Here is a 57,671-nt window from a genome sequence, read left to right as displayed (position 1 = left end):
TGACAACGTCATGATCGGGGTTGCGGCAAAAACGGTCGAAATCACATAGGCTGGGCCGACCGAGATCGCCGTCGCCGCAATCACCAGCCACAGCATGTCGAACCAAGACGCCGGGTCGACCGTCGGCCAATCTTCGACGCGATCGGCGTCATTGGCGACCGAAAACAAAATCGCAAAGCCACAGGAAACGGCCAGCGTCGTGCCCAGCAACCCCAGCGGCAACAGCAGAATCGACAGTTTCGGGTATGGCGAAATCACCGCTGCAGGAACCGCCAGAATCACCGAAAGCCCAAGCAAGTGAACAAGCACGCCGACGTCCAAGAAGATCCCAAACACGCTCTTCAGCCAATCGACCATGCTAGGCGCATCAAAGGCCATCGCGAGTTGCTGCTCTTCGTCCGGTTCTTCACGCGACGCCTCGGCCAATAGCTGTTCGGCACTACGCTGCATCGGGTCACTCGGACGCTTGCCCTCCTTCGCTTCGCTGAAACGGAACGTCGCGGCGGTTTCCAGCGAAGGCGATTGTTTTTGCTTCTTGCGGGGTGGCTTGCCGATTCGAACATCACTGTGACAGTCGCCACACTTGATCGTCTTGCCGCTTTGCGAGGCAGTGACCGAAATCATTGACTCGCAAACCGGACAGCGAACGCGAAAATCGTCTTCGTATTCGACCGGGGGTTCTGCGTTGCCCGGATGACTCGCAGCCATATTGCTACCTGCGAACTGATCGCCAAAGGACGACAGGTCGGGTAAGGAATCAAACGGATTGTCGGCGGTAGGGCGTTCCACGACTGGCTCTAGCGTGAACGGGTCGTCGCTGACAAATGGATCTTCATCGTCGGCCGGAAGAGTGCCACTTGGAGCGACCGGCTGAGCGGAAACCGTGTCCGAGCCGCCGGTTGCTGCCGCAGGCGGCGTGTTGTCAAGCGACAACCAATCTTCGTCTTCAGCCGATGCGCCGCCTTGCCCCAAAACCGTTGGTGCCAAAAAAGCCTTTTGACAACTGGGACATTGGATGCGCATCCCCGATTGGGCCGCCTGGATCGAGACGGCGGACTTGCATTTGGGGCAATGCACTATTTGCGACATGATGCAGAACAGCTTGGCGAAATAACATGAATCGTGAGCTCAAAGGACCATCGTGAGCTCTCATTATCATACCATTTCGCAGGATACCATCAGGCGGCGAAATTTTGCAGCAACGCCTGCGACGCCACGATTAGCGACGCATGACCGCATTGGTCAAACTTTGCAGCGGCGTGATACTGGCTTCGGCGACCTGAATACGGTCCCCGGGGCGAAGACAGTAATCTGTCGTCGGATCGACGGTGTCCTCGTCAGTGAAGTGGACCACCATTTTCGCCCCTTCGATCGAATCGGGAGTAGGACGATAAACCGTCGCTTCGATTGTTTTCATCTTCTTCAGCAAACCGGTCTGAGTCAGCAGCTCACTGACGAATGCCGAGTTTTGCCCAGACGGAAGCGGCAGCACACGTACCGGCTCGCTATCGTTCGTCACCTGCAAGACGACTGCGTTCTGTGCCTTCGCCTGGCGGATCTTTTGATACGTCTCCATCGTCATCGATCCGTCCGCCGCATAACCAAGCTGCACATCCGAGCCGTCTGACATACGGTACTTCGAACCACGCCGTGCGAATGGTGACAAAATACTTGGGCTGGGTGACATGATGTCCAACGCACCTGCGCCCATCGATTTCGATCCGGCGGCCGTCAACGCATTGCATCCACTTGAAACTGAAACCAACAGCCCGATCATCAGAGTCCAAGCGACGCCTCTACGAGCAAGGCCTTGGTAAACGCTGCTTCGGCGACCAATCGCCGACCGACGTGTCGAATCGAGCTGCGACTTGGCTGACACGGTGGGCTGGTTGGAGGTGTGCTGGTTCGACATGTTCAACGAAGATGGTCAACAGAGGCGTGGGGGGGAAGGACCTGCGTCGCACGACGATGCGTGTTGGCATAAGCTGAGCGACTAGGAAGAATTTTCGGTCACCCGACAGACATTCTTTATGAATCTTCCACGAATCGCTCAAGAAACCATTTGCCGCCAATACGTCCCAAGAATGGTTCTTTCGCCGATTGCCCAAGGTTTGTATAGTTTGCCGCTCTGCAGCGTTCCGCGCGGTGTCGAAATCGAGATTTCAACCTCTCTCCACCACAAGACGGCGGGGTGTATCCGATCTCTATCGGACGCAACCGATACGCTGCAAACTGTTTTCACAAAACAACTTAGTGACAAGCTGTCCCGGCAAAAGTGATTCGCCGGCCACTTGAGACAGACACGATTAACGATTCAATCGAGGAGCCCCGGCAGATTCGCTGGGGAGCGGCGCCATGGCACGTCAATGTGAAGTTTGCGGAAAAAAAGTTCAGATGGGCAACCGCATCGAAACCCGCGGTAAGGCCAAGTACCTGGGCGGTGTTGGTACGAAGATCACCGGCATCACCCGCCGAAAGTTCGTCCCGAACTTGCAAAAGGTCCACGTGACCACCCCCGAAGGCGAAAACAAGTCGATGCGAGTTTGCGTTCAGTGCATCCGCAGCGGTGCGATCCGCAAAACGGTCAAGACAAAGCCGTTTGACGTCAGCGGCGCCAAGTAGTTCGGCGCCCTCGCCAAACTCAATCGCCCTTCGTGCCAAATCACAATACAGCGCAACGAATTCAATTTCGCCGCGCTGTGTTTTGCTGCGCGGACGGTGACGAACGACAGCGTGCTTCGCCAGTTGCCGTCTCGTCCGGTCTAGCGTTGACCGCTATGCTGAATGCTGCTCTCCACCGCCATTTTTTTTGAACGCTCCGCTTAGAATTCGCCATGGCTTTGACCACCGACGACGCCGCGAAACTTGCTCTGCTTGCTCGCCTCGAGCTCTCCCAAGAACAACTGGAGCATCTCGCGCCGCAACTTGACAGCATCCTGGGCTTTATCGACAAGCTCTCGGAACTCGACACGTCCGACGTTGAACCGATGACGACCGCCCTGGACGTGGACAATTGCTGGCGTGTCGACGAATTGAAGCCGGGCTTAGATCGCGAGGCCGCGTTATCGAATGCCCCCGCATCAGACGAAGAGTGCTTTCGAGTTCCGCCTGTTCTGGGCTGACTCGCGCTCGGCAGAATCACGTGGCGAGAACCCACGCTGGGCCGGCCCGCATGATGCAGCGGTACGGCAAGAATCGCGTCCTAGGATCGACCGCTCCAAAACTCCACACCCGGAATTCAGAACGGTCGTATGGCCGGCACCCGAAGCACGCGTGTCGCGGTGCCAGCCTGCAATAAAACGGCTATCGATTGATCAATAGAAGTTGTACGAGCTGTTGTTAGGATCGAAGTCCTTGTCTGTCAGCCCGACGTTCACTTCCAAGTTCAGGTAGTTGTACTCTTCGAGCACTTCGAGATCGGTTTGGCCAGGCTTCGGCCAATCGTAAGCGACGTAGCGGATCGGCAAGTTCAGCGTCGTGTCCATATAAACCTTGGCCTGATAGAACATCAGGTCAGGGCGGCGAGAAGGCTGAGTCACCGTCAGCAGCATGCACGGACGGTTGTTGATTTTGATCCCTTGCCGCATGTCAGCTTCGACATCGGGTAAATGACGAGCTTGCTCACCACGCTCGATCAACTTGACCAGCAAGTTCTCGACCCCGATTTCGGTCATCGGGTAACGCTGGCCGCGCATCGCCAGGGCACCGGTGGGCGAAAGCTGGACGGTCGGCAAAAAGCGTCCTTTGAAGCCGCCCTCGTGGGCAATAATGTTCCCCTCGTTGGCGCCTTCGACGTAGATCACCTCGCGACCTTTGACTGTCGACGGCTTGAGAAAGCTCAGGTAAACGCTGAGCGGTTGCACCACGCGTCCGTTGGTAACCTTGCGGCAGCGGATCTTCGCGGTCATGTATTCGTGCGGCCCCAGCGCGTCGCCGATTCGCTCGCGTTTGACTAACAACGCGGTGTAGTCAGACACGTTTTCGCGACAGAGGTCCAGCGATTGACGCGCATGAGTCAATGCCGCATCCAGCGTCGAAACCTTGACAGGCGGGTTGGGGGCGATACTTGCATTCGCGACCCGATGGACCGGCTCAACCAAGTGCGGTGGTTTTGCGAATGCCTGATTAGCAGCTGCCGCAGCAGCCAACGATCCCGTGAGGGAGAGAAACTGACGTCGTTGCATCCCGATTGCTTCCTTGCGTGCTCGAGAATCCGGAAATTCGACCTGGGATTCGTATCGCCGCATCTGCCGGGGAAAGATAAGTGGTTCCGCGCGCGGACGAGCAACCGGAGCAACCTCTCACTTCGTATCCAGCCCAACAATCGGCTCAGCCGGACCGCCCCAAGGGAAAAGGAATTGCCGCCACGTTTGCAACAACACGCATGGACCCCGCTTTTAGCATCCCCCCGTGTCTGTTTTCCAGATTGATTCAAAATTTCCTCAAGTCACCCGTCGCGAAAACCGACAAGCGGCGATGTGATCCAGCCGGTCACGGCACACCACACCTTGCGCGTCGGCCCTATTCATGGGATGCTAATGCCTGCAGCGCCGCGCATTCAGGCCTTCCGCCCGCTGCCGCCGCAACATTGCCAGGCTGTTCCCTTACACGATTGCATTTGCCGATGTCCGGTCGCCCAAATCCACACGCCACTCCGCTTCCTGAACCGTCGACAATTCCAGAAAAAGGCTGGCACTGCAGCCACTTCCTGTATCGCTTTCGCCGCGAATCGATGGCGCACGTACTGTCCCCCGGCTGTGCCGAAAGCTTTCGCAAAGCACTCGCCCCATCGGATGAAACGAAACCGGAGCGGTTGGCAGCGTATTGGTTGAGCGGCCACGAAGCGGATTTCGCGATCGTTGTGATGGATCCGGATCCGGCAAAAGTCGACGCGGTCCATCAATCACTGATCGCACCGCCTCTCGGGCAATTCATCGAAGCCGTTTGGTCGTTCGTCTCGATCAGCGAAGTCAGCGAGTACGTGCCGACCATCGATCAGTATCGAGCTCGGCTGATTAAGGAAGGCTCCGAAGAAGGCAGCGACGAGCTGAATGCCAAGGTCGCCGCCTATGAACGCCGCTTGCCAATGATGAATGAACAGCGATTGCGTCCGGAGTTCCCGGACTGGCCAGCGGCATGCTTCTATCCGATGAACAAGTCGCGTGTTCCTGGCGCGAACTGGTTCATGGAGACTTACAGCGACCGAAACGCAATGATGGCCGAGCACGCGCAAAGCGGCATCGCGTTCGCCGGAAAGGTTTCGCAGCTGATCACCGTCGGCGTCGGGCTCGACGACTGGGAATGGATGGTCACCCTGTGGGGCCGAAACCCAGACTATTTGAAAGACATCGTCTACAAGATGCGTTTCGACAAAGCGAGCGCTAAGTACGCCGAGTTCGGCCCCTTCTATGTCGGCTACCGAGCCACCGCAAACGAGATTTTGCATCACTGCAAAGTCGTCTAGCGAAACGGCAAGCAACGCCGCCAAAGTAAACCTGATTGGCGTCGGGAACGCCAAAGCAGCAAAACCGGATCGCGATGCAAGAGAGCATCGCTGCGCCAACCCATTCTGGCTCCCCTCTCCTTCGAAAGCTTCGCAAGAAAGACGTTGTTTTATCAATCAACGTTGCCGCGAAGCTTTGGAGGGAGAGGGGCCGGGTGTGAGGGAGCTGCTCCGGACCGGCGCTTGACGATCGCCGCAGCGATCTGATCACGAATTAGCTTTGGTTCTCGCAAGACATCGAAGCCGTTAAACCGCAGCACTTCGTAACCGAGCTCTCTTAGATACTGATCTCGATTTTGGTCATACGCTCGGCCTTCTTCGGTGAAGTGATGCTCGCCATCGACTTCGATCACCAGTTTTAAAGCCACGCAGCAGAAGTCGGTGCAGTACGGATCAATCGGGTATTCACGCCGAAACTTTTCGCCGCAGCAGCGTCGGGCACGCACCATTTGCCAAACCTTGTTCGCGAACTCATTGGCGCGGGCCCTTTGATCGCGTGCGAATGAAATGGAGTCTGGGTCGCGGTTCATGGCAATCGCTCCGATCAGTGGCGAATCGAGGTTTTGCGTCGGTCGACTTAGTCCAGAACAGCATAGCAATCCCCCTCTCCCCCAAACAAGTTTGGGCGGCGAGGGGAGCCAGTGTAGGAACGAAGTCACGTCATGTGCCCCACGCAAATTCGGATGGAATCGGGAAAGCCAAAGCAGCAAAACCGGATCGCGATACAAGAGAGCATCGCTACGCCAACCCATTCTGGCTCCCCTCTCCTTCGAAAGCTTCGCAAGAAAGACGTTGTTTTATCGATCAACGTTGCCGCGAAGCTTTTGAGGGAGAGGGGGAGAGGGAGCTGCTCCGGACCGGCGCTTCACGATCGCCGCAGCGTCGGGCACGCACCATTTGCCAAACCTCGTTCGCGATCTCATTGGCGCGGGCCCGTTGGTCGCGTGCAAATGAAATGGAGTCTGGGTCGCGGTTCATGGCAATCGCTCCGATCAGTGCTGAATCGAGGTTTTGCGTCGGTCGATTGGGACCAGAGACAGCGTAGCAATCACCCCTCTCCCGCAAAAAAGTTTGGGCGGCGAGCGGAACTAGCGCAGGAACGAAGTCACGCCATCTACCCCACACAAATTTGGTTAGCACTGGGAAAGCCAAAGCAGGAAAACCGTTCGCCTAACCTGCCAACCTGTCGAAGGCCTCTTGGTATTTGGCGGCGGTTTGCTCGATGATTTCGGCGGGTAAGATGGGTGGGGGTGAATTACGGTCCCAATCGCTGGCCATCAGCCATTCCCGGACGAACTGCTTGTCAAACGATGGCTGTGAATGACCGGGTTCGTAAGTCGCCGCATCCCAGAAACGGGACGAGTCTGGTGTGAGCACTTCGTCGATCAAAATCGCTTCACCACCGTCGACCAAGCCAAATTCAAACTTGGTGTCCGCAATGATGATGCCTCGCGATTTTGCATATCCCGCGGCTGCTTTGTACAACCGCAACGTCTGATCGCGCAGCTGCAGTGCAAGGTCGCTACCGACATCTGCGATCATACGGCCGATGCTGACGTTTTCGTCATGCCCCTCTTCGGCTTTGGTAGCCGGCGTAAAGATCGCTTCGGGCAACGCGGCACACTGCGTCAAACCGTCAGGCAAGCGATTGCCGCACACTTCGCGAGTCGCTTGGTATTCTTTCCATCCGCTGCCTTCCAAGTACCCCCGCGCGACGCATTCGAATGGCACCACGTCCGCTTTGCGAACGACCATGATCCGGCCTTCCAGCGGCTGAGTGTCGAACTGATCGGACAGTATCTTGGGGACCTCACTGGAAAGCAGGTGATGCTTGACTTCCAGACGATCAAACCAGAACTCGCTCATCTTGGTCAGCAGCTTGCCTTTGTCGGGAATCCCACAAGGCAAGATATAGTCAAACGCGCTGATTCGGTCGGTGCTGACCACCAACAATTCGTCACCCAGGTCGTACACGTCCCGCACCTTGCCGCTGCGGCGGGGGAGTGGCAATTGGGTTTCCAGCAGTGCACCGGAGTCATCAAATTGAAAGGGTGCCGAATTCGACATGATCCACCGAACGGTTGAAGACAAACACACGAGACGCGTCGGTGGGCATTGTTGGAGATCCGATTCGTGTTCACAACCATAGCGCCGCGATGTGTCTGAGGGACGTTCTCCCCCAGGTGAGCAGTGGGCCAGCGAGCGCTGCGCGCGGTTTTTGCACCAGTCGCGTCGATCCGGGAGTCGGGGTAAACTGAGCACCCGAAAAACGGATTCCATCTCAGCTTTAGTCTCGGATCGTTCAGCGCACGCCATGGGGCAGTTTCATTTCGCCGTTCCCCCAGATTCGACGCTGTTGCTCAAGCAGACGCTGTGGAAGGACGCCTATATCTGTGGCATCGAAGGCGTCCCTTGGGAATGCCGACACAAGAAAGACCAAGGTTTACTGTCGATCAGTCGTCCGGTCGACACTTCTGGAAAGCTGTATTTGACCTGCCCTACGAAAGGCCTTGGATACCGCACGCTTTCCACGTGCACGCTGATGCCGTCGGAAAAACCCTACCCGCTGTTTCTTGAGCTGGCACGTGGCAGTTGTTACCGGGCTCGTGTGCAATCGGACACCTGGCAACGCGCAGGCCTGTCGTTAAGTGATCGCTTCGGCGAATTGCTTGAGCGAGGGACGCAACAATTTCTCGATGCGGTTCAAGCGGCAAATGATTTAAGTGCCTGTTCCCAAGCGGCACTGCAAGCGATCGCGACGCTGGAGAACGCGATCGCTGACTTGGGCGAATCGTTTGCATTGCAATCGATCGCGTATCGCAAACAGCGTGAACCACAGCTTGGCACACTGTTGGCCGGAAGCGTTCTGCCACCTTCACCGACACGGTCACAACATTCGGCGAGATTCGTCAAAGCATTCAATACGGCTGCGATCCGTTTGAACTGGTCGATCATCGAAGAAGAAGCCGGGCGGTACGACTTCGAAAAATCAGACCGCACGATCCAGTGGTGCTGTGAACAAGGGATGAAAATCCTGTGTGGACCGCTGCTGGATTTTCGCAGCGAGATGATGCCCGCTTGGTTTTATCTGATCGAAGATGACTTCGAATCATTCATCAGTTCGATCACGCAGTTTACCGAGCGTGTTGTCAATCGATACCGCGGCTCGGTTCACCTGTGGAACTGTGCGACCGGCTTGAACACGCCCGGTCCGATTCGCTTGGACGACGAGCAGGTAATGCGTGTCGCCGTCGCGATCTTGCAAACGGTCCGCCGTTTGGACCCCAATACGCCCGCGATCATCTCGTTTGATCAGCCGTTCGGCGAATACCTGGCCAAACACCGCGATGGCATCTCGGCGTTGCATTTCGCCGACGCGATCGCGCGCAGCGGTTTGGGCATGGCAGGAATCGGCCTAGACGTTCGCTTGAACTACGATGCCGACGCGACGCTGCCACGATCGGCGCTGGATTTCGGCCAAATGTTGGACCGCTGGGCGACACTTGGCATCCCGATGTTGGTCCAATTGACGATCCCAGGCGACTGTGGAACAGACGATTTTGCAAAGATCAAAACCGGAACGTTGATCAGTGGTGACAACAAAGCGGAGCTGGCCGCCAACCAGCTACGCACAGCCGGCCCATTAGTGCGTACACTGTTGGCCAAGCATATGGTTCACGGAATCGTATGGGACGGCTGGGCCGACAACGAGACACACGTTCAAGCTCACTCCGGCGTCATCAACGCCGAAGGATTCCCTCGACCGATCCTCGATTATTTCGAACGATTGCGTGACGAACTGCTGACTTAGATCTTTCAGCGTTTCAACCGGAAAAACGGAAGAGGAAGACGACGAATGCGACTGACAAAACGATGGGTCGCGGCGGCTTGTTTGCAAGCGCTGCTCATGGCATCTGCGGGGGCAAATGTTGCCTTCGCGCAAGAAACGGAATCGCAACAAAGCATCCAACCCACCGGAAAGGTGGAACTGATCAAAGACGGCTACACGTTTACTGAAGGCCCGGCCTGGGAACCGGAATCGAAAACGCTGTTCTTTTCTGACATCCCCAACACTTCTATCCATCGCGTCATGCCCGATGGGACCGTGGAACTGTTCACCGACCAGTCCAAACACACCAACGGCATCCTGATCGCGGCAGATGGCAAAATCCGAGCTTGCCAGATGGACGGCCAGGTCGTCGAGTATGAAATCACAACTGGCGAAGCAACTCCGATCGCTGGCAAGTTTGGCGGACGACGATTCAACGCGCCAAACGATTTGATCGTCGACAGCCAAGGCGGCATCTACTTTACCGATCCGCTGTTCAGCGCCCCCACGCCACTGCCACAAACGATCCAAGCGGTCTACTACATCGCCCCATCCGAGGACGAAGAACCACGTGTCTCGCGTGTCACCTCGGACATCAAAGCCCCCAACGGGATTGGCTTGTCGCCCGACGGCGGCAAGCTTTATGTCTGCCCCAGCGGACAAGCGGAAATGTTGGTCTACGATGTTCTCGGCCCTGGAAAACTAAGTCCCGCAAAAACGTTTTGCCACGTCAAGCAGCCCGAGGGCAAAAGCAACTCTGGTGCGGACGGCATCACATTGGATGTTAAAGGCAACGTGTACGTCACGACGGATCTCGGCGTACAAATCTTTTCGCCCGATGGTGAGTTCCTGGGATTGGTGGAGTTCCCACAAATACCGGCCAACGTTTGCTTCGGTGGCGACGATTGGAAAACCATGTATGTCACCGCGCGGACGGGCGTCTATCGCGTTCCAATGCCAATCGCAGGACTTCACTAGACAAAGAAGATGCTAAACTCAGAATTCGATCCCGCGCATCTGCGTGAAAGCGTATTTGCCGTTCCGCCTTTGGCTCGCAATGCCAATGGCGAAGTCTGTCGCGATGAAAACCTCAAGATCATCCGTTTCCTCGAAGACGGCGGTGTGCGCTCGTTGCTTTACGGCGGCAACGCGTTGTTCTATCACATTCGGTTGAGTGAATTCGCGTCAACGCTCTCTGTGCTGGCCGAAAGCACAAGCGACGAAACCACCGTCGTACCATCGATTGGCCCCGCGTACGGTTTGGCTTGTGACCAAGTCGATGTACTGCGTGAATTCCCGTTTGCGACCGCGATGCTGTTGCCATCACGTGATGTCATCGACCAAGCCGGTTGCGCGAGCGGTGTCCGCAGACTTGCCGAACGCTTGGGCAAGCCTTTGGTGCTGTATCTGAAATTTGATCAGTGGCTGGATCCATCGCTGGTGGAATCCCTGGAAAAAGACGGCGTGATCTCGTGGATTAAATACGCGGTCGTCCGTGATGATCCTGCTGACGATTCCTACCTGCGTTCGATCATCGATGTCTTTCCGACCGAACGAATCGTCAGCGGCATCGGCGAACAGCCTGCCATCGTGCACCTGCGAGACTTTGGGATCACCGGATTCACCAGCGGGTGTGTTTGTGTCGCACCGGCACGCAGCATGGAAATGATGCACGCCATCCATGACCAACAGTTTGACGAGGCGGAATCGATCCGCGAGTGGTTCCTGCCGCTGGAAGATCTTCGCAACCAGTACAGCCCCATTCGTGTGTTGCACCACGCCGTCGAAGCGGCTGGCGTGGCCAAAACGGGATCGATGTTGCCAATGGTCAGTGACCTGGATGCAAACGTGATCGAAGAAATCCACGCGGCGGTCGCAAAAATGCGATAAACGAATTGGGGGCCTTGCACTCTTCGCACCAATGAAAAAGCACCGGACCCTGTCACCAAGGCCCGGTGCTTTCTGTTTCGTCAGACGATTGATTGTTATCGCTGTGCTGCTTTGGCGCGAGCTGCGGAAGCGATCTCTTGAACCGCGACGAAGTAGTTTTCGATTTCGGCGGCGTCTTTCAGTTTGTCAAACTCTTGCGCCATCTCGGCAGAAAACTTGCGTTCGGTCAGGTCACGCACGAGTTCTTCGCGGACCGCATTGGGGTCGCTGACCAGAGGCTTGGTGCGTCCCTGGCACTTCAGCAAAATGTACTTGTCGCCGACGCCGATGACGGCACTCAATTCACCCGCTTGCAACTTGAACGCTTCACGTTCGATGGTCGGTTGACCGCTGTACTTGCGAATCGGGGGAACCTTCCCGCTGTTGCTCGCCGAAACTGGCTCGACGCTGTAATCCTCCGCCAAGCGACCGAAGAATTCTTCCGACGGGTTATCGCGTGCCATCTTCCAGACCTTTTGTGCGGTGCGTTTATCGCCCAACACGCAAGCCAGGACTTCGACGCGAGGCCCGAAGTTGCTTTCGAAGCCGACTTGCAAATCTTGCTCGGTCACTTCGATACGGTCTTCGACCAGTTTCTTTAGCGCGACGCTTGGCCAAACGGCATCGTCAACGTAGATCTGGTAGGTCGTTTCGCCATCGCTGGTGACCGATTCGATCCACGCTTGCAGGTCAGCCGACCCGTCCGCTTTCAGGAAACCGTAGCTCTTTGCGGCACGCTGGATTTCGCCTTGAAGGTCGGCTTGGGTCACCGTCTTCTGAGCTTTAACCAAGGCTTGGTTCAGGACTTTGCGATTGATTTCGCCATCCAAGACGTCCTTGCCATGGCGTTTGACACATTCCGCAGCCAGTTGAGCATTGGTGATCCGGCTTTCGTTGACGATCGCGGCGATGCCGGGGTACTGTTTTTCCAGTTCGGGATTGCCGAACACCTTGATCACTTTCGCTTCTTGTTGCAATTTGCCGAACAAGTCCGTTGCCGCAGTCTTCATCTTTTGATCGCGAATCTGATCGTTAATCTGCTCACGAATCGCGGGCATTGCTTGTGCGTTCGGCACGGTGGCAGGCATACGGCGGACGGCTTGAACGAACAGCCATTGGTCGCCGACTTGCATGACCTCCGACACGTCACCTTCGTTCAATTCGAAGGCGGCTTCTTCTAGACGAGTGTCACCCATGTAGCGACGGATTGGCGGAATCAGTCCGCCAACGCTTGCGCTGGTTTCGTCATCGCTGTTTTGCTTGGCCAAGTTAGCGAAGTTGGCAGGGTTGGCGACCGCTTCCCGATGCAGCATCTTCGCTTTCTGTTCATCGCCGACCATGATCATTCGGCATTTGACAGCTTCACCATATTGTGAAACGAACGCACGGTTGAACTCTGCTTCGGTCGGTTCGACTTGGTCGGCAACCAATTTACGGAGTGCCAACATCGGCCAGATGATTTCGCGACCGTAGCGACCGGGATCGATATCGCGTTCGTCCTGGAGCAGCTTGAGATAGTCCTGCACGCTGAAACCGAACTTGGTGGCCAAGCGGCTGATTTCCTCGGAAACCTCGGCTTGGCTAACTTGCATGCCGCGTGCGTTGCAAGCTTCCAAAATCAACTGACGGTTGATGATGACGTTGTCCAAAACGGAATTGCCATAACGCTGTAGCGTCGCATCAGCCAAGTTTTGCCGAGTGATGGGGTCGGCGTTCACAACGGCAACCACTGGATTGGACTCTTCGCCGTGGGCCGATCGCGGGCCGGCGAACGTGGCAAACGTCAACGCCCCCGCCAAGACGGCGACAGTGCGTAGAGTTGCGAGGGGTCGGAGAGGCAGGACCATAACGATCACTCCTTTGAATCGCTGACTTTCGAGATCTTCGGTAAGGTGGGTCATTCGACGTGCCAACCGGCGTTTCCAACGCCAGCCGCTGACATCCCGTTCGTACCGGGATTTGTCCGGGAGCGGCACTTTCGCGATGCGTCTCGCATCACAAATTGGGCACCATCGAAGTAGTCGCAGCGGAAACTAGGAAAATTCGAAATTCGACTCAAGTGGAATCAGGCGACTGCCGAGCAGATCCGCAAAAATTGGTGCAAACCGGGCTTTCTGGAGCCGGGGAAAGATGAAGAGAACGGTGAATCGGCAAAAGTCCTGAATTACCCGCAAGATCCGTATAAGTTCACACGATAAGTGACTCTACAAGCGGAAAAGAGCCGCGCGGAGACGGCGGCACTGTTAACGAACACCACGGAAGGTTGCTCGGATGACCATCAAGACGAACTGTCAACGAACCGGTGCACAGGAATCGGGTGAGCAGAACATCGGTTCTGTCCCCGCGGCACGCCGACGATCGGGTGCCCTGTCAGCACTCGTTCGGAAACTGGGATTGGCAACAATGGCTGTTGCTGCCGTCACATCGACCGGTTGCTATGGAGTCAGCGGCGGATACAGCTTGGGTTTCCTCGGATACCCAATCCCCGTCAGCCCCTATTACCAGCACAAGGCTGAAGAGGAATTCTGGAAACACGAGCGATACGACCGTGTTCCGATCCTGGGCCCAACCACCTCCGGTGGTGCCCCCGTCGCTTTGGACCCACCAAGCGACGACGAAATCATGCACGCTCTGGAAGAAGCTCGCCCTGTACAAGGCGGTATCCCATTGCTGTATGAAAAACAACGCAATGACGTCCGTATCATCAAAGAGAAAATCGCCGACTACGTCGATCCACCGCGATTCTATCCTTTGATCGGCCCAGCGAAATTGCACCACGCACACTACAAGTGCACGATCTACTTCGAAGAGAAGACGATGGTCGGGTACCCCGTGCCACACACATTGCATGATCGTGAAGCGGTTGAAGTCGTCTACATCGACCACAACCACTTCCACATGGTTGGCGACGTCGAACCTTACACGACGCCCGAATTGTAGTCCGCCACGACAGATTTCCGCTTGCACGAAGCCCGGTTCCAGCACACTGGAACCGGGTTTTTGCATGCGCGGATACTGCCGGCACTCCAAACGGGCAAAATATCTTTCCGCCCAATCACAAGAGAAATCAGCTTCGGTGCAGGCTATCATGGACGCCCATCGGTTCTCCATTCGAGCAACGTCCGCGTCACGGATTCGCTCGACCTGCTTGGCTTTCCTCTCGTAACGCTGATTTAACGATGCCGCTCGCCCCACACCGCATCCGCCCCCTGGCTGCGCTGCTGTTCTTTGCCGCCTGCTCACAAGTCAACTTACGCGATGCAAATGCGGAACAGACCAAGCCCAACGTGGTGGTGTTGTTGGCCGATGACTTGGGCTGGAATGCCGTCGGATACCACAACACTGACTTCGTGACCCCGCACATCGATTCGATCGTACAGTCCGGGATGGAACTGGATCGTTTTTATGTCGCTCCAATGTGTTCGCCCACCCGCGCCGGATTGATGACCGGACGCTATCCGATCCGCTATGGGCTGGCCCGCGCCGTGATCCCACCCTATCGAGATTTCGGATTGCCAACCGACGAAACGACACTGCCCGAAGCACTCGCCAAACTGGATTACGAACATCGTGGCATCTTCGGAAAATGGCACCTCGGTCACCGACGCGCTAAATGGCACCCAGTCGCACGCGGATTCACCCATTTCCATGGCCACTACAACGGCGCGATCGATTACTTCGAATTGACTCGCGAAGACGTTCGTGATTGGCATGACAACTATGACGCATCGGACGAGCAAGGCTACGCGACCGACCTGATCGCAGAATCGGTGTCGAGTTGGATCAAAGATGTTGCCAGCGATGACAAACCCTACCTGTGCTACGTCCCATTCAACGCGCCGCACTCGCCTTTCCAAGCACACGAAGAAGCGATCGAAAAGTTCGCGTCGATGAAAGACGGCAACCGTAAAGAGCCGACCCGAAAACAGATCTATGCGGCCATGATCTGGGAAATGGACCAAGGCATCGGCAAGATTCTCGACGCGATTCGCGAAACCGGCGAAGAAGATAACACCATCGTTTGGTTCCTCAGCGACAACGGCGGCGTCGGCAATATCCGTGAAAACAACGACCCGCTCCGTGGCAGTAAACTGACCGTTTACGAAGGCGGTATCCGTGTTCCTGCGGCCGTCAAATGGCCCGCCAAAATCACAGCGGGTCAATCTTCAGACGTGCTCTGCGGATACATCGACGTGATGCCAACGTTGTTGGACATCGCCGGTCACACGGCTAACAATGCGACAACCCATCCGGTCGATGGGATCAGTTTGCTGAATGTTTTGACCGGAAACAACAGCGATCAAACTGCGCTCAATCGTCCTTGGTTTTCTTACCATGGCCAAAGTGGCGAACAGGATGAACACTTGGCCGTGATCGCGGATGGCTGGAAACTGAAAGTCAACGGCCCACGCTTAAAATCACTCGAACAACTCAGCGACGGAACCAACCGCGTCGAGCTGTTTCATCTCGCCAAGGACCCCAACGAAAAGGCAAACCTTGTCGATTCGAAGACTGGCCTGCGTGACCGATTGGGCAAGATGTTAGTGGACTATCGCAAGTTACAACCGAGCGACAGTGTTCCCGAGTACTCCGAAGGCAACCGTGGATTTATCCCGCCGGCCAACTGGCAACTCGATCCCAAAAAGCCAAACGAACTGACCGGCTCCTACCAAAAGTGATCAGAACGTTCGCCCACGCAGTCGTGTTGGCAAGTTGGGTATGATCGGTGACAATGGCGATCGGCGTCGAAATTCGACCTGCTTTTCTTTGTCACTTTCACTTGTGAACGCATTCCATGCACCTGAACGTCAACGACAGTCAACTGATCAATACCCCAGACCGCAAAGGCATTCGTGATGCTTTGATCAACTTGGACGTTGAGGGATACGCGATTTTGGAACGCGCCGAAGAAGTTTATGTGCAAACGCGCCGTGACGACGAAACGTCTTGGTGCCTTGAGTACCGTGATGGTTCCGAGGAACGTCACTTTGGGATCGATCCCGAGACCACGACGCTCGACGACGTTTGCAAAGCGTTCGAGGCGTTCTTCGACGGCGATGACTTGGCCCCACTGTTTGACTGGGAAGTCATCGATTTTGAGGACGAAGATTGCCAACCGGGCGAAGGCGAGGTCATCTACAACGGGATGATCATGGACGAAGAGTGGCCCGCACGAATCATCGAAGCCCAATCAATCACCACCTTGGAAATCGATGGTAAACCGTTCGAACGCATCCGCTTTGGCGACGAACGCGACCTTCCAGTCGAATCCATGGAACATTGTGGGGACTGTGGCGTCCTGAAAGAACAGTACCACGTCCCGTCTTGTGACATCGAGCAATGCCCGAATTGCTTCGGACAAGTGATGTCATGTGGTTGCGTCGAGTAAACCACTCGGCAAGCCGGTTGCCTGCATGGTTGAAGCTGGCCGCCGGTCTGATTGTTTCATGGGCCGTGATGGTTTTCACCCACGAAGTCGGCCATCTGATCGGCGGCGGAATCTCTGGCGCCACACTGGTGCACTATGACTTGGCACCCTGGCGGCTACCGTATTCGCTGCATCAGCCAGATCCTGCCCCGCTGCTAACACTTTGGGGTGGGCCAGTCTTCGGAATCGCAGGCGTCGGATTGATCGCGATGGTGGTCCGTCACCCGTCGACACGATTCATCGCCGACTTCTGTTTACTCGCCAACGGAACCTACCTTGCCGTCGCTTGGTTCACCGGAGAGCGAACGCTCGACACCGCTCGCCTGCTAAATGCCGGTGCATCGCCGCTTTCGATCTTGCTGTTCTGCGCCGCGACGATCCCGCTCGGTTACGTTCGCTTTCGTCAGGACTGTATCGATTTATTCGTGGTACCAAACTCGGAGGAAACGATGACTTCGGACCACCACTTGAACCAATAGAAAAGAGCTTGGGCGAACCCAAGCTCTTGGTTGAAGTGCAGTTGTCACTCCCGATCCGCAAACCGTGTTCGATTAGGCAACGGGATCGAACTTGCGTGACTTACGGCTCAAGAAGCGATTCGCGTCATCGTCATTGACAAAGACCTCGCCCTTCGGGTCCCATTGCAATTCACGTCCGGTCATCAATGCGATATTGCAAAGGTGACATGACGTCATGGTGCGGTGATGGGACCAGACATCCGAGATCGGTTTGCTGCGGTCATCGATGCACTCGAAGAAGTTACCCATGTGGTTACCGGGCGTTTTGCCTTTGCACAATTTGGTGATGTACTCGTCGAGTTCCGCTTTGTCAGCATCGGTGAGGTCGTTGACGGGGCCGCCTTCCAATTTGCCACGATTGACAAAAATGCGTCCCTTGTCGCCTTCGAACAGAATCCCGTTCGGGAAATCGACGTTGTCGTTATCGCGTTTGTAATGATCGTTGACGCTAATCAATGCGCCGTTGTCGTAATTCAGATCAACACTGAACTTCGTCGCGGTGTTGAAACCGTTGGGCAACGTTGCGTCACCGTCCAAGTAACTCGCCCAATCGAATTCGCTAGGAACGATACTTGGGAACTCTCCGCTGCCTTTGATTCGAGTTGGTCCGTTTTCGCCCGGGGCCAGTGCCCATTGTGCGATGTCGATGTGGTGGGCACCCCAGTCAGTCATTTTGCCGCCGGAGTAATCGAAGTACCAACGGAACATCTTGCGGCGTTGTTCGCAGTAGTCTGCCTTGGGAGCCGGCCCGACCCACATTTCCCAGTCCAACCCTTCGGGCACATCGGCGTAATCAAACGGCCCGTCACCGGGAGCGCCACCGATCGCGACATAGGCATTCACGTTGTCGCCCAATTTACCGGTGTGCACCATCGCGATTGCGGTCAGGAACTTGTCCTTGGTGCTCCGCTGTTGTGTGCCAACTTGGAAAACCTGTCCGGTTTCTTCGACGACTTTGCGGATCTGCTTGCCTTCGTCGATCGTCAACGTCAGTGGTTTTTCACAGTAAACATCGGCACCACTGCGGAGGGCGGCGATTGCGATCGGAACGTGCCAGTGGTCAGGGGTTCCGATGGTGACGACCTGCGGTTTTTCCTGTTCCAGCATCTCGCGATAGTCGCGGTACTTGTTCAATTTGCCGCCGAACGATTGGTTGAACTCTTCGGTATGCAAATCATCAACATCACAGACCGCAACCATGTTGGCAAACCGAGCGGCCTCGCGGGCAATCTGTCCGCCACGGTTGTAGCGCCCGCGTGAACCGCCGACACCAATAGAAGCCAAACGAAGTTTGCCAGACGCCTCTTGCGCTTGAACTGAGGCGAGCGAACTGACTCCAGTAGCCGCAATCGCAGATGCGGCAGCACTCGTTTTGATGAATTGACGCCGAGAAGTAGACATGGTTGAGTCCGATAGGTGGGTAGGTGATCGAAAGACCGGAGGACCAACAGTATATCCGGATCTGCCGGGCGAATGTCGACGCTCTGGCCCTTTGAAATCCCCGATCGGACTAGTCGAAGTACACAAACCCACTCGAATTCAAAAGCGTCCGGCAGAGATCGATCAGCGCCAAGCGTTCAGCAACTGAGCGATCGATTGTGGGTACTTCTTGCCGAATCAGATCAAGCTGCGAGCTCAGAAATTGCAAGGTCGCTTCGCGGTCGGATTGATCCGGCCCCCGAGAAAAGACTCGCCAAAAGGCCTCTTCGACCTGTTCGTCGGTTTCCTTCGAGTGGACGATCAACGCATCTGCCAAATTCTGAGCCGCGGTCATGCTGAGCGCTGAATTGAACAGAGTCAATGATTGGACCGCCGTCGTCGATTCATCACGGCACGCACAAGGCTGGTCCGCCGAAGGGCGATCAAAGGTCGCGAAAAACGGATACCGCAAGTTTCGGCGGGCAAACAAATAGAGGCTCCGCCGCCCATGTTGGGATTGGTCTTTGGTGACATTCCACTGCCCATTGAGCAACGTCTTGACCATGTCGTCAGGCAGCGGCGGCCGGAATCCGGCGCCGCCCATTTCACGATTCAGCGCGTCGCTTTGCAGCAGCATGCCGTCCCGGATCGCTTCACCGGTCAATCGTCGCCGCGGATAACGAGCCAACCATCGGTTCTCCGGATCGGATTGCAAGGCTTGGTCCCACGAGCCAAGTTGCCCTGCATCGGTGGGACGTTGGCTGCGCGTCTGATAGACGCTCGAACAGACGATTTGACGATGAAGCCACTTCAGACTCCAACGGTTTTCGATTAGCTGTGACGCCAAGTAATCGAGTAACTCTGGATGGCTGGGTTCGTCGCTTAAAACTCCGAAGTCACTCGGCGTTGAAACCAATCCACGACCAAAGTGCATTTGCCAAACGCGATTGACGATCACACGCGCGGTCAGGGGGTGATCCTGTGACGTCAACCAATTTGCCAACGCCGCGCGTTTCCCAACTGGGGCATCGGGATAGTCTTCATCCGCGTTTAGTAAGCGTGGGTACGCGGCCTGAACGATCGGTCCCGGACGGCGAAAATCACCACGCGTCATCAAGCGACTGGGACGATCGGTTCGGACGCTCGTCAGCATCGTGACCGACTTGTTCTTTTTCAATTCAACGGCGTCATCAAAGAACGCACGCAATCGATAAAAATCACCTTGGCTGATGGAGTCGTACATGTGGTCGTGGCACTGCGCACAGCCAAACTGCAGCGCCATCACAACGCTGCCCACAGTCGACGTGATTTCGTTCAGCAAAACATGACGCCGCTCGTCGAGCAGATTGATATCGGGCATGTCGGGCCCCGAAACACAGAACGCCGTTGCCAATTGTGCATCGTCGTTGTCCGGTTCCAGTTGGTCACCGGCGAGCTGCCAGCGGATGAACTGGTCGTATGGCAAATCATGTGCAAACGCCTTGACCACCCAATCACGATATTGCCAAGCCGTCGGACGTACCTTGTCATGCTCGAAGCCGTCGGTCTCAGCAAATCTGGCCAAATCCAACCAGAACTGCGCGGCGTGTTCAGCCTGGTCTGGTGAGGCTAACAATTGATCGACGAGCTGATCATAGGACAGCGACGCGTCATCAGCAGCGAATTGCTTGGCAAGCACCGAGTTGGGCGGCAGGCCTGTCAGGTCCCAGCTCAGCCGCCGTACCAATGTCGATCGGTCTGCCTTCGGTGCCGGACGCAGGCCTTCACTTTCAAGCGTTGCCAAGATGAATCGGTCGATCGGCGTCTGGCACCAGGCTGGATCTTGAACAGCAGGTACGGGTGGCGAATCGATCGGATAATAGGACCAATGATCTCGCTCGTAGTCTTCGATCGGTTGTTCATCGACCACCGAGTCTTCAATCGGTTGCGGTTCTTTGGCAGGCGAAACGGCCGTGAAGAAAATCGCGTAGGACGAAGCAAAAAACCAGCGAGTGTAATACAGCAGCGGTTGCCGGAACATCAAATCAAACCCTCCACCACATCGACGTGGCTGGGACCAATCAAACGTTCGTCCAATCCGTTGTGCGGAAAGGACAACTCGAGCGGGTTGAGCCCCATGAGATGCAGCAGTGTTGCGTGAAATTCGTTGACGTGGACGGTGTCTTCTGCAGCGCGCAGACCGATTTCGTCCGTAGCCCCGTACGTCCGACCGCCTCGAATGCCAGCCCCGGCAAGCCATCCGCTGTAACCCCACGGGTTATGATCACGGCCCTTGCCTTGTTCGCTCATTGGCATCCTTCCGAACTCGCCACACCAGATCACCAGCGTGTCGTCGAGTAACCCGGTTCGCTTGAGATCCTTGAGCAAGGCCGCGACGGGTTTGTCGGTGCGTTCACAATACTCGGAATGATTTTTGTCGACATCCTCGTGTGCGTCCCAGCCGTTCGTATCACCGGAGTAGACCTGCACAATCCGCACACCACGCTCAATCAATCGCCTCGCGAGTAGACAACGTTGTCCGTAGTCCCTCGTTTCCGGCCGATCGATCCCATACAGCGACAGCGTCTCTTCCGTCTCTTGCGACAAGTCGACCGCTTCCGGTGCGGCCGACTGCATCCGAAACGCCAACTCGTACGATTGCATCCGCGCGGCAAGCTCATCGTCGAAATCTCGCCTGCTTAGGTGGCGCCGATTCAGGCGGTTCAAGAAATCCAACGATGAACGCTGGCGCTGGGCGCTGATCCCCGACGGAGTGTTGAGATTCAAGATCGGCGTCTTGCCAGGTCGCATCGTGGTTCCCTGATAAAGCGCCGGCAAAAATCCATTGCCCCATGCAGAGGGGCCGCCTTTCAATCCGCCACCAGGATCTGGCAAAACGACAAAGGCAGGCATGTTTTCGTTTTCGGTCCCCAGCCCATACGCCAACCAACTGCCAAAGCTGGGATGTCCCATCAGAATACTGCCGGTATTCATCTGATAAACCGACTGCGGATGGTTCACGCTATCGCCATGCAACGAACGGATCACACACAGGTCGTCGGCGACCGTCGAGATCTCCGGCAAGAAATCAGAGATCTCGATTCCAGATTCGCCTCTCGGCCGAAACGGTCGGATCGGACCGAGCAATGGATTCGTAGCAACTTGGCGACGGGTCATCACGCTGCCAAAACTTTCCGGCAGCGGACTGCCGGCGTACTTCTGCAACTCTGGTTTTGGATCAAACAGGTCCACATGACTGGGACCGCCATGCATAAACAACCAGATGACCCGTTTCGCACGGGGAGTGAAATGCGGGCCTGCCAGATGCTCCGCGCCGACCGCTCGCTTGCCCTGCAACAAGGACATTGCCAGCATACTGGCTCCGCCCGCAGCCGATTGCAAAAACTGTCGTCGCTCCATTACATGCCCGCCCGTACAAGACCCTGAACGCTACCTAGTAATCCTGAACGCGACCCAGATTCGGTCGCATTTAGAATCGCCAGGAGTATTGAACATGCGACCGATTTTAACACGTTCGGGGGGCGGCGGTTCGATCAAAGACGCCGCGACGTGAAACTTGCTGGCGTGAAACTCAATTCACATTGACGTCAACAAGCCAGGCTTTCTACCGTCTCCGACTCTGCGCCAAGAACGCGCAGAAATACTGCATGACGGGCGACAAGGATGTTTGCAACGGAATCAAGACCGACACCGATTTACTCAGCAGTGCTGATACTGCTGATCACCGCCTGCGGCTGCTCGACGGTTCGCTATGTCACGCCACGCACCGAACGCGCCAACCCACTGACCGCGCCACTGCGGTTGCTGAATCATTCCGGTCCACAAATTAGTGAACGGACGTGGAACACACTCCGTCGCTACGGGTTGCGTGATGGCTACCAAAAAGATTCCACCGTTTGCCTGCAAAACATCCAGCAAACCATTCGCGAAAACCGCGACCCGGAACTGATTCACTCCCTCGCCGAACTCTCCTACGTCGAAGGCAAAAAGGCGGAACTCGCCGACCGAGAAAGCGATGCGCTCGCACATTATGGCGTCACGCTGACCAACAGCTATGACTATCTGTTTTCCGAAGAACTGAAACTGACCCGAAACCACTACGACCCTCAGTTCCGCGAAACATGTGACCTGTACAACGAATCGCTCGAAGACACCCTCCGACTGCTTTGCAAACAAAGCCACATCAAGCCCGGTCAGACCTATCGCGTGAAAGCGAACGATCAAGAGTTCGTGATCCAAACGGAAATGCGTGGCAAATGGAACGCCGACGAATTCGATCACTACGAATTTGTCAGCGACTACGAAATCCAAACGCTCCGCAGTAAACACACCACGTTCGGCTTGGGCGTTCCGATGATCGCCGTCCGCAAAAGCGACAGCGAACGCGACCCACGTGAAAAGTACTACCCGGAGGGCCTCAGCTACGCCGTGACGGCAATGATGCGATGCACCGGGAAAAACGATGAAAGCAAAGAAGGGTCAAACGTTTGCGTCCTGGAGTTCTTTGACCCGCTGAAAGCGAACCAAGTCAAGCTGGCCAGCCACTGGGTTCCGCTGGAAACCGACCTGACGACACCGCTCGCGTTCTTCCTCGATACGCCGCGTTTCCGCGAACGCAATCGCGAAACAGAGGGCCTGATCAATCCCGAGGACGCAAGCAAAAACCGTGGCGTCTACATGCTCGAGCCTTACGATCCCAACCGGATTCCCGTGCTGATGGTCCACGGCTTGTGGTCCAGCCCGCGAACCTGGATGGACATGTTCAACGACCTGCGCAGCTTTGCCGAAATCCGCGAACGCTATCAATTCTGGTTCTACCTCTATCCTTCCGGCCAGCCGTTTTGGATCAGCGCGACACAGCTTCGGACGGACCTGCAAGAACTCCGCGAAACCTTTGACCCGATGCATCAAGACGCCCCCATCGACGAAATGGTCTTGGTCGGGCACAGCATGGGCGGTTTGGTCAGCCGGATGCAGACGATCGACAGCGGCGACGACTTTTGGCAAATCGTCAGCGATCAACCCCGGGAAAAATTGCTAGGAGACGAGCAGCAGCGGATGAAACTGGTCAGTACGCTGTACTTCCATCCCAACCAATCCGTCAAACGTGTCATTACGATCGGCACGCCGCACCGTGGCAGCCAATTCGCAAACGATGTCACTCGCTGGTTGGCTCGGAAGGTCATCAAACTGCCGAAGATCAGCACCGCAACAGGAAAAACACTCGTCGACAGCAATCCCAACTATTTCCGGGATACCGAACTGCTGACGATGGCAAACGCGATCGATTCGCTTGCACCCGAATCACCGATCTTTCCAGTGATGATGCGAGCCAAATACGCGCCCGAGGTGAAGTACCACAACATCATCGGCGTCTTGGCCGACCCAACCTTGTTGCAAAAGAAAGCGGGACGTGGTGACGGGATCGTCGCCTACGACAGTGCACACATGAACGACACCGAAAGCGAGTTGGTGGTCGACGCGGAACACACCAAGATTCATATGACCGGACAAGCGATCTTCGAAGTCCGTCGGATTTTGTTAGAGCATCTGCAAGAAGTCGATGCCAATGACCGAATCGCGGTTCGACCTGCGGAAACAGAATCAGCCCAGAACGAGCAGGCCCAGAACCAGAAGGCTCAAAACGAGTACCCTGAAGTGACCGTCAGCGGTCTTTACTAAGCAGCGAGAGCGAGAAGAGAAAAAAAGCCGCGATTCCTTTCGCGGTGAGGTGGGGCAGGGCAGTCGATCACGATGCCGATACAAATCCGGCCAACGGGGAGCGACGGGCTGGATTCGATTCTTCAGCTTTCAATTGGACTTTGCTTCCGTCCGCATTCATTTTGCCGCTGTAGACCTTAGGCTCGGACTTGGCAGCGTCCGCTTGGCCGGACAGACGATCTTTCGAAACCCGCGACAAACTCTTTGCCGAGCGCGAGGATTTCACCGCTTCTTCTGACTGGTGTGCGAACGCGAATTCACGCTCACTCAATTCGAACTCGATCGTTTCCGAGATCGGCTCCAATTCACCGCGGACAATCCGCTGGTCGCGGGGGGCATCGATCCCGATTCGAACGCGATTTCCTTCTACACGAACAACCGTGATCGTGATGTCTTCGCCGATTCGGATTTGTTGATCAGCTTTGCGTGAGAGAACGAGCATGGCAGTTTCCTTTGCCGATGGCGGCCTAAGAGAGTTAGGGGACGGAGGTCAACCGCGACCATCCGTGGTGAAATAGCGGTAATGCAGTCGGCGTGCCAAACAACAACCCCGAAACGCCACATCCACCGCAAACCCTTCCCTGAAATAGACTTAGGGCAAACCATGCTTTTTCGGCCCCGGCAGTTGGCTGATTTGCCTGTAAGAAGACTTTACAACTCGGTGAAATATTGACCGACAAATCAATTCCGGTAGACTACTTCTTATTGAGAATCATTTTCAAAACAAGCACACCGCCAGATTCACCGTCATCGTAAAATCCTCTATGAGCAATCAAATTACGAGCACTCGAATTCTGAATGTGTTCCCAGGCCAATCAGAAGGGACACGGCTCGTCCTCGCCAGCGAATGCGAGCCTGATGGGCAGTCTGTACTCGTCTTGCGTCAGGAAAACTTCTCCCCTCACGTCGGGTGGTTCGTTCAAAGCCGCGTTGTGATGGAGAACGATCAAGCAACCGCATTGAAAATGACACTGACCAGCAATCTGATGGGCAGCAATGCGGGTTCGTCCAAAGAACCAGCCAGCAATCATGTTGCTAGCAAGCGAACTGCCGATCCATCTTCACAACCCCGCCTGAAGATCTGCGCCGCGATCGCCGGATGAACCGCTGGTGGGCTTATCGCGTAGAATTGCTTGTTTTTGCGTGCCCAAATGTCAGCAACAGACGATGACTTCGAATCCCTACGAAGCCCCTGGGGATGACTCCCTCGATCAAAACGATCTGTCAAAGCGGCGTCATCAAGGGTTGATGTGGTTTCGAGGGTTGCTGGTCGTTCTCTTGCTCCCCGCAATCTACAACTACATCCGCTTCGACCATGCAATCCTTCATGGCCCTGGGGTTTCAGCCGGTTTGATAAAGACCTATCGGGCAGTCAACATGGTTTTGATTGCCATCGGGTCGCTCTCGCTATGGATCTGGGGCTATCCAGTGATCGAATGGCTGTCGATGAAGCTCAAGCGACTTTTCGGCCCAAACAAAGATCCACTCGCGTGGCAGGATTGCCTCCATCGTTCTGCCCGACAGGCCTTTCGGTTATCTTTTCCAGCAGCCGCACTCTGGTTTGTCTGGGTCCATATCTTTTACCGATCGCCAGAGAATTTCATCCTGCTTTCCTGGCTGATCGGGATTCCGGCTCACCTGCTTGCCGCATGTTGGTACATCCCACTGTTTCGATCGTGGGCGGAGTGTCCCCGGCAAACGGATCACTGATCCGAAGACTGACCGCTTGGTGTCAGGCCACATTCGAACACACGTAGATTCAAGAGACGTGGGTCCGCACCATGCGGCTGGCCACCTCCATGGACGACGAGCTTTAATCGCTGTGTTCCGTTGGCTTTGGCAGTCAGTGGAAATCGCAAGGTCTGGCGACCGGAGAGAACGCTTGTTGCCAGTACGTCGCCATCATCGTCGACGACATCGACCTGACAGCTTCCATCGGTCGCACCGGGGCCGACAGCCGCATCTAGCCGAAGGGTTTGTGTCGCCCCCAGTATCGTATAGGGCAACAGGATCTCGCCGTCGGTATTCAGCCAGCGAAAGGATTCGCCTTTGTAGCTTTCAAAAGGATACCAGTTCTTTCCTAAACGGACTCCGTCTCGCGTAATCGCGTTCGTTCGCATCGCCGTGTCTTCAGGATAAACCGTTCCCACGGCATAGAAACGCATCGGCACAATGGCTCCATCTGTCGACGTCGCTTGAAACGTCAGCCTTTGCATCTTTCCCGGTTCACAAGGAACAGACAATTCGACGACACGTCGCTCAAGACTGTTCCATCTCGCGATCGTTTCGCCGGCATCGTTAGACGCGATGATCTCTCCGGAAGCGATCACCCCGGGTAAGACTCCGAAATCAAGATCGACAATCGCGGTCGTTTTGCCTTGACCATTGATGATGATTTCCGCTTGATTCTCGACATCCCGATAGACGCTCCCCGCACTGAAATGACGCGTCGTCCAGCCTGATCCTAGAACTACGCCTTGCCGAATTCGCACCACATCTGCGGGCGGTCCACTCCAACTTGGATAGTCAAACTCGGGATGCGGCATGACCTCGCCCGCAGGAAGCACGGCAAATGGATCATACCCTCGATCGATCACCGCCTTATCCAGCTGTTCAACAATGCGACTGGGCATCTCGCGAAGCAATCGCACCGTCCCATCGCTCTCCAAATGACAGAACACGACATTCCGATAGGGAACCACCAAGTCATCGTTGAACACGACGTTTGCCGGACTTCGCATCTCAGTGTCGCGGAACTCGAAGGAAATCATCCCATCCTGCTGCTCACCAAGCGTGTAGACCCGCCTTTGCAATAAATTCTTACTTGTACAGGTCATGTGATAACTACAACCTGTCGGCGAGCTACCTTCAAACAACATCATCACAACCAAGTCTTCGTCCGACCCGGCGGTCAATACATTTAGCTGCTCAACAACATGAACGATGGATCGATAGGAAACGTTGTGGTCCGAAAACTGCGACCGATAACTTTGCACCGCACCATTCGCCGTCACCAACCCAACACACAGACTGAACCCGATCGCATTCCAAGTCGCGGGAAGCTTTGACATCACCATGGCAATTGCGCCCACAACCAACACCGCTTGTGCGGGTGCCGCGAAGAACTGCGTCCGTTCGTTGCCTTGCATGTGAGAGTACAACGCTATGCCCAGAACCATTCCGATCGCGGCGAGCGTGACCGAGCCCCACACTTGCCGGACCGTCGCAGTACCGCTTTGCTTTGAGAGATGCCAAGTCAGTCCCCCAACGACGGAGAAAACAACCAAGCCCACCATCGGGTGTGCTCGCATCGAATCTTTAGAAAACGACGTGTATTGCTTGATCTGAGATAGATGCAGGAAAAAGTTGTCGCTGAACGAGTTCAACTCTGATCCAGACGATGCAAATTGCTGAGCCTGATAAGATGATTCTCCACTAAGATTGAACAACACGACACGTAGTGCGAAAAGCCCAAGCGTTGCGCACCACGCGTAGCACCAAAATCGCCATAGCGGACTGCGTTGACGTTCCATTGTCAGCATGATCAATGGAACCATGGCAACCAGATAGCCGACTTCATACATCAACAGTGACGCCCCCAAGCAGCAACAACCGGCAATCAGCATCGCTCGGTTCTGCTTTCGCCAAGACCAGACGAACAGGATCGTTGCGGCAAGCGTTAGGCCGACCGCCAAGGAATAAGGCGAGGCTGCCCATAGAGGATAGAACTTTAGAGGGTCAGCCCGATTGATAACCAAGAGTGCCGCCGCGGCAAATGCCATCGCACTCGCATTGGGCAACATCAATCGAACCAGGCCCCAAAGCAAAATGGCATTCACGGTCGTGATGATCCAAGCAAACCACAGGTGGCCTTCGATCGAACCGCCGCCGGTTAGCTTGCCAAGTGCGAACGACAAGCCGAGCAATGGTCGACCGTTGATTGAATCAAACGCGTCGCTCCAGGCAACCGACTTCACCTCGCTGAACGCTTGAAATTCGTCGTAACCGCCCCAAAAATTGGCGGTCTGTGGAAGATAAAAGGCAACAAACGACAGCGAAACAATCGCCAGAATCGCAATGACATCCAATCGCGTTGTCTGACGTTTGCTTGGCAATCCAATTGGTGTCACCGAAACTCGGACGCACCAAAAAGCCGCCACACAGCCGCAAGCACCCAAGACAGTCGGCACCAACCAAGTCGTACCGACCGCTTCGCTACCCCGCAGCAGAATGAGAGGAATAGCGACCAGACTGATCAGGCAAGTGAAGAACAATGCGTTGACCATGTTGCCGCCCATGGACCAGTTGGCCAACCGATCGCCTGGCTCGGTAATTTCCGTAGGCTGGGGATTGGTTAGCGTGCTCATGATCAATGGTTAGGTGTTCGAGGTCCGTCTCAGGAACGTTCAGACTTAATTCCGGCCGCAGTGATTCTCCGCCCCGCTCAAATTCGACCAAATACCGTGGCCTCGATTTGAGTTCACGATGGATGCTTGCGATATAAAGCCCGATCACTCCCATGGCCAGCATCATCGCGGCGCCAATTAAGAGCTGGATTAAAATCACCGTCGCGAAACCTTCGACCGCGTTACCGGTGAGATACTGATAGATGGTATGGACTGCGATCCCCATCGAAAACAACAAGAACAAACCACCAACGACGGTGGCCGTCTGCAACAAGACTTCGCTGAAACCGATGATCGAGTCAGTTGCCAATGCGATCAGATGCTTGGCCGAAAACTTCGACTCGCCAGCGGTGCGATCAGCGACTTCAAATTCGACGCTGGTTCGCGAATAGCCCATCCAAGACACCAATCCTCGAAAGAATAGCTGTCGTTCGGGAAGTCCCAGGTAGGCATCGACCACCGCACGATCAAGCAGCTTGAAATCGGAACTGTTCTGGAGATCAGCCTTCGTCAACAGACGGAAGGTGCGATAAAAGTTTCGCGCCGCGTATTCGGCCAATCGATTCCGACGGTTGGCTTTGCGTTTGACCCCGTCGATCACTTTGTACTTCCCGGACCGCCACAGCCGAACCATCTCGGGAATGACGCTCGGCGGGTGCTGAAGATCACAATCCATCACCACGACAGCTTGGCCAACACTGCTTTCCAAGCCCGCCAGGACGGCATACTCTTTGCCAAAATTGCGACTCAGCTTGATCGCCCGGACACTGCTAAAACTCAAAACACAACGATCCAGCGCCTCCCAAGTTTGGTCGGGTGAACCATCATCCACACAGATGATCTCATACGGCATGTCCAACGCCGCCAACGTTTGATCGATCACCGACAAGCTGCTTTCAATGTGCTCGGCTTCTCGATAGACGGGCAAGACGACAGACAGTTCTGGCAATGCCGTCATGCCGCCACCCTGACTTCTTCCGCTAACGGTTTCTTAGCCGCAATCGCAACCGTTGTCGCCGGCATCCATACGGCGCGTTTACCGAACTCCGGAAACTCAGGCAGACGCAACTTGTTGAACACGAGGTTCAGTGGAAATGCATGTGGATAAGGCATCGATTGATGGCTCTCCAGCGGCACCGTTTCCATCAGCAGCTTCAAGGTTTTGTTGTCATAATAGACAACGTGTTCGGGATATTTCAGCGACGGCCATTTCAGCCCCATCAGCGGCCGCCACCAGCTGCCCATGTCAGGCGCCGCCAGTATCATCGTCCCGCCTGGTTTCAACCGGCGGTAAAGCGAATTCACAAAGGTCGTCGGGTCATAGACGTGTTCGATGACGTGGAAAGCAACGACACAGTCAAATTGCTCTTCCTCGGGGACGTCATCGATGCCGCCTTGATAAACTTTATCCACAAACCATTTCGCTTGGGCTAAGGCGCCGGCTGAGTAATCGGTCCCATAGCGTTGCCGGAAGTAGCCCTCGGCCTCTTGCAAGAAATAGCCATAGCCGCAGCCAATGTCTAAAACGCTGCCACCACACATTCCGCGTTTCGACATTTCACCGAGCAAGCGACGAAACGTCATCCGCAAGGATTCTTCTTGCGCGGCATAGCTGTCATAGCCCGAATCACCACCTTCGAAGTAATCCGCCTTCATGTAGTGTTCGAGCATCGCGTCTTCAGTCAAACGCGGTGAAAGATACCAGAGTCGACAATTCTGACAGCGAACGATTTTGAGAGCGCCTTCGCTATACTTCGTCGGCTCGCTTGAGTCGTTTTTACAAAGTGGACAACAGGTCGATTCGTATTGCCCCATCTCACCGTTCTAGCTTGGATCCAAGAGCTAATTGATTAAACAGTCCCTCTATTAGCGGAGACACCCCCAGGTACGCAAGACGAATCCGCCATCACGTTGCTAGCATTCATCGCGAGATTGCTGCCCAAAGCCCCCAACATCCCTGGCGTAAAGCGGCCCAAACGGGTGCAAAGTGGTGCCACCAGCATCTCCCAGACAAGCTCCCCACCCCACCGAAAGCTTCCGTGAACGATGGGGCCACACTAGCCGACTCGACCGCAGAGTTTTTAGCGAGTGAGTCTGACGGAACACAGCTGGCGGAGATCTGCACAGATCGATTGACGACAACACCGAACTGCAGAGCGATCACAGCGGCTCGCAGGTAGTTAAATCCCGTCGGATTTGTTCGAACCTCGCCTGTCTGAAGGATTGGCCTGCGCCGGTTCGGTCAACATCGACGACACCACACTGGGAGCCAACATTGCTCGATCGGCTCCGATTCGACTCAGCTCGATGAATGAATTGATATCACCACGGTTCGCTAAGATAAAAAGGGTATGACTGAGAACGTCCAAATTTTGTCGAGATTGGACGCTGGCACGCGTTCCCGATTTCAAACGTTCTAAATCCCAATTGAAGCCCAACGATGCCGGTCCATCCGGACCGCCCATCGAACTCAACTTCTGTGCGACGGTTGCATAAACCGCATCCCCCTCCTGGCCTCCAATCGTCTGAGCGACGTTTTCCATATAGCTTTCGAGCATTCCGGGTGCGCCATTCCAGCGGGGCATCAAATAGATGGCAACCAAGTGGTGCAATGAGACGTCGGCCCGGTAAGGACTTTGACGAATTCGACTCGCCAATTGAACGATTTCTTCGAGGGGCTTTCCGTTTGTCCGTGCCAATTCCAACGCCAACTGAAACACTTGCGAATTCGGCTGAGGACGATTCAGCAACGGCTCGCAAATACTCTCGGCCTTTGCGACATACTTGTGAAAAACGGTCCACTGATACTCTGACACGCTGCCAGCAAAACCAGTACCGCGCGCATCCCACGCATACGAGTCGTACACGTTTGCGATAATGCACTTTGCAATGTCGGATGATGGAAACCGATCTCCCAAACGCCCAGCAACTCGGAACGACCGCTCAATAGGGTCGCCTCCCAGATGCGGCCGAAAGTCCAACACATTGGCTGTCACCGCCGCAAAGAATTGGTTTACCAAGGCTCCCGAATAATCGCCTTGGGCGCGGCAATCGGGATGATCCAAGAACGACATGGTGGCCGCGATTTGCCCAATATCCATTTCGTTGACGAGTTCTTTCGCCAGCGAACTCAAATACAGATCCACCGATACTGCGGCACGGTCGTTGCGTCTCGATCGGACATATCCCTGATCTGTTTGCTCGATCACAATCGCACTTTCGCCAGCCATCCAATTCGACTTTGGTGACCGACGATCAATTGGTGCCCCTTCGATTACCTGTGGCCGATACAGAAATAGTCTTTTGTGCGGATCGAACCATGCGACAAACCGGTACCCCGCATTGCGGTAGATCGGCTCGGATGAATTGCCAATCACCTGTAAGACTTCGCCAAAACCTAAATCGACGATATCAATTCGATCCGGCATCACGGGAAGGGACACACCTGATGGTGCGGCCCCATGTTCATGCCAGATCAAATCCACTCGATTCGAGTCTGATGTGTAAAGTGCAGAAAGCGTTTTCCCAGCTGCGATCTGCGACGATTCACTCGGCTGAATCAGTAGAAAGTTAGCCTCACTGGGAAGCGGTTGTTCTTTATCGAACTGCTGCCCTTGAAACACATTGCCGTAAAAATAAGCGATCCCATCTCCGTTCGGCGACGCGACAAGCTCGATCTTTTCATCCGGTTTGTATTCCCGTATTCCCGACTGCCATGTTGTTTCCTGACCAGTCTGTAAATCGAGTCGAACACACGTCGTGTCTTGAAAGATCAAAAAGATTTTCTGGTGATCACCAGACATCGCTGCGGCGACAACCGGTGTCTTGGATTGGTTGATCGGATATTCTCGATCACCTTCCTTGTTGCAGAGAAACAGCCGCCCCTCTCTCACATACCACAACTGAACACGATTCCGGTCCACCCAAGGTCCATGTGAAATCCCGTCAAGATTAACCGACGGTGCTGGGATCGTTTTCCCGCTGGAGAACTGACACCATAGCAATTCGCCCGACGAGTCCTTCATCAAACCGAACGTGGCGTCGTGATTGCAGGTCACTAGCTCTGCGTCTTCGGGAATCTGTAGCTTCGACTGTTGCCAGCGGACGGTGTCGAGCGACCGCATCTTGCCGCGTCCATCCGGCCACAAGAACGATTCAATTTTCCGGCGAATATCGACATCCAATTCAGGTACCTTGCTGATGATATCCGCCTGGTCGATTGGGCTTGCGAGTTCTTCGTCGATGGAACGGTTGTCTTCCAATGACGATTCTGTGCGGATGGAATCGGCGATAAGCAGCCTGCTTTGACGCAAAGTCAAACTTGACAGAGGCAGATTGCTCACGCCGTTTCGACCACTTTTCGCTTGACCTCCACCATTGGATGTGTAAACCGAAAACGCGTGCTTCAACTTCAAATACCCGTCCGTTCGATGACCAACCCGCTCGATCAAACCGGGCCCTAAAAGCCGTTCTCTTCCGACCAGCAGTCTCGGCAATTTGCTGGCTTCCGACACCGGCACTTTTATGTCGGCATGGGATACCGATCGCTGTCCCGTATCGTCGAGGCAGGCCGTTGAAACACGAAAGCGGCGTTCTTGATCATCCGCAAAGATCGCGTCATCACCGCTTTGCCCGACAAGCGTCGCTCGCACGTTTTGTTGGCTATCCTGAAATGACCAAAGGGGAAGTTTTGACAGCCGTTGCTCAAGACGTACTCTCCCGCGATCTATCGCTAATTGATAGAGACGTTGGACTTCCTCTCCGATTCCTTTCTGACGGCCAACATCGAAGTCAGAAAACGAAGCCCCTTGAACGTTTAGAAACTCTGCTCGACGGGGAGAGACCTGGACCACGACGCCGGGTATCGGAGACAGCAATGTTTTGTTTCGAGGATCAAGCCACAACCGGTAATATTGACCGTTATCTGCAGTTGGCAAAACGTCGGCCCAATTACTTGGTTCAAGTCGGCCGATCACCGCGTTAGCGATTGCTTCATCTTCTTCGCTCAAGTCCTCCATCCCGACCAAGAAATTCACGGGTTGATCATCCACCTGCATCTCGAACACCCAATCATCTCCATAGCGTCCGACCAACTTGGCAATCAAACCTGGACGATCGTTGCCGAGCCGCCACATTCTATCGACAGGCTTGACTGGCAATGACTTGAGTTTCGGAAGATCGGCAATCAGTTCCGGAGCCGGCTTCAGTTTTTCGCGATACCAAGCGATCTTGTCCTCTGCAGACCGACTGTCCTGATCGACAAGACTCTCGAGTCCCTTTCGCAGAGAATCGTTCTCAGTTGTCGCGAGAAAGTGTTCCCAATGGATCCCATTGGTCGACGCCTGCTCACCAGCATGCCATGCAGTGCTAGAAGAGTTGATCACTCCTTGCACTTCAAAAGACTTCCCCAACTCCACGATCGAACCTTTACGGGAAAAGTGCACCAAAATGCGCTTCGTGCTCAGACTTTTAAGCTTTTCTTCGTCCAACCAGTCGAGCGTCTGCGAGCTTGTCGCGATTCGTGCAACCCGACGGTCGATTGGGCTTAGCTGTGATGCCTCGACGAAGACGTATTCGCCAAAAGAGTCAAAGGCAAAACCATTTATGATCGCACCAACCAACCGCGCAGAGAGTGTCCCGCGACCAGGGACCAATGTCCAATGCCGTCGCTCGAAAGCTGTGTCAGCTAAGACCAAGTATGCCGCATCGTTTCGATCCACAGGCCCCAAACTGGTTTCACGATCGATCGCCGCCAATTCGAATTCCAAGTGGTCGGCGCAGGACAATTGATAGATTGGAATCGATGCTTCGCCGTCGGATGAAATTGTTTGAATGCTTGACTGACGCGACGCAGAGGGCGGCCGACACAAAGCCCATTCAGCACCATATTCCTTCATCCAGCGACAAAGGACAGGAAGTTGGCTTAACTCTGCATCAGGAATTTTCACCGACTCTTCAAGTTGAGCATAACGCCCCAAACAGGCACGCATCTCCCGTTCCAGAATCTGGCCCATGGTTCGCTTTGGCAGCCGAAAACGAGTTCCAATGGGGAAGTCAAAGGGATTTTCCTGCCTTTTATCAGGAGTCGATTCGAATACAAAGCTGTCTGGTGTCTCGGCAAGGACCTTGCCGGCGATGGTCCCTGGTAGCCAATCTTCAATGTGCAACCGGTAGCCGCTGCCGAAATCTTTGAAAGCGACTTTTAAGTCTTTCAAATATTCGGCCGGGACCTCGGATTCGTCCACACGATACAGCTTGTCACCCCACCAGCAAAATACCTTGCCATTTTCAATCGCGACTGCACCGGCGAGCCGATCATAGGGTTTGGGATACCTTACACCCATTAACGATGGGTGCTGGAATAGACGCGGCAGATATTGGTAACGGACGTAGTTCCGTTTCTGCAAGTGCTTCGCTTGAATCTGATTTTGATCGCTTTCGTTGAACGCATGCAGAGGAACGAACACTTCCGTGGAGACGCTACTGCCTGTCCAGTTGCGCACGACAAACCGACCTTCGATTAATGATTCCTCGATTCGCCCCGACAAAACGTGACCATCGCGAAGCTTCCACTCTCCCTTCTTTGCGAGCAGAACGGAACGTCGCCGTTGGGCGATCTCTTGATACTGAGGTTCTTGCCCGAATCCCGTACGATCCAAAAGACCTATCGACGCAACTATAAAACCAATCAGCCCAAAATAGGTTTGCCGCCGCCACATTCAAAACACCGCCTGACTTCATTGACAAGAACTGAATCGAGCAATACCTCTCACACGTAATAGCTTACGCGCAATCCACTTCGCATGAGGCCAGTTTTTCGACAATCACTTGTCACCCAACGTGGCAGTTGATGGTAATTTGGACGCTGACGACAGCGATATCACTGGCTCGATCAATTTGTCCACCTGTGAAAGCTGCATCACATCCAAAATCGCTACCCCTGACTCCGTGGTACCTGAGTTGGCGTCGTGGATGAATTGATCCGTCTTCACCGTGGGACTCGCTATCACCAGAAGCCCAAATCCAAGACCGTTGACGACCACTTCTCCCAGCAAATTCACCAAAGCGAAGGGGCCTGCTGAAAAGCGATCGGCTTGAAAGTTGAAGCAGCGTCGCAAGGTGCCAGCAGTGCTCAGGCAACAAGCCCGTCGACGTGCACCGATACGTCGATGAAACGCAACCTCTGCTCGATCTACAATCACATCGCCGAAGGCAAAAAGATCATTGCCTGTGGCATTGCCACAGGAACACGAACCCCAAAGTCCTGATTGGCCGAATGTCAATTTCACCTGCATGCCCCACAAAGCCAGCAGTGCTTTTGGCATCGAGCCCGTTGCCGTGCGCTGCGGGTCGATGAAACGCAACCTCTGCTTGACCTGCAATCACATGGCCGAAGGCCTCAAACACCTTAGCCTGTGGCATCGCCACAGGAACACGATTCCCAAAGCCCAGATTGGCCGAAGGTCAATTTCACCTGCCAATCCCCACAAAGCCAGCGGTGCTCATGGCCTTCAGCCAAAGACGCCGATCGGCCAACTGAAAACTGGGGCGATGCCCCAGCGTACGGTACGCATGGCCTTCGGCCAAAAGACAACCACGCGATAAAAACGCCGTCGCAGGCAGAGAGTGGCACTAAGCGAGACAAAGCCAATCGCCATCCCAATGGGGGCTCACAGCTCTTCCAAATGAACCCCCCCCTGACCAACACTTATTTAACTATGATACCGCGCCCAGCAATTATCTTCGATTACTAAAAAACCAACAGGCCGGTTCGAACACGATGTCAATCAACCTCGCTCAAGAAATTGAACGATTCAGGGAACGATTACTGGATTTAAGTCTTCGGAATCCGCTGCTTAGCTATCGCAAGAGTAACCGCAAAACACTTCAAATCGTTGATGAGCTTCCAAATGTGATCTATCAGCGTCTGGTTGATCTGGGAAAGCCATCTGTGCTTGATTTCATTCCCGATTCTCCGATCGAAGACACCGACGAAACGTCCGATTCAGACGAGAGCTCCGTTCAACCTTTAGCGGCTCCCCAAGATAAGCCCGATGGTCAATACGATGCCAAGCCCAAAACGAATACCGAAGTTTCGAGCGAAATTTTTGCAGTCGATGAAAAACCAACTGTATGCAAAAAGCCTATCGAACTACCAACGCCGACGCAGAAAAAGACGGAAGCGAATCGACGCCTGTTTGATGACCGATTGCAAACCAATCTGACCCAAGAAAAGTTGAATTCAACGCTGCGGTCCATCTCACGGGATGCCAAAACCGCAATGGAGGAAACAGGAATCAACTACCTGTTCATGGCAATCGGCTTCTTATCGTGGCTAGAGTCAGACTCTTCGGACAAGGAGCGGATTGCGCCTCTTATTCTGATTCCCGTTCAAATCGAAAAGGATTCACGAGGCGACGGCGAGCCCCGTTTCCAAGTCGTATGGGACGAAGACGAAATTCAATCGAACCTTTGTCTTCAGAAAAAGCTTTTAAAAGACTTTGACATATCTCTTCCCGAGTTCAACCTGGAGATTTCTCCGGAATCGTATTTCGAAGCCATCGCCGACTCAGTCAAGTCCAAACCTCGTTGGAAGATCAAGCGAGAAGCACTTCTTGGCTTCTTTTCGTTTCACAAACTTTCGATGTACGCCGACATCGATCCCAAAAACTGGGATCTTTCGGCCGATAGCCAGACAGCTAAGATCATTGAAAGGATGGTGTGCGGCACCTCTGATGATCAATCGGACACTGATGGTGCAGCACTCTACGCGCCAGACTACAACGTCGATCAGAACGAAACCGTCGAACGGCTGATGTTGCCGCTAGACGCCGATAGCTCCCAGCAATCCGCACTCGTGGATATACGTAATGGCCGCAACTTGGTCATTGAAGGGCCACCTGGCACTGGAAAATCGCAGACAATTACGAACGCTATCGCGGATGCCATCGCGAGCGGTAAAACGGTGTTGTTCGTCGCAGAGAAACTGGCTGCGTTGCAGGTCGTACACGACCGTATGCAGCGCCTAGGACTTGATGATTTTTGTTTGGAACTGCACAGCGATTCGGCCTCACCAAGACATGTTTTCGATGCACTCCGCGAACGAATTTCGAAAGACTATGATTCGCCGACAACTTTGGAAAATACGCGTCATTCGCTCAACAATCGAAGAGATGAACTGAATGCCTACGTTGCCGAAATGTCACGAAAAGTAGGACCATATCGGCAGACGCTCTACGACCTTCTATGGGAGGTCATTCTACTCCGCGGAACTGGGGCCTCCTACCAAGGTGACACGATCTCCGAAATACCGTCTGATCGGGACAAGTTCGATCGCACCATCCAAGCATTGACTACGTTTTCTGGGGTGCTCGAAGACACCGGCGAACCACGCTCCAATCCTTGGTGGGGGTTCGAGGCATCACAATTCGCATTTCGACAATCCGAGACAATCAAGGAACACCTTGAATCAATAGGCCAGTCCGCAAGCCGGTATCGCAATGCGGCTACCGAACTATCTCAGCTTATCTCGATTGATGCAACGGAAGCAGTTCAAATTGCTGATCGCTTAGACACTGATCGATTGCAATCACTTGCCAATTCTGTCCCGGATTGCGACAACGCGATTTCTGCCAAGTTAACGTCCCTAGCCGTCAATACTGAATGCACACAACTGCTCACCAAAATCCAATTCCAAAAGCTTGAAGAGGAACGGCTGGAGAGTGAGTTTGATGTCGCTTTGATCGAAGCATCTGAGACCAATCCAGTTCTGCTTCACTATCTCGATGACCTAGAGTGGACTGATGGGGCAACTACCGAATCGAGCGTGGAAGTATTGAAATGGCTTAGCGATCTTAAAAAGACAGTTGAAATCCTGGATAGTGCGGCACGTATTTTCGCCAAGTTAGGGCTCCGGCCAACGGACCTTTCAGATGACTATCGTCGACGAGTCAAGGTACTGCAATTGATTCGACACCCAATTGCCAAAAAAGAAAACGCTATCACCGCACCGATGTTCCTCGACCGCGGAAAAGAACTGTACCGTTCGGCGATCCAAAAATGCCAGTCGCTACAAAGCAGACGAGATTTGGCTAAACGAGCCGTCGAGGAATTGGATGCCGGAACGTACGCCATCACCCCCGCGTCTTCCGAAACGCTCGATCAACTTGTACGCGCAATAAAGGCACTGCCAGCTGAATTCATACCAGCAAAAACGTCTGATGGGACAGTGAGACTTCACCAATGGGCAGTGAGGATGCTCCGAGCAGTTCATCAGATCGTTGCGATGGCACCTGAACTCAGCCGCGAAGACCTGGCCATTCCGAGCACCCTTGAAGAACTCGAACGGCGATTCAAACTCGTTCAACTCGCATGCAATCCAATCGCGTTCGAGAAAGACAAGTTCTTCAAGACAATGTTCAGATCGGAAGCAAAAGTCGTCTTCGATGAAAGCGTTCGCAAGAGCGAAATGATCTCGGCGCGACTCCGAGAATTGGATTCAAGATTCCACATGCCTTCCGTGCCAGAACCAAAGTTGGTCACCTCAATCGCGAGGGCACTTCGAAAACACCGGAAGTCTTGGCTTCGTGTTTTCAGTCGAGAGTTCAAGGAGGCAAAATCTCAGCTAGACGAATTCGTCGCGATTGATGCCGAATGCGATCTCGGTGAATGGATAAAGTCACTGGAGGACTTGAACGTTGCGGCCCTGGATGCAGATGAGTTTTCACAAGCCAGAGCTCCGCAGGAAGCCTTTGGGAGTGGATTCGAAGGAATCGCGACTTCATGGGAATCGATCGAGCAGCGATGCACGTGGGCAACGCAAATGCGGCTTATTGGCTTTGATTACGAGCGATCGTTTCGGCTCGTCGAAAGCCTCCGCGAACTTCCACTGTCGAAACCGTTGGGGGAGATTGAACAAACGCTAGTCGATTACCGAGCTTTACTCAGTGAGTCGATTCAATTTGCTCCAAGAGCGTTCGAATCGATTGCGAAGAGCCCATTTTGCGAGTTGTCGCGGCTAATCGAATCAATCTGCCAACTGTCGGAAACTATCACGCGTATCACTTCCCAACTGAACATCCCTGGTGATTGGCCATTTGAGAAAGTAGAGCATTTTTCCCGCCTTGCGCGCCAGCGAATTGAGATAGAAAAATCTCTCGCTGCGTTCAACGAGGATTCTGAATTATGTGAAGGACTAGGATTATTTTTCCAAGGCGAACAAACTGATTGGAAAGAACTGGAAACCGCATTCAGTTGGGCTCGCACCGCAGCACAGTTCGGGCTCAATGCCGATACAGCACTAGAATTGCTTGGCCAACGTGATGGTTATCTAGCTCAACTCAGCACAAAGACTTTGTCAGATTCTCTCTCGCAAATCGTCACGCAAAGTGCAAGCCCCACAATGGCGATTTCGCATCTTCCTGATTTCGCCAGGATGGATTCGCAATCCTGTTTGCAATGGCTTGATCAAAAAGCACGCCTGATCGAATCAGCAATCGGTGTATTCGGCGACAATTCGGTTACACATCTCGAACTACGAAGACGCTGCGACCTCACCAATGAACTGATTGACAATCAAGCGTATATCAGCGACCCACGTAATTGGCCCTGTCTCGTCGAGGCGGGCCTTTATGAACTCACCATCGCTCAACCGGGCTCAACAAGAGAAATAAACGACTGGATCGTCGCCGGTTTAAGTACCCTGCATGCTCTACCCGAAGCAGTCAAACTCGCGATATTGCGATCGCTAGACGGCGATGTTATCGCATCGATCGCAAGTCTTTCGCGAGAACTTTCAATGTGCCCTAAACTCCTGCAATCGCACTGCAATGAACTTAGGAAACACGGCCAATTTGCCAACACCTGGCTTGGAGTTGATCCTCCTCAGTTGCTTGACGGGAGCACCACGCAAAAAACGGAGACACTTCTTTCATGCTTGGAACAACTACCGGCATGGTGTGCATTCACGACATCGCTCAGTCGATGCGAAGAAGTCGGAGTTGTCGGACTGTGCTACCTTGCGATCGATGGACAAATCGCATCTCAGCAGCTGGTTGATTGCTACCGTTTATCGGTCTTGGAACTTGCTGCTGACGATTGTTTTCAAGGTTCAGAATTGCTGAAATCGATTAGCGGGCGTCACCTTGATGGCCTGCGAAATGAGTTTCAACGATTCGATCGAGAGCTGCAGGCATTGCGGCACAGCGAAATCGCGTCCCATGCCGCGCGAAGACAGATTCCTGCAGGAAATGCAAAAGGACGTGTTGGAGAGTTCACTGAACTATCGCTAATTCGCCACGAGACCCAAAAGCAGCAGCGCCACTGCCGCATTCGGGATTTACTCGACCGAGCCGGTAATGCTGTGCAAGCTCTCAAGCCATGTTTCATGATGAGCCCACTTTCGGTCTCAAGATTCGTTGCTGAAAATAGCATCGAGTTTGATCTCGTCATCATGGACGAGGCATCTCAGATTAAACCCGAAGATGCCATCGGAACGTTATTGCGTGCCAAACAGATCGTGGTGGTGGGCGATCCGAAGCAGCTCCCACCGACGTCATTTTTCGACAAAGTGGGCGAAGACCTGGAGGATGGTGAGTCAACACAATTCGACAACACTGAATCCGTACTTGAAGCCTCGATGAAAATTTTCCAGCCGTTTCGCCGACTCCGTTGGCATTACCGCAGTGAACACGAAAGCCTGATCCATTTTTCAAACACACAGTTTTATGACGACGATTTGGTTGTGTTTCCGTCTCCCAAAAGTAATCCGGAGCGGTACGGTATCCAGCACATCTATGTCGAGGACGCAACCTGCAGGAGTGGTTTAAATATGGTCGAGGCCAACAGGGTCGTCGAAGAAATCGTGCGTCACGCGATGGTAAATCCAGATGAGTCACTTGGTGTCGGGACATTTAACAAAAGACAATCGGAAACAATTGATGAGCTACTTCAGAAGCGCTGTGAGTCTGACCCGGCTGCAGCGTTCGCAGTCGGCAGACTCCGAGAGCAGGAAGAAGATCTCTTTATTAAGAATTTAGAGAACCTCCAGGGTGACGAAAGAGACGTGATTTTCGTCTGTTACACCTATGGCCGAGACCCGCAATCGCAACGGCTGTTCCAGCGTTTCGGCCCCATCAATTCTGCCAAGGGATGGCGACGACTGAATGTCTTAGTCACGCGTTCGAGAAAACGAATGGTTGTGTTCCATTCGATTCACCCCAGCGAAATCCAGGGTGGACCGGACAAAAGCCGCGGCGTTAATGCATACAAGAGCTTCCTGTCGTACGCAGTGACCGGCACGATTGATGAATCGGGGGCGACGACAGGCAAGGAACCGGACTCTGCGTTTGAGATTGCGGTGGGCAAGAAAATCGCCGAATGGGGACTCGAAGCGGTCCCACAGGTCGGCGTCGCCGGATTCTATGTCGACATCGGCGTTCGGCGGCGAGACGGGGACCGGTCGTTCCTACTGGGCATCGAATGCGATGGCGCAACTTATCACTCAGCCAAATCGGCACGGGATCGGGATCGCCTACGAGAAGAAGTCATCCGTTCGCGCGGTTGGAATATCCACCGAATCTGGTCCACCGACTGGTTTCTCAATGAGAAAGCCGAAACAGAAAAACTACGCCTTGCGGTCATGGCCGCGATGGAGCCTGGAGTGTAGCTGCTTGCAAGACCGTTCGTTGCCTGTTTCGTTTCGTGACGGAAACATCCGATGCTGGAGCCTGAGAGATTTCGCAAGCCATGTGAATAGCAAAGTTTCGGTCCTAACTACTCCTCCTAACACCAGACACGATCTTTTGGCGAAAGCCTCTTTTCGTGTCATTGCGACAGTTGTTTGAAACAGCTCAGGATCCTCCCCAATAATCGCACTGGACATTCACGTTGCTTGACGTGCGTGCCAGCAGCGGTCTGCAATCTGGACAGTCGGTCGTGATCTTGGTTGGAACAGCTACGCTTCCTGAATTGTGGTCAAATCACCACCAATTTCACAGACAGCAGTTTCTGAACGCTAAACAAGTACATTTTATATGGACGAACGCCTCATCGTGAGCACTTCACGAGTGGGGATAGCGATTCTCAAATCCCATCTCTTGAGCTTTCACCCTTGAGACACGTCCCGTCCCGCCAAGAATTGCGGTATAAATCAAAAACGACCGCGTCGATATCGAAGATTCCCCAATTCGAAAAGAACACCTGCAAGTAATCGTGCAGCGGGCGATTGGTAGGCTGACATGTTCGTTATGCATCACGCAAGGCTTGAGGTAAATTCACTTGCCGCCTCCTCCACGACCCAAAAATAATCGCAGCCTGCTGCGACTGGCCGCTGGTCTAGTTGTAGTGTCTAGCGTTGTGCTCCTCACGCTCCCTAGCTTTCGATCGAGTCACGCGGCGGGCGATCGTGGGGCGATGCGTTCCGACGTCATTTTCGCGGCTAGGTCTGGCAACGACGCAAAGTTGCGTATCGCAACAAAACCAATCGAACAGTTGCGAGTTGGAGACCGGGTGCTGGCTCGCAATCCGCAGAGATCGCAAGGCGAACGCGAAGCTTGCGAAGAACCGAACTGGAGTGATTGGCTCAAGCTATCGCTCGTCATGCCTAGGGCGGATGGTTCGGAGTTGCATATCGAGTTGCTCCGGCCTGAATCGTGGGTAATGAACCAAATCCAGTTTCTTGTAAAGGAAAGTGCTGCCGCGAACTCCGTTTCGCCATTCTCGCTCGACGTGTTGAGGCAGTTCAATTCGCAAGTGCCGCTGTCACCGTTGCGACCGCTCTTTCGAGAGCTCGTGCTTTCGAATGCGTCCATGCTGGCGAATAATTATGAGCTGGCTACATTGCTGGTTGAGATGGATCTACCGGAGTTGGCGATCGAAGGCCCAGCGTTCGTGAACGACATCACTCCCTGCATTTCAGTTGCAGCAGGAGCAGGGCAAGTTGTTACCGCAACTTTTCATCACACCAGTGGCGAAGTCATCGACCTATTGGTCGGCGACCGTGGCGATTCAGAGTCAATTGGCACGACGAGCAATCACCCAATTTGGTCCGTTGATCGCAAAGACTATGTTCAAGCCGGCGCACTGAAACTTGGCGAACGAGTTCAGACCTATGCAGGCCAAACGAAGCGAGTCTTAAATAAGCTAGCTCGCCCCGGCCCGGAGCCCGTATTCAACCTCGAAGTCTACGGCGAGCACGTCTACTACGTCGGCAAGACTGGCGTGCTGGCGCACAATTCGCAAGGATATCCGGTAGATGCCCCAAATCCGGAAGCGGTCAGCCCACGCTTGACTCAGAGGTTGGAAGCCTTCCGTGCATATCGAGCACGTGGCGGTACGATGGATATGCCTCGCTGGGTTAAAGCGACTCAGGGTAACCGCGCATATGGAACTGGTTTTCGCAGTGGATTCCGCCGTTGGAGCAAACGCAATTCGCAGGTCCAGAACCATCACCTTGTGTCGCACCCAGTCGTTCGTGAACTAGATGCGATTGGACTCGATGGCCTTGCGTTGCGGAATCGCATTGACCTGCAATACCAGTCAGCACCTGGCCAGCATATTGGGTATCAAGAGTGGCACAGGGCTCTCGACGACGAAGTCGTCACCTTTGCCCGGAACACACCCGGCTTGACTGAAGAAAGCTTTCTTCGCTATCTACATCGACTTTATCAGCGACCCGATTTAAGAAGACGAATCCCCGGCGTTGACCTTAACTTTTAGGAGTGTGAGCCATGGGATTCTATGTATGGGAGTACCTCGGATTCGTTCGCGCAATGAAAACGGGCTTTGCTGAATTCAAGGCAGTTGGGCGAAAAAAATTTGGCGGAGAGTTCCCCAAATGCCCCGAATGTGAAACCCGTATCGGGACGCTGAATTGGCAGCCGCCGTTCGTTGTTCAATTGACAACGAACAAGTTTGGGGATCTATGCACCGACGGTCAGGACATCTTATTGAGCGATCGGTTTCGCGAAGCGTGGGTCAATAGCGGGCTGACCGGCTTGCGTTTTGAGCGAGTAAATGTCGAGGTCGCTATCACGGAACGATCAACGCCGATCTACTTCGTGGCGCGAATCGCACACACGATCACAAGACTCGACGAGAAAGCATCAGGCGTGGTGGCGTCAAATGTTGTCGGTTGCGATTCATGCCGTGTCATGGCAAGGGAGAAGGTGGAACGAATCCGGCTGGATCGGCATACGATTCCAGAACTCGATATCTTTCGTCCGAGCGGACTTTACGGTGCAACATTGGTCACCTCTCGCTTCGTCGAATTTGTCAACGAACTGAGCCTGAAAAACTTTCACTTCAAGCACCAAGACGACTATCGCGAGCCAAAAGTGTTTGAAGAACAGCCCTCTTCACCTAGAAACTGATTTGCCAAGGCAATTGGAACTCCAAGGCTCGGAAAGACATTAGCATCATCGAATTCGGCACTTGCCGCATCGACTGAAACGGATCGTGGAACATCGTTACAAACGATTCAAAGTCAGAAAGAGTTGGCACCACGACATCGCTGTCGGTCACGGGCGTTGTCAAACCAGCGGAGGCAACACGCTCGCGTAGATCGCCGAGCGTGACACGACCTTGCGATGATGCAAATGTCGTCCCCAGCAGGAGAAATCTAGTTGTGGCTGCCGCGGGTAACTCAGGTTCGTGCGTCCAACTCCCAAAGCACAGCAAGGCAAACGAGCCGTCGATGGACAGATGCAAAACAATTCGGGGCTTTTCAGTTGACGCGTCTGGCAAGGTGCCGGCAGTGTTCAGGCATCAAGCCCGTCGACGTGCGCCGAACGTCGATGAAACGCAACCTCCGCTCGACATGCAATCACATGGCCGAAGGCCTCAAACACCATAGCCTGTGGCATCGCCACAGGAACACGATTCACAAAGCCCTGATTGGCCGAAGGTTAATGTCACCTGCCATGTCCCGCAAAGCCGGCAGTGCTCATGGCCTTCAGCCAAAGATGGCGATCGGCCAACTGAAAACTGGGGCGATGCCCCAGCCTACGGTACGCATGGCCTTCGGCCAAAAGACGACCACGTTTGCGCCGAATAGCATTTTGCGACAGGGCATGACGCTAAAAGCCTCAATCCGCAGCAAAAGGTTCCGCGCAGGCTATGCGGAGACGGTACCCAATCAGATCAATGTTGTTTTTCGCTCTGTTTGAATCCGCGATTGCGACGGCGACTGACCGGCGTTTTCCTAGCCCCGCCGCATGCCAAATCGGCTGACCGCGAAACTAGGGCAGCGCTGCAAAGGGAACTAAATGCTGTTGGACGGGCGGTCCCACGCGAGTAAAGGAATAAAACAGAGATGACACCTAATGAGCTTGCCAAGCCGATTTCCAACGCGGCACGAAACGCGATCGAAGACAGTAGTTCCCGGCCTGTTGAAAAACACCGTGTTTTGCCGACTTGGCTTTTGCTAGCGGCTCGCCAGATTCTCCTTGGCCTGTTGCGTTTCGCTTCGTGACCGAAACATCCTATGATAGTGCCTGACAGTTTTCGCAAGCCATTTGGAATGCACCATGTCGGGCCCTGCCATTTCCCCACGCACCAGACGCTATCTTTCTGCTGACGCTCTGTTTGCGTTGCTGCGGCAGCGATTCGAAACGGTCCAGGATCCTCGCAAACAATCGCACCTGACGTTCACTTTGCCTGACGTGCTGGCCAGTGGTCTGGCAATGTTTTCACTCAAAGATCCGTCGTTACTAGCCTACGGCGAGCGACATGATGATCCGTCGCTGAAAAACGTTTTCGGAATCAAATCGATCCCCAGTGACACGCAATTCAGAGAGATCCTCGATCCGATCGAGGTCGACGCACTCAATGAAGCGTTCGCGGACGTGTTTGCCGAACTTCAGCGTGGCGGTGTCTTGGAACAGTTTCGCTTTCTCGGCGATGGCTATCTCGTCGCAATCGATGGAACGGGTTACTTCAGTTCGTCCAATGTGCGTTGCGAGAACTGCCTCGAGAAGAAGTCAAAGGACGGCTCCACTCGCTACGCTCACCAGGCAGTTGTGGCGGTGCTGATTCATCCCAAGCTTAGTGTGGTGATCCCGCTGGCAGTCGAACCGATCGTCAAGCAGGACGGAGAAACGAAGAACGACTGCGAGCGAAATGCAACGAAACGCTTGCTCAAACGGATCAAGAAGCAGCATCCGATGTTGAAGTTGACGATTACCGAGGATGGCCTCTCAAGCAACGCGCCGCACATCGCGGACTGCAAAGAACACGGCTACCACTTCATTCTTGGTGCGAAGCCCGGTGACCACGCACACTTGTTTGAGCAAGTCGTTGATGCGGGTGATCAATCACGCTTGCACGTCATTCGCACCGCGAAGATCGACAAGAAAGGCTCTCGGAGCGAGACGCAATGGGCCAAGCAGATCCCGCTTAACAAAAGCAATCCTGATCTTCTGGTTAACTATGTCGGGCAGAGCGATTTGACCGCCGACGGCGATATCAAGTCGATGTTTAGCTGGGTAACAGATCTTGGGGTGACCGCAGAGACGGTTCTCGAAATAGCTCGTGGTGGCCGCTGTCGATGGAGGATCGAGAACGAGACGTTCAACACACTTAAAAACCAAGGCTACCACTTCGAGCACAACTACGGTCATGGCAAGAAGAACTTAAGTACGGTTCTTCTGATCTTGATGATGCTGGCGTTTCTGGTCGATCAAGTCCAGCAGGCCTGCTGCCCTCTGTTTCAGGCGGTGTTAGCCAAGCTGAAGAGTCGTCGCAATCTCTGGCATCGACTTCACAGTGCGATCGAATCGTTTGTGTTCCAAAGTTACCAAGCGATCCTGGAAGCCATCCTGACCGATCGCTGCCGCTATCGCACGCTGCCTCCGTAGTGCTCTGCGTCGGAAAGACGATCTGCATGAGTCGAATCAACGTTTTCGAAAGAGAGCGCCAGAGAAGCTACGCGCCAAAATATCCGGCAAGTCATTTTGCCAACCAAGAAACGGCGACTGAAGCCCTCACGCGAAGCTGCCAAAACTCAGGTTGGCGGTAATGCAAATCGGAAACTCGCCAACCAGCCCCAATTCCAGGGAACACTCAACAAAACGTCTTCTTAAAAGGCCACCTCCGGGAACTGCTGGATCGAAGAGATGCTACGCGAAAACCCTAACGACTCATTTTATTACTGTTCCTTGATCACAACTGGTGAAGGGCACACCCCATATCTAACTGCTTGGTCCAGAGAGAAACTGAAAGAGGCTGTTGACGCGGAGGGAGGAGGCGATGACCTCATCGCTGAACTTAAATGGTCTTGCGCTGATTCTCCTTTCTGTTTCTACGGAGAGTCATATTTTGAACCGGTGAAACAGATCTTCATCGGAAGGTCAGAGCTGAATGATCGCGACTCGACGTCTGATGCCAGCGAGCTGGAACTACGCCTCAAAGCAATGGAACTCGCGATGGCAGAACTCGATGAGGAGGGACTCTTTGGCTCAGGCAATGAACGTCTGAAGATCGTGATAAACGCGGAAGTCATGCCGCCAGATCATTCAAATGTTGAGAGAGCTCTACGGCTAAATCCAGAGCAGGCACTTTCCGATTGGATGAACGAGGCGGCTGAACAATGACGCGAACGCAATAGCCAACTTGACCGCGAAGCTTTTGGGGGAGAGGGGGCTCCGCCGAACTCGTCACAATGCTTGGCCGTGATGGTGACCGGTGCAATTGCGTGCCGATCTGGTGTGAACACCGTGTGACGCACTTGGGAAGGCAAGAATGCCGTTCCCGTTACCAGCAGTGCCCCCACTAGGACTCGAACCTAGGACCCACTGATTAAGAGTCAGTTGCTCTACCAACTGAGCTATAGGGGCTGAGTGCTTTTTCGTGTGCTTGCTACAACCGGCCTACAACTGTTAGCCTATTTTGACATGCAAGACACCGAAAAAGGCCCCGTTTGGCGCTGGTACCGTCAACAGGGCTTCACCACCGAGCTGTTGGAGAAGCTGGGCGATGCAGAGGCGAGTTGTAGCAAACGGTTGTAGTGAGCGGAAGCCACCTAAACCAGAAAAACCGTATCCGGATTTCCCGCTCACCGCACATGCAAGTGGGAAGTGGTGCAAGAAGGTTCGCGGCAAACTCCACTACTTCGGTAGTTGGTCTGACCCGATCGGGGCACTGAACGAATGGCTTGCCAAGGAACACCTGATCCGAAGCGGGGCCCCTGAGCGTGACAACACCCAAGCCGACATCCGCTACCTACTGAACTTGTTTCTCGATTCGAAAGAGCAGGCGGTTGAACACGGCGACCTGACCCAGAAGGCCTACAAAGATTACCAAAAGGCGTGTGACCTCATCCGCGACCACTTTGGGCTGGATCGGTTGCTTTCAACGCTCGACGCCCCTGACTTTCAACGGTTCCGGGCATCGTTTCCGAATACATGGAACGCCGTGTCGATCAACAGCCACATCGCCCGGCTCAATGCGGTGTTCAACTTCGCTTTTGAGGTGGGAGCGATTGACCGGCCAATTCGCCGCGGCCCCAACTTCAAGCGAGTATCGAAGAAGCGTCAACGACTTGAGAAAGCGAAGAAGCCAACGAAGCTTTACGACGCCCGCGAGATTCACCGAATGATCGGCGCGGCGAGTTTCCAGATGCGGGCAATGATCTTGCTGGGCATTAACTGCGGCTTCGGGAACGCCGACTGTGGACGTCTGCAAATCCCGATGATCGACTTCAAACGGAACTGGCTTGAAGGGCTCCGCGAAAAGACGGCAGTGGAACGCGCATCGTGGTTATGGCCTGAAACGGTGGAGGCGTTACAGTTCGCCATCGACAACAAGTTCAGCAACGCCCCGACATCGCTCGAAGACAACGTGTTCATTACCAAACGTCGGCAGTCGTGGTACAAGGAATCCGGTTCAGCCGATCCGCTCTCAACCGAGTTCCGAAAGCTCAACCATTCGCTCGGGCTGCACCAGCGGGGCAGGGGGTTCTACAGTCTTCGCCACACCTTCGAAACGATCGCGGGCAACTGCAAAGATCAGATCGCGGTGAACTTCGTGATGGGGCACTCCGATTCATCGATGGCTGAAGTTTACCGACACGGTATCGCGCCCAAGCGGATCGTGGATGTTTGCACCTACGTCCGGAATTGGTTCATGCGAGGAAAGTATTGGACGGTGAAGATGAAGCTTCCCACGGAAGTGTTGATCGCTAAAATTAACTGATCGGCGGCGACGGCTACCGACACCAAACAATCGCGGGCGACGGTTCGCAGATTGGGCGTCGTTCGCTGCGGCTGGTATCTCTTTCACCAGTCGCGGCGGGCGGGGCCATCAAAGAAAGAGGATCTTATGAGTCAACTGTCCCCTGTTGAGCGTTGCATTCGCCAAACCCTCGCGGGCACGCTGAGAGACACGTTCGACTTCATAGATCGTTTCGGTGAGTTTGAAGCTCAGGCAATCGCCTTACTTACTGACCTTAACAAGACTTCGCCCTCTGACGATCAAGTTTCAGATGCGTTTATCCACCAGATGCACCGAATCAAGCACAGCATTGCGAAAGCTGTGATGATGGCCAAGACGTTTGAAGATGAGACTGCAAGTGAAATCCGCGAACTGTTGTTTGAGATTAACGACGACATCAATTTTCCGATTGCAGTGTCGGGCGCGATCGTGGCTGCCAGCGACGGCGACCACAAAGATGCAAGAGACATTTGCACCAAGTCGATCAACTCGGTCGACAGGGAATCGCTGGCGCGAATCAAGCGACTTTCTGCGAGGTGTCGCGATTCTGGCACTGATACCGATCAGGTCAGCGATGAGGAGCTAGGGAGCTTGCTAGGAATGCCGCTCATGGACTTCACTAGATTGAGCGACGAGGACTTTTGGGCCTGGTGGCAGGAATACCGCGAAGACGACGGGTGCCAACCGGATGCAACGTCCTCTGACGACGTTCGGGCTCTGATCGACAGAAACAATGCAGAGTCCGAGTTGTCAAGGATCGCGGCATCGCTAAAGCACGACGAAGGATTAAACCGCCCTGCAATCCGAAGGCGACTTCGCGGCGACAGCATGGCTCAATTGATCGCGTTCGCCGGATCTGCTGTTGCAGAAGACGACGGCTATCCCAGTGACACGACAATAACTCGATGGATTAACAAGCGAAAATAACCGGCCGCGAACCGGCCACGTCGATGGCCGGTAAAAAAAGCCGATTTTTTTCATCAAGCTGCTAGCGATAAAAAACCTTAAACACGACCGGCCACGAACCGGCCACGGTCGTGACAAACTAGCGATTGCTAAACTTCGACCATATCAATTCTCACGTCAACAACACGACACGTGAGGCAATTGAATGGTCACGACTACGATTCCACCTGCTGCTCTATCAGCCCCCGAAGCCGCGAAATATCTCGGCATCCCAAGATCAACTTTTGATCGTCTTGCGAAGTCCGCGCCCCTGCCGGGAATTCGAATGGGGAACTGTTTAGTTTTCCGTATCGAGACCCTGGATAGCTACCTGCGTCAGCGCGAAGCCAGTCAGGTGTCGGCTTAACCAATGATTCAGACCTTCAACACGTCCGAAGCTGCTGAGGTTTTGAAATGTTCGCCCGATCAGGTGCGAGCACTCATCATCGCGGGCAAGCTCCATGCGACCAACACTTCGTTGGGATCGCAGCGTGCAAGGTGGGTCATCACTCAACAGGCGATTGAGGAATTCTTGTCGCCGCCAAAAGTGCAAGAGACTAAACGGCGGAAGCTGCCGGCAACGTCTGGAAAGCACTACTAGGAATTAGAAGCCCCTCGCCGCCAAGTAGACGGCGGGGGCATGAATCCAAGTGTTGGTCCGAAGCTGGGGAGCGGGCGACCAACGAGCAAAGCAGCACACCGAAGACAGCGTACGAAATGAGTTTAGCAACAACATCACCGCCGACAAGCCAAACGCCAACGAGAACTACCGTCGTTGTTTCTGAGGCTGAAAGACGATCCGAAGCGATTCAGCGGTTCCTTGCCGAGGAAACCGCGACCCAGCGTCTTGTCGGCGATCGCGCCGTGGTCGATCGAATCATTCACCAATTGACGCGAGAAGGTTGGTCCGAAGCTGCGATCGGTCGCGTTTTAGACGCCCGGCTTTCCTGCATCTTTGAGTTGCTGGCCGCAGGGGCAGCTTGCTCCCGAATCGCCATCGAGAACGGCGTCGTCGTCGTAGAGGGCACGCAGGCCGAGTGGTACCGTCGCCGCCTCGCCCGATTCAATCACGTTCTAAGGCCGCACAACAAGTCTGTGGCGGCGTTCTACCAAGAGAAGCTTTCGCAGGCCGAGTGATGGAATACCCAAAGAACCGAGGGGCGTTTTTCGCGCACCGATTAGTGAGAGTGCTGTTCAAGAGTTGTGCCATCCAGGACATCGGGCACCATGCGGCGACCCTCATTATCCACATCGCCCACACCGAAGACTCGGCCCGATATCAGGGTGCGATTCGGTTCTGGAACAGCCAACTGATGGACGTCTTGGGATTCAAAAGCCCCAAGCAATTGAACGCCGCAAGGAACGCTGCGGTGGAGTCTGGATGGCTTCACTACGAACGCGAAAGCGGTCGAAAGGTGGGGCGATACTGGACCACAATTCCGCCGGAAGTTAGTCAGTTTGATGACTCTCCGATTGAGCCTATTCATTCCGAATCCGGAACGAATAGCGGAATGAATAACGGAACGAATAGCGGAAAGCTTTCCGAATCCGGAAAGGTTATTCATTCCGAATCCGGAACGCATTGCGGAATGCAAAGCGGAAAACCTTCTATACCTATCCCTTACCCTGAACATACAGGCGCGCGCACAAACGAAAACGACGACGATGCACCCGACGAGGGGAAGCCTGCAAGCGTTGGTCGCGTGGCCGAGTACGCGAAGACTCTCGACGCCAAGAAGTACCAAGACGCGACTCGATGCTGCGATGAGTTCTGGGACCACTACGAGGCCAACGGCTGGCGGCAGGGCAAAGGCACCGGGCGGAAGATCGTTAACTGGCAAGCGGCGTTCCGTGGATGGGTGAGACGGCAGAAGGGGTTTGGCGGTCACGCCCCTGACGACCGTGACCGCGTTGGATACGACACGCCAGTCATGATGGTGCCCCCGACGCGAAAGCGGGAGGCGACCAATGTCTGAGATCGAAACCAGCGTTGCCGAAATTGGGCTCATCAACTCGATGTTGCTCGCACCAGCGACGATCACCCAAACTTGCCTGACTGTCACCGAAAGCGACATCGTTTGCGAAGTTCGCCGAGAGTTGTTCTCGATGCTGGTCGACATGAACGAAGCAGGCGAGGCTATCCGCGACGAGGTGCTCGTCATGAGCCGGATTCGCGATAGCGGGCTCCTCGATCGACTCGGCGGCGTGAAAGGCTTCCGGCAGTACCAGAACGCCGAAGCGGCCCCCAACGCGAAGCTGTACGCGGCTGCGGTTCGACGGAACGCGGTACGCCGTCAAATCTGCCAACTCGCCAGCCAGTTTCAGGCGAGGGCGTACGATGGCGATCCTGGTGAGCTTGCCGACTGGCTTCGAAGTGAACTCGGCGCAATCGAATCACGGGCGACCGAGACGGTTCACATCTCGCAATTGAGCCAATGTTGTGCGGACCTGATCGGCGCGATTGAGCAAACGCAACGCGACGGCGGATCACCTTGCGTCCCAACTGGCATCGAGTGGTTCGACGCGGTTTATCGTGGACTGCAACCCGGTCGTGTGTATGTCATGGCTGCCCGCCCTGGCGTTGGCAAATCGGCGATGCTTCAACAGATTGCCGAGTTCATCGCATCGCATAGCCACGGGGCCCACTTCGTTTCGTTGGAAATGCCACGGGCGGAAATCGCATCGCGGTATCTGGCGAGACAAACCGGCATCAACTCGAAGTTCCTGAGCGGTCATACGGTTGACCTTGAACAACACGGCGGGCGACTCGTCGAGGCTGAGTGCGCTTCACAATCCATGCCGATGACGATCAGCGAGCCGATCGGGCGACGCGCTACGCTCAACGCAATTTGTGCCGAGGCTCGCGTCATGAAGGCGACCCACAACATCAAGTTGCTGGCCTGCGATTACCTACAAATCATCGAACCCGCAAACAGCAAACAGAGCGAGTATGAGCGGGTTTCTGAGGCGACACGAGCGTTCAAGCAGCTTTCGCGTGAACTGGGCATCCCGATTCTGTTGCTGAGCCAACTCAACCGTGAGACGGAAAAGGGCAAGGAAATGAGACGCCCTCGCAACTCGGACCTGAGGGGTAGCGGCAGTATCGAGCAAGACGCCGACTGTGTGATTTTGCTTCATCAGGAATCGAAGACCCGCGTTCACTTTCACGTCTCGAAAATGCGTGGCGCAGAGCGGGGCGAAACCTTCTTGAAGTTCGACGGGGCGACCTGCACGTTCAGCCCTGAACCGATCGAGGACGACCCCAAATATCACCCCGAGTTCGGCGATGGGGCGTGGTAGCTATGGCAAAGCAACCCACCGCACCGAAACCGGTCAGCCGGATGGCGCTGGTCGAGTACAGCAACCACCAAAAAATCCTTGCCGGACATGACCCCACGAACAAAACCGTGTTCGTCCTGCGGAAGACCGACGCCGGCGAATGGTACTTGTACCAAATCGAACTGACCGCACTCGATGAGGGACTGAGATCGTTCCTCTCCGCCGACGAATCCGAACACGACGAACTGCACAAGGCAATCTTGGCGACGATGCCGAGACCGAAACGAGCACCCAAACGAAAGCGAGCAGCCAGATGAACGCCCCGAATGACAAACGCGAGACACCGAGCTTTGAAGAAATCGACCAGCAACTTGACTTCATGGCTCTGGTTCTCGGTGCCCCTGACTTCGAACGCCTGAGCGGCGAGCAGCTTTGCGTATGGGTCAATCGAATGATCGACGAAATATTGCCGAGCGTCGAGATGGCCTCCAACCGCATGACACGTATCCACAGCCGAGCCGGTTCGATTATGGATCGACTCATCGAGGCCCAGGAGACCGCCCTGCGATCGCAAGGAGGCGACCGAGATGCGAAGCGGTGACACCTGCCCTGACTGCGGTGACATCCTGCGGGTGGACAACACCCGGACCACCGGCAGCCATAAAACGCAATATCTCAAATGCAAAGCGATTGCATGTAGCTTCACAGCGAAGGATTCGTTTTTAGTCGACGCACACGGACACCGTATCAACGAGATCGACGAATTGACGGCAGCGGTTACACGGTTGAGCAGTGAAAACCAAGCTCTCTTTGACCGGCTGGAACGCGCCGAGTTGTTGCTAGGCCAAGTGGTGAAAGCGATGCGAAATCGGGTTTAGCAGATTTGTAGTACGTCTACTAAACGCACTGACTTTTTTTAGGTGGACATGGTGCAGAATGGCCACATCGAAGTTACTTCCTCAATCACGGACAGAGACAGAAATGCATCACGCACAACGAGCAACTTACGCCGTCGCAATCGCACCAGGCCCCGCACTCGACAACGCAACCGCCACCGCGGTACCGGTCGACACCATTGGTGCCCGGTATTGCGAAATCTCAGTTCAGCTTGGCGCAACTGACATCGCGATGACCGCCTTGAAAGTCCAAGAATGCGACACCGTCGATGGAACCTATACCGACATTCCTGGTGCCGACTTCGACGGCGGAACCGACATCGACGGTGAGACGCTGGAACTACCAAGTGCAACCGATGACAACCAAACGTGTGTATTCCAAATCAACTTGGATAACCGACTGCGTTTCCTGAAAGTCATTGCGACTGCTGGCAACGGATCGGTTGGCACTTTCATCATGGCAGTCGCCCGGTTGAGCGAACTGCGAAGCGTGCCCGAAACCTCAGAGGAGACAGCGGACGGCGGCGTTCGCAGGATTTAATCATGAGCAGAGAAAGACGAATTCGATTGTTGGCGGACTGCGTTGGATTTCATCGCGGGCATGAAATGACGGTTGCCACTGGCCTGGCTGACCTGCTGGTTCAGCGAAAGCGATACGCCGAATACATCGACGAGGAAAAGCCAAAGTCGGTTGTGGCTGAACTGAAAGAAAAAGTCGCTAAGCGACGTGGACGAAAGAAGTCCTAATCCGCACCACAGCTAACCAAAAACGCAGTCAGCAACACACCTTTCACGGATAGAAAAAATGTCGGTCACACGAGAGCAACTAAACCAATTCCGAGACACCTACGGCCCGAAGATTTCGCGAATCGTCAAGGACGCTGGAAAGCAGCGTGCTTTTCATGCCGTGATGAATGAAAAGCGGGGCCCCAAAGCCGAATCGGGGAGCTTTGAGTATTACCTCGACCAAGCAATCACCACCGCAGTGATTCACCAAACGTCAAAAGTCAGTGTTGTGCAGAGGTTCAGCCATACGCAGCCCATCAGCGCCTGTGAAGCATTCGTCCCAACCTTGAACGACCGAACTCCATTGGTCGTGCATACCGCTAGAGGCGAGTCTGCAATCTTAGACCTGGAAAACCCTGGCGCAGCGGAGTTGAGAGTTGGCTCAGCGCTTGCAGACACGAACCGGCGAACCGTTTGTTTCAAGGTTTCAGAGGAGCTAATTGAAGACGCGGTTGACTTCATCGCAGTCTGCGCGTTTTCGGCTGGCGGAGCATTCGCTAAGGAACTTGACCGAATCGCTTTCGCAGGCGACCAAACCAAAGCGGACGGATTCGTTCTTGGCATCCTGAACGCTTTGCGGACGTCAAGCATCAAGCAAGCGGCATCCGGCCACACAAGCGTGGCGACTCTCGACTCTGCTGACTTTTCGCAAACGATGGGAAAGCTACCCGAGTTCAAGACGCCTGAAAAACCGCGATGGTTTATGAGCCGATCTATTTACGCCGAGTCGGTTCTTCGGCTGGCCGGAGTGAACGCCCTCCTTGCCGCCCCGCCAGAAGACGCAGATGGACTATTGTTTGGACACAAGGTTCATTTCATTGCGGGAATGCCGGATGCCACGGCGGCGGCAGGAACGCCGATTGCGGTCTTCGGGCACCTCAATCTGGGCAGCATTTATGCTGAGTACCGAGACGTGTCGTACACGCCGATTCCAGACTTCGATGAAGATCAGGTCGCGCTCAAATTCAAGAAGTTTGACGACTTCGTTTGCTGGGATCGTGGCACAAACGACCCTGCCGACCCTGCTGGTTCTCTCGTCGCGTTGCAGCTTGCGGAGGCTTAACCAATGGGAAGTCATTACCGGCCTTTCAACCTCCGCTCTGTACCACAGACCGTCCGCGACGGCAAGCAGCCGAACGGACACCAGCAGCGATACCAGATCCGAAACAACGCCGACGATCTTTCAATCCAGGTCTACGACACGATCGGCGAAGACCCGTACACAGGCGAAGGCGTTTCCGAAAAGACGATTGTGGACATGCTGGACCGCAACCGGCACAAGAACGTTAGCGTCCGAATCAATTCGTTTGGCGGCGACGTTTACGCGGGGCTGCTGATCTTCAACGCACTGGCCGCACATCCGAGGGCTGTAACCACCACGATCGAGGGCATTGCGTTTTCCGCTGCGTCTTACATCGCGCTGGCCGGGGACCGAATGCGGATGTTTCAAAACAGCGACTTCGGCATTCACCGTGCAAGCACGATCACCTGGGGCAACCGTCACGATCACCTTTCCACACTCCAATGGTTGGACACAATTGATGAACACCTCATCGACATCTACGAACGCAAGACTGGCAAGAGCCGTGCTCAGATCACAAAGTGGCTTGAAGGCACCAGCGACGGAACTGTCTTTAGTGCAACCGAGGCTAAGCGGCATGGCTTCTGCGACGAGATCATTGACCCCAAGGGGCCTTCGAATCGCGGGGCTAGAACGGCGGCTTCTTCTTCATCGAATCGGTCGTCCAGTGGCAGCACAGACACGGCCAGAAAGCTGCGACTGCTAAAGCTCAAAGCGGCGATCC

The 57,671-nt window shown here is 54.5% G+C and carries 47 protein-coding genes and 1 tRNA gene (2 of these 48 running past the window's edge); 33 read left to right on the top strand and 15 right to left on the bottom strand.

Annotated features, from left to right (window positions below; translation table 11 throughout):
* Positions 1-987 carry the 5' portion of a hypothetical protein gene (locus CGZ80_RS01625; RefSeq protein ID WP_143543691.1) on the bottom strand. It extends 348 nt beyond the left edge of the window, so the window shows 987 of its 1,335 coding nt (coding positions 1-987); its start codon is at positions 985-987; its stop codon lies beyond the left edge, outside the window.
* A 232-nt stretch (positions 988-1,219) separates the two neighbouring features.
* Positions 1,220-1,879, bottom strand: coding sequence for a hypothetical protein (locus CGZ80_RS01620; RefSeq protein WP_143543690.1), 660 nt, complete (start codon positions 1,877-1,879; stop codon positions 1,220-1,222).
* 476 nt (positions 1,880-2,355) lie between these two features.
* Between CGZ80_RS01620 and rpmB the strand changes: the two genes are divergently transcribed.
* Both rpmB and gatC read left to right on the top strand, forming a co-directional pair.
* Positions 2,356-2,622, top strand: a complete 267-nt coding sequence (gene rpmB / locus CGZ80_RS01610) for a 50S ribosomal protein L28 (RefSeq protein WP_094411023.1) — start codon at positions 2,356-2,358, stop codon at positions 2,620-2,622.
* A gap of 212 nt (positions 2,623-2,834) precedes the next feature.
* Complete coding sequence (gene gatC, locus CGZ80_RS01605; protein WP_094411022.1) at positions 2,835-3,122, top strand: Asp-tRNA(Asn)/Glu-tRNA(Gln) amidotransferase subunit GatC; 288 nt, start codon at positions 2,835-2,837, stop codon at positions 3,120-3,122.
* Between the two features lie 192 nt (positions 3,123-3,314).
* On the opposite strand, the gene CGZ80_RS01600 is transcribed toward gatC, so the two are convergent.
* Positions 3,315-4,184, bottom strand: coding sequence for a DUF1571 domain-containing protein (locus CGZ80_RS01600; RefSeq protein ID WP_094411040.1), 870 nt, complete (start codon positions 4,182-4,184; stop codon positions 3,315-3,317).
* Between the two features lie 440 nt (positions 4,185-4,624).
* On the opposite strand from CGZ80_RS01600, the gene hemQ reads away from it, so the two are divergent.
* Positions 4,625-5,464 carry a hydrogen peroxide-dependent heme synthase gene (hemQ, locus tag CGZ80_RS01595; RefSeq protein WP_094411039.1) on the top strand — a complete coding sequence of 280 codons (840 nt, stop codon included), beginning with the start codon at positions 4,625-4,627 and terminating at the stop codon, positions 5,462-5,464.
* Positions 5,465-5,616: 152 nt separating this feature from the next.
* Here hemQ and CGZ80_RS01590 read toward each other — a convergent pair whose 3' ends face one another.
* Positions 5,617-6,033, bottom strand: a complete 417-nt coding sequence (locus CGZ80_RS01590; protein WP_158222502.1) for an endonuclease domain-containing protein — start codon at positions 6,031-6,033, stop codon at positions 5,617-5,619.
* 640 nt (positions 6,034-6,673) lie between these two features.
* Positions 6,674-7,570 carry a phosphoribosylaminoimidazolesuccinocarboxamide synthase gene (locus tag CGZ80_RS01585; protein WP_094411020.1) on the bottom strand — a complete coding sequence of 299 codons (897 nt, stop codon included), beginning with the start codon at positions 7,568-7,570 and terminating at the stop codon, positions 6,674-6,676.
* 247 nt (positions 7,571-7,817) lie between these two features.
* Here CGZ80_RS01585 and CGZ80_RS01580 point away from each other — a divergent pair, with 247 nt between their 5' ends.
* From CGZ80_RS01580 to CGZ80_RS01570, 3 genes are read left to right on the top strand one after another with little or no spacing between them, the layout of a single operon-like run.
* Positions 7,818-9,314, top strand: a complete 1,497-nt coding sequence (locus tag CGZ80_RS01580; RefSeq protein ID WP_094411019.1) for an endo-1,4-beta-xylanase — start codon at positions 7,818-7,820, stop codon at positions 9,312-9,314.
* A gap of 45 nt (positions 9,315-9,359) precedes the next feature.
* Positions 9,360-10,310: an SMP-30/gluconolactonase/LRE family protein gene (locus CGZ80_RS01575; RefSeq protein WP_094411018.1), complete on the top strand. Its 951-nt coding sequence runs from the start codon at positions 9,360-9,362 to the stop codon at positions 10,308-10,310.
* A gap of 9 nt (positions 10,311-10,319) precedes the next feature.
* Complete coding sequence (locus CGZ80_RS01570; protein WP_094411017.1) at positions 10,320-11,222, top strand: dihydrodipicolinate synthase family protein; 903 nt, start codon at positions 10,320-10,322, stop codon at positions 11,220-11,222.
* Positions 11,223-11,317: 95 nt separating this feature from the next.
* On the opposite strand, the gene CGZ80_RS01565 is transcribed toward CGZ80_RS01570, so the two are convergent.
* A complete protein-coding gene (locus CGZ80_RS01565; RefSeq protein ID WP_094411038.1) occupies positions 11,318-13,108 on the bottom strand; it encodes a peptidylprolyl isomerase in 1,791 nt (596 codons plus the stop codon).
* A gap of 556 nt (positions 13,109-13,664) precedes the next feature.
* On the opposite strand from CGZ80_RS01565, the gene CGZ80_RS01560 reads away from it, so the two are divergent.
* From CGZ80_RS01560 to CGZ80_RS01545, 4 genes are all read left to right on the top strand, one after another.
* Positions 13,665-14,201 (top strand): hypothetical protein, encoded by a 537-nt coding sequence (locus tag CGZ80_RS01560; RefSeq protein WP_315851397.1) that lies wholly within the window; start codon positions 13,665-13,667, stop codon positions 14,199-14,201.
* A gap of 239 nt (positions 14,202-14,440) precedes the next feature.
* Positions 14,441-15,940: a sulfatase-like hydrolase/transferase gene (locus CGZ80_RS01555; protein ID WP_094411016.1), complete on the top strand. Its 1,500-nt coding sequence runs from the start codon at positions 14,441-14,443 to the stop codon at positions 15,938-15,940.
* Positions 15,941-16,056: 116 nt separating this feature from the next.
* Complete coding sequence (locus CGZ80_RS01550; RefSeq protein WP_094411015.1) at positions 16,057-16,650, top strand: hypothetical protein; 594 nt, start codon at positions 16,057-16,059, stop codon at positions 16,648-16,650.
* The gene (locus tag CGZ80_RS01545; RefSeq protein WP_233148161.1) at positions 16,632-17,168 is read left to right on the top strand and encodes a hypothetical protein; all 537 of its coding nucleotides are present in this window, start codon (positions 16,632-16,634) and stop codon (positions 17,166-17,168) included. The genes CGZ80_RS01550 and CGZ80_RS01545 overlap by 19 nt, the downstream gene beginning before the upstream one ends.
* Before the next feature lie 72 nt (positions 17,169-17,240).
* On the opposite strand, the gene CGZ80_RS01540 is transcribed toward CGZ80_RS01545, so the two are convergent.
* From CGZ80_RS01540 to CGZ80_RS01530, 3 genes are all read right to left on the bottom strand, one after another.
* Positions 17,241-18,608 carry a Gfo/Idh/MocA family protein gene (locus CGZ80_RS01540; RefSeq protein WP_094411014.1) on the bottom strand — a complete coding sequence of 456 codons (1,368 nt, stop codon included), beginning with the start codon at positions 18,606-18,608 and terminating at the stop codon, positions 17,241-17,243.
* A gap of 109 nt (positions 18,609-18,717) precedes the next feature.
* Positions 18,718-20,646, bottom strand: coding sequence for a DUF1549 and DUF1553 domain-containing protein (locus tag CGZ80_RS01535; RefSeq protein WP_094411013.1), 1,929 nt, complete (start codon positions 20,644-20,646; stop codon positions 18,718-18,720).
* The gene (locus CGZ80_RS01530) at positions 20,646-22,025 is read right to left on the bottom strand and encodes a DUF1501 domain-containing protein (RefSeq protein ID WP_094411012.1); all 1,380 of its coding nucleotides are present in this window, start codon (positions 22,023-22,025) and stop codon (positions 20,646-20,648) included. The genes CGZ80_RS01535 and CGZ80_RS01530 overlap by 1 nt, the downstream gene beginning before the upstream one ends.
* A gap of 264 nt (positions 22,026-22,289) precedes the next feature.
* On the opposite strand from CGZ80_RS01530, the gene CGZ80_RS01525 reads away from it, so the two are divergent.
* Positions 22,290-24,308 carry an alpha/beta fold hydrolase gene (locus tag CGZ80_RS01525; protein WP_198953602.1) on the top strand — a complete coding sequence of 673 codons (2,019 nt, stop codon included), beginning with the start codon at positions 22,290-22,292 and terminating at the stop codon, positions 24,306-24,308.
* A 67-nt stretch (positions 24,309-24,375) separates the two neighbouring features.
* Here the strand turns inward: CGZ80_RS01525 and CGZ80_RS01520 are convergent, their stop codons facing one another.
* Entirely contained in the window at positions 24,376-24,789 is a 414-nt protein-coding gene (locus CGZ80_RS01520; protein WP_094411011.1) for a carbon storage regulator, read from the bottom strand.
* Positions 24,790-25,111: 322 nt separating this feature from the next.
* Between CGZ80_RS01520 and CGZ80_RS01515 the strand changes: the two genes are divergently transcribed.
* Complete coding sequence (locus tag CGZ80_RS01515) at positions 25,112-25,450, top strand: hypothetical protein (protein WP_094411010.1); 339 nt, start codon at positions 25,112-25,114, stop codon at positions 25,448-25,450.
* A 64-nt stretch (positions 25,451-25,514) separates the two neighbouring features.
* Positions 25,515-26,057, top strand: coding sequence for a hypothetical protein (locus tag CGZ80_RS01510; RefSeq protein ID WP_094411009.1), 543 nt, complete (start codon positions 25,515-25,517; stop codon positions 26,055-26,057).
* 2,505 nt (positions 26,058-28,562) lie between these two features.
* Here the strand turns inward: CGZ80_RS01510 and CGZ80_RS01500 are convergent.
* The 3 genes from CGZ80_RS01500 to CGZ80_RS01490 all read right to left on the bottom strand — a co-directional run bounded on the left by CGZ80_RS01500 (position 28,563) and on the right by CGZ80_RS01490 (position 35,412).
* Positions 28,563-29,711 (bottom strand): glycosyltransferase family 2 protein, encoded by a 1,149-nt coding sequence (locus CGZ80_RS01500; RefSeq protein WP_094411007.1) that lies wholly within the window; start codon positions 29,709-29,711, stop codon positions 28,563-28,565.
* Positions 29,708-30,568 (bottom strand): class I SAM-dependent methyltransferase, encoded by an 861-nt coding sequence (locus tag CGZ80_RS01495; protein WP_094411006.1) that lies wholly within the window; start codon positions 30,566-30,568, stop codon positions 29,708-29,710. The genes CGZ80_RS01500 and CGZ80_RS01495 overlap by 4 nt, the downstream gene beginning before the upstream one ends.
* 365 nt (positions 30,569-30,933) lie before the next feature.
* Positions 30,934-35,412, bottom strand: coding sequence for a hypothetical protein (locus CGZ80_RS01490; RefSeq protein ID WP_143543689.1), 4,479 nt, complete (start codon positions 35,410-35,412; stop codon positions 30,934-30,936).
* A 1,121-nt stretch (positions 35,413-36,533) separates the two neighbouring features.
* Between CGZ80_RS01490 and CGZ80_RS01480 the strand changes: the two genes are divergently transcribed.
* From CGZ80_RS01480 to CGZ80_RS01470, 3 genes are all read left to right on the top strand, one after another.
* Complete coding sequence (locus CGZ80_RS01480) at positions 36,534-42,419, top strand: DUF4011 domain-containing protein (RefSeq protein WP_094411003.1); 5,886 nt, start codon at positions 36,534-36,536, stop codon at positions 42,417-42,419.
* A gap of 746 nt (positions 42,420-43,165) precedes the next feature.
* A complete protein-coding gene (locus CGZ80_RS01475) occupies positions 43,166-44,470 on the top strand; it encodes a polymorphic toxin-type HINT domain-containing protein (RefSeq protein WP_094411002.1) in 1,305 nt (434 codons plus the stop codon).
* An 11-nt stretch (positions 44,471-44,481) separates the two neighbouring features.
* Positions 44,482-45,123, top strand: a complete 642-nt coding sequence (locus CGZ80_RS01470; protein ID WP_094411001.1) for a double-CXXCG motif protein — start codon at positions 44,482-44,484, stop codon at positions 45,121-45,123.
* Here CGZ80_RS01470 and CGZ80_RS01465 read toward each other — a convergent pair.
* Positions 45,113-45,460 carry a hypothetical protein gene (locus CGZ80_RS01465; RefSeq protein WP_094411000.1) on the bottom strand — a complete coding sequence of 116 codons (348 nt, stop codon included), beginning with the start codon at positions 45,458-45,460 and terminating at the stop codon, positions 45,113-45,115. The genes CGZ80_RS01470 and CGZ80_RS01465 overlap by 11 nt on opposite strands.
* An 86-nt stretch (positions 45,461-45,546) precedes the next feature.
* Here CGZ80_RS01465 and CGZ80_RS01460 point away from each other — a divergent pair, with 86 nt between their 5' ends.
* The 3 genes from CGZ80_RS01460 (at position 45,547) to CGZ80_RS01450 (ending at position 48,342) form a co-directional block, all read left to right on the top strand.
* On the top strand, positions 45,547-45,918 hold the full coding sequence (locus CGZ80_RS01460) for a hypothetical protein (protein WP_143543688.1): 372 nt from the start codon (positions 45,547-45,549) through the stop codon (positions 45,916-45,918).
* 360 nt (positions 45,919-46,278) lie between these two features.
* Complete coding sequence (locus tag CGZ80_RS01455) at positions 46,279-47,607, top strand: transposase (protein ID WP_094410998.1); 1,329 nt, start codon at positions 46,279-46,281, stop codon at positions 47,605-47,607.
* A 258-nt stretch (positions 47,608-47,865) separates the two neighbouring features.
* Positions 47,866-48,342, top strand: a complete 477-nt coding sequence (locus CGZ80_RS01450; protein WP_094410997.1) for a DUF4303 domain-containing protein — start codon at positions 47,866-47,868, stop codon at positions 48,340-48,342.
* 170 nt (positions 48,343-48,512) lie between these two features.
* Here CGZ80_RS01450 and CGZ80_RS01445 read toward each other — a convergent pair.
* Positions 48,513-48,585: transfer RNA gene (locus CGZ80_RS01445), tRNA-Lys, on the bottom strand.
* Between the two features lie 139 nt (positions 48,586-48,724).
* On the opposite strand from CGZ80_RS01445, the gene CGZ80_RS01440 reads away from it, so the two are divergent.
* From CGZ80_RS01440 to CGZ80_RS01375, 14 genes are all read left to right on the top strand, one after another.
* The gene (locus tag CGZ80_RS01440) at positions 48,725-49,942 is read left to right on the top strand and encodes a tyrosine-type recombinase/integrase (protein WP_094410996.1); all 1,218 of its coding nucleotides are present in this window, start codon (positions 48,725-48,727) and stop codon (positions 49,940-49,942) included.
* 126 nt (positions 49,943-50,068) lie between these two features.
* Positions 50,069-50,887 carry a hypothetical protein gene (locus CGZ80_RS01435; protein WP_094410995.1) on the top strand — a complete coding sequence of 273 codons (819 nt, stop codon included), beginning with the start codon at positions 50,069-50,071 and terminating at the stop codon, positions 50,885-50,887.
* A gap of 184 nt (positions 50,888-51,071) precedes the next feature.
* A complete protein-coding gene (locus tag CGZ80_RS29185) occupies positions 51,072-51,272 on the top strand; it encodes a helix-turn-helix domain-containing protein (protein ID WP_094410994.1) in 201 nt (66 codons plus the stop codon).
* 3 nt (positions 51,273-51,275) lie between these two features.
* Positions 51,276-51,506: a helix-turn-helix domain-containing protein gene (locus CGZ80_RS01425; RefSeq protein WP_094410993.1), complete on the top strand. Its 231-nt coding sequence runs from the start codon at positions 51,276-51,278 to the stop codon at positions 51,504-51,506.
* Between the two features lie 116 nt (positions 51,507-51,622).
* Positions 51,623-52,042, top strand: coding sequence for a hypothetical protein (locus CGZ80_RS01420; RefSeq protein WP_094410992.1), 420 nt, complete (start codon positions 51,623-51,625; stop codon positions 52,040-52,042).
* Positions 52,042-52,881 carry a hypothetical protein gene (locus CGZ80_RS01415; RefSeq protein WP_094410991.1) on the top strand — a complete coding sequence of 280 codons (840 nt, stop codon included), beginning with the start codon at positions 52,042-52,044 and terminating at the stop codon, positions 52,879-52,881. Before CGZ80_RS01420 ends, CGZ80_RS01415 begins: the two co-directional genes overlap by 1 nt.
* Positions 52,874-54,205, top strand: coding sequence for a replicative DNA helicase (locus CGZ80_RS01410; protein WP_094410990.1), 1,332 nt, complete (start codon positions 52,874-52,876; stop codon positions 54,203-54,205). The genes CGZ80_RS01415 and CGZ80_RS01410 overlap by 8 nt, the downstream gene beginning before the upstream one ends.
* A gap of 2 nt (positions 54,206-54,207) precedes the next feature.
* Positions 54,208-54,501 (top strand): hypothetical protein, encoded by a 294-nt coding sequence (locus CGZ80_RS01405; RefSeq protein ID WP_094410989.1) that lies wholly within the window; start codon positions 54,208-54,210, stop codon positions 54,499-54,501.
* A complete protein-coding gene (locus tag CGZ80_RS01400; RefSeq protein WP_094410988.1) occupies positions 54,498-54,785 on the top strand; it encodes a hypothetical protein in 288 nt (95 codons plus the stop codon). The genes CGZ80_RS01405 and CGZ80_RS01400 overlap by 4 nt, the downstream gene beginning before the upstream one ends.
* Positions 54,772-55,062 carry a hypothetical protein gene (locus tag CGZ80_RS01395; RefSeq protein ID WP_094410987.1) on the top strand — a complete coding sequence of 97 codons (291 nt, stop codon included), beginning with the start codon at positions 54,772-54,774 and terminating at the stop codon, positions 55,060-55,062. The genes CGZ80_RS01400 and CGZ80_RS01395 overlap by 14 nt, the downstream gene beginning before the upstream one ends.
* Before the next feature lie 103 nt (positions 55,063-55,165).
* The gene (locus tag CGZ80_RS01390; RefSeq protein ID WP_094410986.1) at positions 55,166-55,621 is read left to right on the top strand and encodes a hypothetical protein; all 456 of its coding nucleotides are present in this window, start codon (positions 55,166-55,168) and stop codon (positions 55,619-55,621) included.
* Positions 55,622-55,623: 2 nt separating this feature from the next.
* Positions 55,624-55,827, top strand: coding sequence for a hypothetical protein (locus CGZ80_RS01385; protein ID WP_094410985.1), 204 nt, complete (start codon positions 55,624-55,626; stop codon positions 55,825-55,827).
* Between the two features lie 58 nt (positions 55,828-55,885).
* Positions 55,886-56,929 carry a phage major capsid protein gene (locus CGZ80_RS01380; protein WP_094410984.1) on the top strand — a complete coding sequence of 348 codons (1,044 nt, stop codon included), beginning with the start codon at positions 55,886-55,888 and terminating at the stop codon, positions 56,927-56,929.
* Positions 56,930-56,932: 3 nt separating this feature from the next.
* Positions 56,933-57,671, top strand: partial view of a head maturation protease, ClpP-related gene (locus CGZ80_RS01375; RefSeq protein ID WP_094410983.1) — the 5' portion only. It continues 11 nt past the right edge of the window; 739 of the gene's 750 nt are visible here — the first part of the coding sequence; it begins with the start codon at positions 56,933-56,935; its stop codon lies beyond the right edge, outside the window.

Origin of the sequence: Rhodopirellula sp. MGV (assembly GCF_002251265.1) — a bacterium.
Lineage (GTDB): Bacteria > Planctomycetota > Planctomycetia > Pirellulales > Pirellulaceae > Stieleria > Stieleria baltica_A.
Note: the sequence above shows the minus strand (reverse complement) of the source record. Positions and strands in the feature narration are given on the sequence as shown.

Bases quoted from the DNA above. Each gene is read 5' to 3' on its own strand.
- rpmB (WP_094411023.1), top strand. From the start codon at position 2,356: ATGGCACGTCAATGTGAAGTTTGCGGAAAAAAAGTTCAGATGGGCAAC.
- gatC (WP_094411022.1), top strand. From the start codon at position 2,835: ATGGCTTTGACCACCGACGACGCCGCGAAACTTGCTCTGCTTGCTCGC.
- CGZ80_RS01600 (WP_094411040.1), bottom strand. From the start codon at position 4,184: ATGCAACGACGTCAGTTTCTCTCCCTCACGGGATCGTTGGCTGCTGCG.
- hemQ (WP_094411039.1), top strand. From the start codon at position 4,625: ATGTCCGGTCGCCCAAATCCACACGCCACTCCGCTTCCTGAACCGTCG.
- CGZ80_RS01590 (WP_158222502.1), bottom strand. From the start codon at position 6,033: ATGAACCGCGACCCAGACTCCATTTCATTCGCACGCGATCAAAGGGCC.
- CGZ80_RS01585 (WP_094411020.1), bottom strand. From the start codon at position 7,570: ATGTCGAATTCGGCACCCTTTCAATTTGATGACTCCGGTGCACTGCTG.
- CGZ80_RS01580 (WP_094411019.1), top strand. From the start codon at position 7,818: ATGGGGCAGTTTCATTTCGCCGTTCCCCCAGATTCGACGCTGTTGCTC.
- CGZ80_RS01575 (WP_094411018.1), top strand. From the start codon at position 9,360: ATGCGACTGACAAAACGATGGGTCGCGGCGGCTTGTTTGCAAGCGCTG.
- CGZ80_RS01570 (WP_094411017.1), top strand. From the start codon at position 10,320: ATGCTAAACTCAGAATTCGATCCCGCGCATCTGCGTGAAAGCGTATTT.
- CGZ80_RS01565 (WP_094411038.1), bottom strand. From the start codon at position 13,108: ATGGTCCTGCCTCTCCGACCCCTCGCAACTCTACGCACTGTCGCCGTC.
- CGZ80_RS01560 (WP_315851397.1), top strand. From the start codon at position 13,665: ATGGCTGTTGCTGCCGTCACATCGACCGGTTGCTATGGAGTCAGCGGC.
- CGZ80_RS01555 (WP_094411016.1), top strand. From the start codon at position 14,441: ATGCCGCTCGCCCCACACCGCATCCGCCCCCTGGCTGCGCTGCTGTTC.
- CGZ80_RS01550 (WP_094411015.1), top strand. From the start codon at position 16,057: ATGCACCTGAACGTCAACGACAGTCAACTGATCAATACCCCAGACCGC.
- CGZ80_RS01545 (WP_233148161.1), top strand. From the start codon at position 16,632: ATGTGGTTGCGTCGAGTAAACCACTCGGCAAGCCGGTTGCCTGCATGG.
- CGZ80_RS01540 (WP_094411014.1), bottom strand. From the start codon at position 18,608: ATGTCTACTTCTCGGCGTCAATTCATCAAAACGAGTGCTGCCGCATCT.
- CGZ80_RS01535 (WP_094411013.1), bottom strand. From the start codon at position 20,646: ATGTTCCGGCAACCGCTGCTGTATTACACTCGCTGGTTTTTTGCTTCG.
- CGZ80_RS01530 (WP_094411012.1), bottom strand. From the start codon at position 22,025: ATGGAGCGACGACAGTTTTTGCAATCGGCTGCGGGCGGAGCCAGTATG.
- CGZ80_RS01525 (WP_198953602.1), top strand. From the start codon at position 22,290: ATGTTTGCAACGGAATCAAGACCGACACCGATTTACTCAGCAGTGCTG.
- CGZ80_RS01520 (WP_094411011.1), bottom strand. From the start codon at position 24,789: ATGCTCGTTCTCTCACGCAAAGCTGATCAACAAATCCGAATCGGCGAA.
- CGZ80_RS01515 (WP_094411010.1), top strand. From the start codon at position 25,112: ATGAGCAATCAAATTACGAGCACTCGAATTCTGAATGTGTTCCCAGGC.
- CGZ80_RS01510 (WP_094411009.1), top strand. From the start codon at position 25,515: ATGACTTCGAATCCCTACGAAGCCCCTGGGGATGACTCCCTCGATCAA.
- CGZ80_RS01500 (WP_094411007.1), bottom strand. From the start codon at position 29,711: ATGACGGCATTGCCAGAACTGTCTGTCGTCTTGCCCGTCTATCGAGAA.
- CGZ80_RS01495 (WP_094411006.1), bottom strand. From the start codon at position 30,568: ATGGGGCAATACGAATCGACCTGTTGTCCACTTTGTAAAAACGACTCA.
- CGZ80_RS01480 (WP_094411003.1), top strand. From the start codon at position 36,534: ATGTCAATCAACCTCGCTCAAGAAATTGAACGATTCAGGGAACGATTA.
- CGZ80_RS01475 (WP_094411002.1), top strand. From the start codon at position 43,166: ATGCGTTCCGACGTCATTTTCGCGGCTAGGTCTGGCAACGACGCAAAG.
- CGZ80_RS01470 (WP_094411001.1), top strand. From the start codon at position 44,482: ATGGGATTCTATGTATGGGAGTACCTCGGATTCGTTCGCGCAATGAAA.
- CGZ80_RS01460 (WP_143543688.1), top strand. From the start codon at position 45,547: ATGAAACGCAACCTCCGCTCGACATGCAATCACATGGCCGAAGGCCTC.
- CGZ80_RS01455 (WP_094410998.1), top strand. From the start codon at position 46,279: ATGTCGGGCCCTGCCATTTCCCCACGCACCAGACGCTATCTTTCTGCT.
- CGZ80_RS01450 (WP_094410997.1), top strand. From the start codon at position 47,866: ATGCTACGCGAAAACCCTAACGACTCATTTTATTACTGTTCCTTGATC.
- CGZ80_RS01440 (WP_094410996.1), top strand. From the start codon at position 48,725: ATGCAGAGGCGAGTTGTAGCAAACGGTTGTAGTGAGCGGAAGCCACCT.
- CGZ80_RS01435 (WP_094410995.1), top strand. From the start codon at position 50,069: ATGAGTCAACTGTCCCCTGTTGAGCGTTGCATTCGCCAAACCCTCGCG.
- CGZ80_RS29185 (WP_094410994.1), top strand. From the start codon at position 51,072: ATGGTCACGACTACGATTCCACCTGCTGCTCTATCAGCCCCCGAAGCC.
- CGZ80_RS01425 (WP_094410993.1), top strand. From the start codon at position 51,276: ATGATTCAGACCTTCAACACGTCCGAAGCTGCTGAGGTTTTGAAATGT.
- CGZ80_RS01420 (WP_094410992.1), top strand. From the start codon at position 51,623: ATGAGTTTAGCAACAACATCACCGCCGACAAGCCAAACGCCAACGAGA.
- CGZ80_RS01415 (WP_094410991.1), top strand. From the start codon at position 52,042: ATGGAATACCCAAAGAACCGAGGGGCGTTTTTCGCGCACCGATTAGTG.
- CGZ80_RS01410 (WP_094410990.1), top strand. From the start codon at position 52,874: ATGTCTGAGATCGAAACCAGCGTTGCCGAAATTGGGCTCATCAACTCG.
- CGZ80_RS01405 (WP_094410989.1), top strand. From the start codon at position 54,208: ATGGCAAAGCAACCCACCGCACCGAAACCGGTCAGCCGGATGGCGCTG.
- CGZ80_RS01400 (WP_094410988.1), top strand. From the start codon at position 54,498: ATGAACGCCCCGAATGACAAACGCGAGACACCGAGCTTTGAAGAAATC.
- CGZ80_RS01395 (WP_094410987.1), top strand. From the start codon at position 54,772: ATGCGAAGCGGTGACACCTGCCCTGACTGCGGTGACATCCTGCGGGTG.
- CGZ80_RS01390 (WP_094410986.1), top strand. From the start codon at position 55,166: ATGCATCACGCACAACGAGCAACTTACGCCGTCGCAATCGCACCAGGC.
- CGZ80_RS01385 (WP_094410985.1), top strand. From the start codon at position 55,624: ATGAGCAGAGAAAGACGAATTCGATTGTTGGCGGACTGCGTTGGATTT.
- CGZ80_RS01380 (WP_094410984.1), top strand. From the start codon at position 55,886: ATGTCGGTCACACGAGAGCAACTAAACCAATTCCGAGACACCTACGGC.